Annotated in this window: 55 protein-coding genes and 1 riboswitch (2 of these 56 only partly in view); of the genes, 30 read left to right on the top strand and 25 right to left on the bottom strand. The window is 39.5% G+C overall.

Annotation, left to right across the window (positions count from 1 at the left end; translation table 11 throughout):
- A protein-coding gene (locus MWU56_RS16355) for a type I phosphomannose isomerase catalytic subunit (RefSeq protein WP_247046429.1) crosses the window boundary here: on the top strand, positions 1-443 show its final stretch. The gene continues 526 nt to the left of window position 1, outside the view; only the last 443 of its 969 coding nucleotides appear in the window; its start codon lies beyond the left edge, outside the window; the stop codon is at positions 441-443.
- Positions 444-471: 28 nt separating this feature from the next.
- Positions 472-744 carry a hypothetical protein gene (locus tag MWU56_RS16350; RefSeq protein WP_247046427.1) on the top strand — a complete coding sequence of 91 codons (273 nt, stop codon included), beginning with the start codon at positions 472-474 and terminating at the stop codon, positions 742-744.
- On the opposite strand, the gene MWU56_RS16345 is transcribed toward MWU56_RS16350, so the two are convergent.
- The 5 genes from MWU56_RS16345 to gndA all read right to left on the bottom strand — a co-directional run bounded on the left by MWU56_RS16345 (position 741) and on the right by gndA (position 7,272).
- Positions 741-1,442: a DUF4369 domain-containing protein gene (locus MWU56_RS16345; RefSeq protein WP_247046424.1), complete on the bottom strand. Its 702-nt coding sequence runs from the start codon at positions 1,440-1,442 to the stop codon at positions 741-743. The genes MWU56_RS16350 and MWU56_RS16345 overlap by 4 nt on opposite strands.
- Positions 1,443-1,484: 42 nt before the next feature.
- Positions 1,485-2,747: a DUF819 domain-containing protein gene (locus MWU56_RS16340; RefSeq protein ID WP_247046411.1), complete on the bottom strand. Its 1,263-nt coding sequence runs from the start codon at positions 2,745-2,747 to the stop codon at positions 1,485-1,487.
- Between the two features lie 134 nt (positions 2,748-2,881).
- Positions 2,882-4,903 (bottom strand): S9 family peptidase, encoded by a 2,022-nt coding sequence (locus MWU56_RS16335; RefSeq protein WP_247046409.1) that lies wholly within the window; start codon positions 4,901-4,903, stop codon positions 2,882-2,884.
- A gap of 88 nt (positions 4,904-4,991) precedes the next feature.
- On the bottom strand, positions 4,992-5,843 hold the full coding sequence (locus MWU56_RS16330) for a ChaN family lipoprotein (RefSeq protein WP_247046407.1): 852 nt from the start codon (positions 5,841-5,843) through the stop codon (positions 4,992-4,994).
- 19 nt (positions 5,844-5,862) lie between these two features.
- Positions 5,863-7,272, bottom strand: coding sequence for an NADP-dependent phosphogluconate dehydrogenase (gndA, locus tag MWU56_RS16325; protein ID WP_247046405.1), 1,410 nt, complete (start codon positions 7,270-7,272; stop codon positions 5,863-5,865).
- A 166-nt stretch (positions 7,273-7,438) separates the two neighbouring features.
- On the opposite strand from gndA, the gene zwf reads away from it, so the two are divergent.
- Positions 7,439-8,971, top strand: a complete 1,533-nt coding sequence (gene zwf / locus MWU56_RS16320) for a glucose-6-phosphate dehydrogenase (RefSeq protein ID WP_247046403.1) — start codon at positions 7,439-7,441, stop codon at positions 8,969-8,971.
- Positions 8,972-9,071: 100 nt separating this feature from the next.
- Positions 9,072-9,797 (top strand): 6-phosphogluconolactonase, encoded by a 726-nt coding sequence (gene pgl / locus MWU56_RS16315; protein ID WP_247046477.1) that lies wholly within the window; start codon positions 9,072-9,074, stop codon positions 9,795-9,797.
- Here pgl and MWU56_RS16310 read toward each other — a convergent pair.
- Positions 9,778-10,323, bottom strand: a complete 546-nt coding sequence (locus MWU56_RS16310; RefSeq protein WP_247046401.1) for an acyl-CoA thioesterase — start codon at positions 10,321-10,323, stop codon at positions 9,778-9,780. The genes pgl and MWU56_RS16310 overlap by 20 nt on opposite strands.
- A 55-nt stretch (positions 10,324-10,378) precedes the next feature.
- Between MWU56_RS16310 and MWU56_RS16305 the strand changes: the two genes are divergently transcribed.
- Complete coding sequence (locus tag MWU56_RS16305) at positions 10,379-10,777, top strand: endonuclease domain-containing protein (RefSeq protein ID WP_247046399.1); 399 nt, start codon at positions 10,379-10,381, stop codon at positions 10,775-10,777.
- A 47-nt stretch (positions 10,778-10,824) separates the two neighbouring features.
- Here MWU56_RS16305 and MWU56_RS16300 read toward each other — a convergent pair whose 3' ends face one another.
- The 5 genes from MWU56_RS16300 to MWU56_RS16280 all read right to left on the bottom strand — a co-directional run bounded on the left by MWU56_RS16300 (position 10,825) and on the right by MWU56_RS16280 (position 15,559).
- Positions 10,825-11,190 (bottom strand): 6-phosphogluconate dehydrogenase, encoded by a 366-nt coding sequence (locus MWU56_RS16300; RefSeq protein WP_247046396.1) that lies wholly within the window; start codon positions 11,188-11,190, stop codon positions 10,825-10,827.
- 10 nt (positions 11,191-11,200) lie between these two features.
- The gene (locus MWU56_RS16295) at positions 11,201-12,535 is read right to left on the bottom strand and encodes a DNA recombination protein RmuC (RefSeq protein WP_247046394.1); all 1,335 of its coding nucleotides are present in this window, start codon (positions 12,533-12,535) and stop codon (positions 11,201-11,203) included.
- 61 nt (positions 12,536-12,596) lie between these two features.
- On the bottom strand, positions 12,597-13,376 hold the full coding sequence (locus tag MWU56_RS16290) for an ABC transporter ATP-binding protein (RefSeq protein ID WP_247046392.1): 780 nt from the start codon (positions 13,374-13,376) through the stop codon (positions 12,597-12,599).
- Positions 13,376-14,407, bottom strand: coding sequence for a FecCD family ABC transporter permease (locus tag MWU56_RS16285; RefSeq protein ID WP_247046390.1), 1,032 nt, complete (start codon positions 14,405-14,407; stop codon positions 13,376-13,378). The genes MWU56_RS16290 and MWU56_RS16285 overlap by 1 nt, the downstream gene beginning before the upstream one ends.
- On the bottom strand, positions 14,408-15,559 hold the full coding sequence (locus tag MWU56_RS16280; protein WP_247046387.1) for an ABC transporter substrate-binding protein: 1,152 nt from the start codon (positions 15,557-15,559) through the stop codon (positions 14,408-14,410).
- 55 nt (positions 15,560-15,614) lie between these two features.
- Positions 15,615-15,837, top strand: a riboswitch (cobalamin riboswitch).
- Positions 15,838-15,905: 68 nt separating this feature from the next.
- Between MWU56_RS16280 and MWU56_RS16275 the strand changes: the two genes are divergently transcribed.
- The gene (locus MWU56_RS16275) at positions 15,906-17,768 is read left to right on the top strand and encodes a TonB-dependent receptor plug domain-containing protein (protein WP_247046384.1); all 1,863 of its coding nucleotides are present in this window, start codon (positions 15,906-15,908) and stop codon (positions 17,766-17,768) included.
- A gap of 139 nt (positions 17,769-17,907) precedes the next feature.
- Here the strand turns inward: MWU56_RS16275 and MWU56_RS16270 are convergent, their stop codons facing one another.
- Entirely contained in the window at positions 17,908-19,389 is a 1,482-nt protein-coding gene (locus MWU56_RS16270) for a S41 family peptidase (RefSeq protein ID WP_247046376.1), read from the bottom strand.
- 213 nt (positions 19,390-19,602) lie between these two features.
- Between MWU56_RS16270 and MWU56_RS16265 the strand changes: the two genes are divergently transcribed.
- From MWU56_RS16265 to MWU56_RS16245, 5 genes are all read left to right on the top strand, one after another.
- A complete protein-coding gene (locus tag MWU56_RS16265) occupies positions 19,603-20,112 on the top strand; it encodes an RNA polymerase sigma factor (protein WP_247046374.1) in 510 nt (169 codons plus the stop codon).
- A complete protein-coding gene (locus MWU56_RS16260; protein ID WP_247046371.1) occupies positions 20,099-20,533 on the top strand; it encodes a hypothetical protein in 435 nt (144 codons plus the stop codon). Before MWU56_RS16265 ends, MWU56_RS16260 begins: the two co-directional genes overlap by 14 nt.
- An 11-nt stretch (positions 20,534-20,544) precedes the next feature.
- A complete protein-coding gene (locus MWU56_RS16255; RefSeq protein WP_247046363.1) occupies positions 20,545-21,084 on the top strand; it encodes a DUF4252 domain-containing protein in 540 nt (179 codons plus the stop codon).
- Positions 21,085-21,198: 114 nt separating this feature from the next.
- On the top strand, positions 21,199-21,738 hold the full coding sequence (locus MWU56_RS16250; protein WP_247046361.1) for a DUF4252 domain-containing protein: 540 nt from the start codon (positions 21,199-21,201) through the stop codon (positions 21,736-21,738).
- A gap of 127 nt (positions 21,739-21,865) precedes the next feature.
- Entirely contained in the window at positions 21,866-22,681 is an 816-nt protein-coding gene (locus MWU56_RS16245) for a mechanosensitive ion channel family protein (RefSeq protein WP_247046360.1), read from the top strand.
- 78 nt (positions 22,682-22,759) lie between these two features.
- On the opposite strand, the gene purB is transcribed toward MWU56_RS16245, so the two are convergent.
- Both purB and MWU56_RS16235 read right to left on the bottom strand, forming a co-directional pair.
- The gene (gene purB, locus MWU56_RS16240) at positions 22,760-24,103 is read right to left on the bottom strand and encodes an adenylosuccinate lyase (protein ID WP_247046357.1); all 1,344 of its coding nucleotides are present in this window, start codon (positions 24,101-24,103) and stop codon (positions 22,760-22,762) included.
- A 46-nt stretch (positions 24,104-24,149) separates the two neighbouring features.
- The gene (locus MWU56_RS16235) at positions 24,150-24,722 is read right to left on the bottom strand and encodes an adenylosuccinate lyase (RefSeq protein ID WP_247046348.1); all 573 of its coding nucleotides are present in this window, start codon (positions 24,720-24,722) and stop codon (positions 24,150-24,152) included.
- Between the two features lie 35 nt (positions 24,723-24,757).
- Between MWU56_RS16235 and MWU56_RS16230 the strand changes: the two genes are divergently transcribed.
- Positions 24,758-25,210 (top strand): heme-binding domain-containing protein, encoded by a 453-nt coding sequence (locus tag MWU56_RS16230; protein ID WP_247046346.1) that lies wholly within the window; start codon positions 24,758-24,760, stop codon positions 25,208-25,210.
- Here MWU56_RS16230 and MWU56_RS16225 read toward each other — a convergent pair.
- Positions 25,200-25,892: an SIR2 family NAD-dependent protein deacylase gene (locus MWU56_RS16225; protein ID WP_247046344.1), complete on the bottom strand. Its 693-nt coding sequence runs from the start codon at positions 25,890-25,892 to the stop codon at positions 25,200-25,202. The two genes, MWU56_RS16230 and MWU56_RS16225, sit on opposite strands and share 11 nt — an antisense overlap.
- 85 nt (positions 25,893-25,977) lie before the next feature.
- On the bottom strand, positions 25,978-28,176 hold the full coding sequence (locus MWU56_RS16220) for a DUF5916 domain-containing protein (protein ID WP_247046332.1): 2,199 nt from the start codon (positions 28,174-28,176) through the stop codon (positions 25,978-25,980).
- Between the two features lie 139 nt (positions 28,177-28,315).
- Here MWU56_RS16220 and MWU56_RS16215 point away from each other — a divergent pair, with 139 nt between their 5' ends.
- Entirely contained in the window at positions 28,316-29,086 is a 771-nt protein-coding gene (locus tag MWU56_RS16215) for a S1/P1 nuclease (protein WP_247046330.1), read from the top strand.
- A gap of 5 nt (positions 29,087-29,091) precedes the next feature.
- Here MWU56_RS16215 and MWU56_RS16210 read toward each other — a convergent pair whose 3' ends face one another.
- Positions 29,092-29,964, bottom strand: coding sequence for an AraC family transcriptional regulator (locus tag MWU56_RS16210; RefSeq protein WP_247046328.1), 873 nt, complete (start codon positions 29,962-29,964; stop codon positions 29,092-29,094).
- A gap of 214 nt (positions 29,965-30,178) precedes the next feature.
- On the opposite strand from MWU56_RS16210, the gene MWU56_RS16205 reads away from it, so the two are divergent.
- Positions 30,179-30,556, top strand: coding sequence for a hypothetical protein (locus MWU56_RS16205; RefSeq protein ID WP_247046315.1), 378 nt, complete (start codon positions 30,179-30,181; stop codon positions 30,554-30,556).
- Positions 30,557-30,606: 50 nt separating this feature from the next.
- Here the strand turns inward: MWU56_RS16205 and MWU56_RS16200 are convergent, their stop codons facing one another.
- The 3 genes from MWU56_RS16200 to htpG form a co-directional block, all read right to left on the bottom strand.
- Positions 30,607-31,239: an MOSC domain-containing protein gene (locus MWU56_RS16200; protein ID WP_247046306.1), complete on the bottom strand. Its 633-nt coding sequence runs from the start codon at positions 31,237-31,239 to the stop codon at positions 30,607-30,609.
- Between the two features lie 277 nt (positions 31,240-31,516).
- Positions 31,517-31,873 carry a hypothetical protein gene (locus tag MWU56_RS16195; protein ID WP_247046304.1) on the bottom strand — a complete coding sequence of 119 codons (357 nt, stop codon included), beginning with the start codon at positions 31,871-31,873 and terminating at the stop codon, positions 31,517-31,519.
- A gap of 245 nt (positions 31,874-32,118) precedes the next feature.
- Positions 32,119-34,005: a molecular chaperone HtpG gene (gene htpG / locus MWU56_RS16190; protein ID WP_247046302.1), complete on the bottom strand. Its 1,887-nt coding sequence runs from the start codon at positions 34,003-34,005 to the stop codon at positions 32,119-32,121.
- A 316-nt stretch (positions 34,006-34,321) separates the two neighbouring features.
- On the opposite strand from htpG, the gene MWU56_RS16185 reads away from it, so the two are divergent.
- From MWU56_RS16185 to MWU56_RS16175, 3 genes are all read left to right on the top strand, one after another.
- Positions 34,322-34,978: a TetR family transcriptional regulator C-terminal domain-containing protein gene (locus MWU56_RS16185; RefSeq protein WP_247046294.1), complete on the top strand. Its 657-nt coding sequence runs from the start codon at positions 34,322-34,324 to the stop codon at positions 34,976-34,978.
- Between the two features lie 5 nt (positions 34,979-34,983).
- Positions 34,984-36,294, top strand: coding sequence for an ABC1 kinase family protein (locus MWU56_RS16180; RefSeq protein WP_247046292.1), 1,311 nt, complete (start codon positions 34,984-34,986; stop codon positions 36,292-36,294).
- 97 nt (positions 36,295-36,391) lie between these two features.
- Positions 36,392-37,399 carry a 3-oxoacyl-ACP synthase III family protein gene (locus MWU56_RS16175; RefSeq protein ID WP_247046290.1) on the top strand — a complete coding sequence of 336 codons (1,008 nt, stop codon included), beginning with the start codon at positions 36,392-36,394 and terminating at the stop codon, positions 37,397-37,399.
- 112 nt (positions 37,400-37,511) lie between these two features.
- Here the strand turns inward: MWU56_RS16175 and MWU56_RS16170 are convergent, their stop codons facing one another.
- Positions 37,512-39,962 (bottom strand): TonB-dependent receptor domain-containing protein, encoded by a 2,451-nt coding sequence (locus MWU56_RS16170; RefSeq protein WP_247046280.1) that lies wholly within the window; start codon positions 39,960-39,962, stop codon positions 37,512-37,514.
- Positions 39,963-40,309: 347 nt separating this feature from the next.
- Here MWU56_RS16170 and MWU56_RS16165 point away from each other — a divergent pair, with 347 nt between their 5' ends.
- The gene (locus MWU56_RS16165; protein ID WP_247046278.1) at positions 40,310-40,669 is read left to right on the top strand and encodes a CoA-binding protein; all 360 of its coding nucleotides are present in this window, start codon (positions 40,310-40,312) and stop codon (positions 40,667-40,669) included.
- Here the strand turns inward: MWU56_RS16165 and MWU56_RS16160 are convergent.
- Positions 40,653-42,140 (bottom strand): sodium:solute symporter, encoded by a 1,488-nt coding sequence (locus MWU56_RS16160; RefSeq protein WP_247046276.1) that lies wholly within the window; start codon positions 42,138-42,140, stop codon positions 40,653-40,655. The genes MWU56_RS16165 and MWU56_RS16160 overlap by 17 nt on opposite strands.
- Before the next feature lie 76 nt (positions 42,141-42,216).
- Here MWU56_RS16160 and recR point away from each other — a divergent pair, with 76 nt between their 5' ends.
- From recR to MWU56_RS16115, 9 genes are all read left to right on the top strand, one after another.
- Complete coding sequence (gene recR / locus MWU56_RS16155; protein ID WP_247046267.1) at positions 42,217-42,837, top strand: recombination mediator RecR; 621 nt, start codon at positions 42,217-42,219, stop codon at positions 42,835-42,837.
- A gap of 79 nt (positions 42,838-42,916) precedes the next feature.
- On the top strand, positions 42,917-44,275 hold the full coding sequence (locus tag MWU56_RS16150; protein ID WP_247046261.1) for a dihydrolipoamide acetyltransferase family protein: 1,359 nt from the start codon (positions 42,917-42,919) through the stop codon (positions 44,273-44,275).
- A 72-nt stretch (positions 44,276-44,347) separates the two neighbouring features.
- Positions 44,348-45,121, top strand: coding sequence for a 3'-5' exonuclease (locus MWU56_RS16145; RefSeq protein ID WP_247046259.1), 774 nt, complete (start codon positions 44,348-44,350; stop codon positions 45,119-45,121).
- 31 nt (positions 45,122-45,152) lie between these two features.
- A complete protein-coding gene (locus tag MWU56_RS16140) occupies positions 45,153-45,764 on the top strand; it encodes a fumarylacetoacetate hydrolase family protein (RefSeq protein WP_247046257.1) in 612 nt (203 codons plus the stop codon).
- Positions 45,765-46,103: an Hpt domain-containing protein gene (locus tag MWU56_RS16135; RefSeq protein ID WP_247046255.1), complete on the top strand. Its 339-nt coding sequence runs from the start codon at positions 45,765-45,767 to the stop codon at positions 46,101-46,103.
- The gene (locus MWU56_RS16130) at positions 46,104-47,354 is read left to right on the top strand and encodes a competence/damage-inducible protein A (protein WP_247046253.1); all 1,251 of its coding nucleotides are present in this window, start codon (positions 46,104-46,106) and stop codon (positions 47,352-47,354) included.
- A gap of 74 nt (positions 47,355-47,428) precedes the next feature.
- On the top strand, positions 47,429-47,656 hold the full coding sequence (gene rpmB, locus MWU56_RS16125) for a 50S ribosomal protein L28 (protein WP_247046241.1): 228 nt from the start codon (positions 47,429-47,431) through the stop codon (positions 47,654-47,656).
- A 28-nt stretch (positions 47,657-47,684) separates the two neighbouring features.
- Entirely contained in the window at positions 47,685-47,867 is a 183-nt protein-coding gene (rpmG, locus tag MWU56_RS16120; RefSeq protein ID WP_119607818.1) for a 50S ribosomal protein L33, read from the top strand.
- Positions 47,868-47,899: 32 nt separating this feature from the next.
- Complete coding sequence (locus MWU56_RS16115) at positions 47,900-48,052, top strand: DUF4295 domain-containing protein (RefSeq protein WP_247046238.1); 153 nt, start codon at positions 47,900-47,902, stop codon at positions 48,050-48,052.
- 63 nt (positions 48,053-48,115) lie between these two features.
- On the opposite strand, the gene MWU56_RS16110 is transcribed toward MWU56_RS16115, so the two are convergent.
- A complete protein-coding gene (locus MWU56_RS16110) occupies positions 48,116-49,993 on the bottom strand; it encodes a hypothetical protein (protein ID WP_247046236.1) in 1,878 nt (625 codons plus the stop codon).
- A 227-nt stretch (positions 49,994-50,220) separates the two neighbouring features.
- On the opposite strand from MWU56_RS16110, the gene ftsY reads away from it, so the two are divergent.
- The gene (gene ftsY, locus MWU56_RS16105) at positions 50,221-51,177 is read left to right on the top strand and encodes a signal recognition particle-docking protein FtsY (protein ID WP_247046235.1); all 957 of its coding nucleotides are present in this window, start codon (positions 50,221-50,223) and stop codon (positions 51,175-51,177) included.
- Positions 51,178-51,180: 3 nt separating this feature from the next.
- A complete protein-coding gene (locus tag MWU56_RS16100) occupies positions 51,181-52,842 on the top strand; it encodes an amidase family protein (RefSeq protein WP_247046212.1) in 1,662 nt (553 codons plus the stop codon).
- On the opposite strand, the gene MWU56_RS16095 is transcribed toward MWU56_RS16100, so the two are convergent.
- Positions 52,839-53,927 carry a serine hydrolase domain-containing protein gene (locus MWU56_RS16095; RefSeq protein ID WP_247046210.1) on the bottom strand — a complete coding sequence of 363 codons (1,089 nt, stop codon included), beginning with the start codon at positions 53,925-53,927 and terminating at the stop codon, positions 52,839-52,841. The two genes, MWU56_RS16100 and MWU56_RS16095, sit on opposite strands and share 4 nt — an antisense overlap.
- Positions 53,928-54,054: 127 nt before the next feature.
- On the opposite strand from MWU56_RS16095, the gene rimO reads away from it, so the two are divergent.
- Positions 54,055-55,356: a 30S ribosomal protein S12 methylthiotransferase RimO gene (gene rimO / locus MWU56_RS16090; RefSeq protein WP_247046209.1), complete on the top strand. Its 1,302-nt coding sequence runs from the start codon at positions 54,055-54,057 to the stop codon at positions 55,354-55,356.
- On the opposite strand, the gene MWU56_RS16085 is transcribed toward rimO, so the two are convergent.
- Positions 55,353-57,671, bottom strand: the 3' portion of a protein-coding gene (locus tag MWU56_RS16085; protein ID WP_247046201.1) for a cyclic nucleotide-binding domain-containing protein. It continues 267 nt past the right edge of the window; the window shows 2,319 of its 2,586 coding nt (coding positions 268-2,586); the start codon falls outside the window, past its right edge; its stop codon occupies positions 55,353-55,355. The two genes, rimO and MWU56_RS16085, sit on opposite strands and share 4 nt — an antisense overlap.

Genomic DNA, 57,671 nt, shown 5'->3' with positions numbered 1-57,671 from the left:
AAATTCATGCCATTGGTGCAGGAATACTTTTGGCAGAAATTCAACAGACGTCGGATATTACATATCGGGTATTCGACTTTGATCGTAGGGATAAAGATGGTAATCTGCGAGAGCTGCATACCAGTTTAGCAGTAGATGCCATTGATTACGAAAAGAAGGACGATTTTAAAATAGATTACCCAAAACAAAAAGATATGGTCAACCCAATGGTGGACTGTCCATACTTTAAAACAAATATTATGGAACTGTCCGAGTCCATGAAACAAGATTTATCGGATAGAGATTCTTTTAGCATTTATATGTGCGTAGCTGGATCGGCCACAATTAATAATGATTGGGGGAGTGCGCCCATAAACAAAGGGGAAACAGTTCTTATTTCTGCATCAAGTACTTTTGTTACTGTTGACACCCAACAAGTTAAACTTTTAGAAGTTACCATTTAATGGTATCTTTAAACAAAACAACCGTGTTATGCCGAGTATTCGTGATTTAAAAAAAGACGTCAATTTTATCTTGGGTGATATTATTGAAGCTGTTTACATTTGGGAAGCCGGTTCTGGAAACAAAGAATCTGAAGAAGGGACGGTAATTATTGATGAAGCAATTGAGGTCTACGACAGTCTCATGGACAAAATCAACCAAAAAAAGGTAGACAATGCTAAATCCCATTTCAGGACCATCCGTACCGAATTAGAGGAGAAAGCCACCAAATTGGTTGAGCAGCTCAATAATCTTGAAGCTTAATTGGATTTTTCCAAAAATGCTTTAAATTCTTTTCCGTATTTAGATGCAGCTACTTCGGGAGCCAATCCTTTATAAATGGAATCCAAATATTTTGGATTTGCTTCACTGGCCTCTGTTAACATAATATAAGGGGTTGCGTAGGAACTACCATTATTGAGTCCGAAGTTAAGAGCATATCTATAACGACTTATAGTGTTTTGGTTAAGTAAACGCTGCAAAGAGTCCAGTGCAATAGAATCTTCTTGTAATTGGGGCAAGGAAGCTTGTTGTGCCAACGACAGTTCCCTTATGTTGAACTTGGAAACCATATCATAAAACTCCAAAAGTTTTTTGTGGGATTTTGATCCTGAAATTTCAACATTCGAATCAAAAGTGTTCCAAGCAGTATTGATAACTATATTGCCCGATTCCCCAAAAAAGGTGATTCTGTCGTTTATATCATTGTTGTCCTCTTTTTTTAAGTAGAGATAAAATATTTCTGGCTCATTCACCTCGGTAGAAAAACTAAATGCACCATCTCCTTTTATCTCCAATGAATCCAACACGGAAAGTGTAGAATCTTTAAATTGTTGCAAATAGAGGGTTCCTTTTTTCAATCCTTTAATGTTTCCATTAACGATCATGGTGTTTTCGGTACTCTTTTCACAGGAGAATACAGTAAATCCAACTAGCAATACAAATAAAATCCGCTTCATCATAAAATTTTTGCTGGGCAAATATGCATAATCTTCTGAAAATAATTAAACATTTGATGCGACTTCCATCAACAAAGCACATAAATATGCCCCGGCGGTACCTACAACATACCCGAAAACCGCTAACAAAATACCCACAGAGGTCAATGAAGGATGGAATTCAGCTGCGACAATCGGTGCAGAGGCCGCACCACCTACATTGGCCTGACTTCCTACCGCCAAGAAAAAGAAAGGTGCTTTTATAATTTTGGCCATCAGAATTAGCAAACCGGCATGTATACTGATCCATACCAATCCAATTGCGATAAGGCCTGGATTTTCCATCACTTTGCCCAGATCCATTTTCATGCCAATGGTAGCCACTAAAATATAGATGAAAAGACCGCCTATTTTACTTGCACCCGCACCTTCATAATTTTTAGCCTTGGTAAAAGAAAGCCCAATTCCAATCATTGTGGCAAAAACCACCATCCAAAGAAATTCTGAACTTAAGGAGGATAATATTTTTTCAGGGTTACGGACTATTTCAAAATTGTTCTGTAAAAAAATCGAAAAATGATGACCAATAAAGTGTGCAATGCCTACTCCTGCAAAGGCAAAAAATGATAGCATGATATAATCGTTCAAGGTGGTCACCCTTGTGATTTTTTCCGTGTAGGTAGATACTTTTTCCTTGAGCTCCTCTATGGACGAAGTGTCTGCTTTGAGCCAACGATCTATTTTTTTGGTTTTACCCACGCCCAATAGAATTATGGCCATCCATAAATTGGCAACCACAATATCGATAAGTACCATACCTCCATAGCTTTCTTGGTTGTACTGAAAAACCTCGAGCATGGCAGCTTGGTTCGCACCACCACCTATCCAACTTCCAGCGATTGTGGCAAGACCTCTCCAAACCGCATCTGGGCCAACACCGCCTACGGTTTCTGGGGAGAAAATTGAAACAATCAATATAGCGATAGGACCACCAATAACGATGCCCACTGTTCCTGTCAGAAACATGATTAAAGCTTTGGAACCCAAGTTTAAGATTGCTTTAAGATCTATACTTAGAGTCATTAAAATTAGAGCTGCAGGCAAAAGATATCTACTAGCTACAAAATAAGTGTTGGACGATGATTCGTCAATAATACCTACACTGGCCAAAATGGCCGGTAATAAATAGCACATTAATAGTGTGGGGACCAAGCGATAGAATTTCGCCCAAAATCCAGTTTTTATGGATGAGGTATAAAAAACAAAACCTAAGCAAAGGCATAGCAACCCAAAAATTACGGTATCGTTGGTTAAAGGTAGTTGGTCCATATTTTGTTATAAACTAAAAGTCCAAATATAGGTAAAACGTTTAGGAGGATGGAGGCATGTAGTTCACTTCTTTAGCAATCGTTACATGCATATCATGGACCGTTCATGATATGCATGTCGATTATTAATTATTATCATTTATACTTATCAAACCAAGCCAAAACACTTGCGATTTTGGCAATTAAATTGCTGGGTTTGTTGGCGATGCCATGTCCTGCCCCGGGAATACGAACCATGGCAGTTTCCACATTTTCCAATTTTAGGGCAGCGTAGAACTGTTCCGATTCTGCAATGGGGGTTCGGTAATCTTCTTCTCCTGTCAAAAGCATAGTAGGGGTGGTTATATTGCCCACATAACTAAGGGGGGAGCGTCTAAAATAGTTTTCTGGATCTTCCCATGGCTTTTTGCCGAACCAATATTTGGAGAAAAATTGTGCATTATCGGCGTAAAGTACAAAACTGGTCCAGTTGATTACGGGTTTGGCCACTACGGCAGCTTTGAATCTGTCCGTTTTACCAACGATCCAAGCGGTAAGCACTCCACCGCCGGAGCCACCGGTAACAAATAGATTATCTTCGTCCACGTAGCCTTTTTCTAAAAGAGCATCCACACCGGACATTAAATCCTCGTAATCATGGTTGGGATAATCATGGTGTATCAAGTTTCCGAATTCCTCACCATAACTGGTGCTTCCTCTCGGGTTGGTGTAGAGCACTACATAACCTTCTGCTGCGTATGCCTGAATCTCGGCAGAATAAACAGCTCCGTAACTGGTAAACGGCCCACCGTGAATCTCGAGAATCATCGGATACTTTTTGGACGGGTCAAAATCTGGAGGTGTTACTATCCATCCTTGTATTTTTCGTTGGTCATAGGAGGACTCCCACCACATTTCCTCTACATTTCCTAATTTTTTAAAGGAGAAAAGGTCATCATTTAAAGCTGTTAAGCGTTTGGTGTTTTTAGTATCTGCCGCTCCTAAATCCGAAGGATGGCTTGTGTCTCCCAACGTGTATGCAAATTTGTTATTGGAAGAGACCGAAAAACTAGCAGCATTGTAGGGTCTACCTAAAGAAAGACCACCCAATCCGTCCGTAATGTCGTTCACTTTGCCGGACATACTCATCGAAGCCAATTTTCCCATGCCTTGGTCCGTATAAATAAAATAAAATCCATTTCCTTTACTGTTCCAGGCCATGTCTTCAACATCTCTGTCAAAACCCCCTGTTATTAATTGTGAACCAGAACCGTCGGTATTCATTACATACAAATTAGTGATTTGATAACCTTTAAGATTGTCATCATAACCTAAATATGCAATTTTGGAACCATCAGGAGACAAAAGGGGACTACCATCAGGGCCATAACGATCAGTTAATGGGGTAATTTCACCATCATTGACATTAATGGTATAAACCTCACTATCGGCAGGCTCCATTTTTTCGTCTTTGTGGAAGTTGGCACTGAAAAAGAGTTTTCTGCCATCTTTGGACCAAATAGGACTACCGTGGTCAAACTCAGAAAATGTAAGTTGCTTGGGCGTTCCTCCACTTACCGGTAGAGTAAACAGTTGCGTATTACCTCCTTTATAGTATCCAGCTCCGTCACCACGATATTTTATTTTATCAATATATTTTGGAGGATTGTTCCATTTGGCGCCTTCAGGTTTCCCTGGCATTTTTATAATGGACTTATTAGTTTCTGGTACAAACATATTAAAGGCCAAAAAATTATCATCATAGGACCAGGAAACGGATCTAGGTGATTGAGGTGTATTGGTCAATGCCATGGTTTCCTTGGTATCCAACCACATCAAATAGAGCTTCGTTTTGTTATCGGCCATATTGGATTTGAAAACTATTTTTTTTCCATCATGAGACCATTTGGGTGAAAAATCATTTTGGTTGCCGGTTGTTAATGGCCGGTTGTTGGAGCCGTCAAAATTCACGATCCAAAGGTTGGATAGATTGCGGTCCGTCATCACATCTTTAAAATTTCGAACATAGATGATTTTGGACCCGTCTGGGGAAATTTGCGGATCGGAAACAAATTCCATGTTAAAGATATCCAATAGTTCCAGATTGGATTGCACTTGGCCAAAACCCAAAGGGCTAATGGCAATAAAAAGTAAAAGTGTACTGAGTATTTTTTTCATAGGGTTACGAATTTGTGTCCTAAAAATAAGTAATTTATTTCCTACTTAGGAGTCGCAACCTTTTTAAATAAATGAAAAGCTGTATGTGTTAATACGTGGTCGTCATATTTTCGTCCACACTGATGATAAAATCTGCAAGTCCAATATTTTCATCCTCCAATGTATGAACGTTCTCTTGCATTACGGTAGTTATAGTACCATATTCCAAATCGGGTCGTTCGAATTGCAAATACCACAAAATTCCTTCGTAGTTATTAGAATGATAGGCTCCGTTGAAATGTATGAACAATGAGTTTTCCTTATAATTTTGAAGTATAAAATGTGCCATGGTCGCATCTTTTATGGCCTGAGCCATCACCAAAGTGGGACTGCCGTGGTCTCCCATCATTTTTAGTATGTTTTGATAACCCGGCAATTCGGAATCGTAAGTAATGGGCAATGGTGCTATCCATTCTTTTTCTTTAGCTGGGAGTGAGTCTAGAGTTTTAAATCCTCCTTTGTATACCATACTCGCATAGCGTCTAGGAACGTTGGTGGCTACAAAATCAAGCTTGTTGTCTTTTGCAAAATCCACCAATGGAGCATAATCGGTCTTGTGATTGTTCCATAACCGAGCAGTGGAATCCAGAGCTTTATAATCGATTTTTCCCGATAAGTAGTCATTGAGTTCGTTTTGGTTGTCTGCCTCGATCATTTCTGCCCCTAGAATTAATGAACGTTTGGTATGGAGGTCGGCTGTAAGCTCGTACTGCAACCAATGCGCAATGGGGTTGTTGTGCAGCTCTCCGAACAATACCATATCCTTTTTCTCTAAAGTCTTCAGCATTTTTTTGTACGAAACCTTTTTGCCTTTGGCGTTGTAAATGACGTAGGGGGCTTTTTGGGCTGAAATGGTCAAAAGGCCAAGGGATAGGGTTATAAGGAGTATATATTGTTTCACTACATTCTAATTTGAAATTTTACTTCTCCCACTCCGTATGGAAAATACCATCACGGTCCAATCGCTCGTAGGTGTGCGAACCAAAGTAATCACGTTGCGCTTGAATCAGGTTCAACGGCAAACGGCTACTTGTATAGGCATCAAAATACGTAAGTGCATTGGAAAGTCCGGGCAATGGAATGCCGTTAGCTGCTCCGTAACTTACCAATTCCCGTGCAGCATCCACTGTGTCCTGTACTTTTTCCACAAAAGAAGGGGATAGCAACAAGTTCTGTAAATTTTCATCAGCTTGGTAGGCCTCGGTAATATCGGCCAACATCGCGGCACGGATAATACAGCCTGCACGCCATATTTTGGCGATTTCACCCAGTTCCAGTTCGTAGCCATATTCTTTGGAGGCATCGGCCAACTGGTGCATGCCTTGAGCATATGTGATGATAAAGGCAAAATATAGTGCTTGTTCCGCTTTTACGGTAAAATCGTCCTTGTCCACTGTTTTTGGGGTAGGACGATCATACAATTCGTCGGCTTTGATACGTTCGGATTTTAAAGCGGATATTTCCCGCATGCTCACCGCAATATCAATAGTAGGTACTGGAATTCCTAAATCCATGGCATTTTGGGAGGTCCATTTTCCAGTCCCTTTTTGCTTTGCCTTATCCAGAATCATATCCACAAGGTCGTTGTCCGTGAGATCATCTTTTTGGGCAAAGATTTCCGAGGTGATTTCTACCAAAAAGGATTGTAAACGACCAGCATTCCATTGCGTATAGGTTTTATGAAGCTCTTCATTGGTAAGTCCGCCCGCTTTTTTGAGTAGGTCGTAAATCTCAGAGGTTAACTGCATCAAACCGTATTCAATGCCGTTGTGTACCATTTTCACATAGTTTCCAGCAGATTTTGGACCCAAATAAGCAACACATGGCTCTCCTTTATATTTTGCGGAAACCGCCTCAAAAATTGGTTTTACGTGCTGATATGCTGCTTTGGAACCTCCGGGCATGATACTCGGGCCTTTGCGTGCTCCTTCGGCACCTCCGGACACTCCTGCTCCAAAAAAATTGATTCCTTTTTCTTTTAAATAGGCTTCACGGCGGTCGGTATCCGTGTAAAAGGAGTTTCCTCCATCGATTATGATATCGCCTTGGTCCAAATGGGGCAGTAATCCTTCGATTACACTGTCCACAATTTTCCCTGCAGGTACCAATAACATAATTTTTCTTGGGGAGGTCAATGATTGTACAAAAGTTTTCACGTCGGTAGTGGCGTTCACTTTTGCGGGATTCCCTCCTTCATTGATCAATGCATGTACTTTCTCTTCATCCAAATCATTTCCAAATGCGGTAAAACCATTATCGGCTACATTTAGGATAAAATTACGCCCCATTACTCCAAGGCCCACAAGGCCAAAATCATACGTATCTGCCATTACAAAGTTTTATTCTTCCTTTTGATATCAATTCAACTTTAAGGTTTTGTTGCTTGAAATATGAACCTAAAATAAACCTTATCTTCGTGATGCTCAAAGATAATGATACCATATCGAACAAAGGCTTGATCATTTAGGGTACAACTTGCCAGAAACTTATATTACTATGAAAAAGACGGATAATCAGATGCTTGTAATTTTCGGGGCATCCGGTGATTTGACATCTAGAAAGCTAATACCTTCATTATTCAACCTATTTTTGGCCGATCAGTTGCCAGAAAATTTTGTTGTTCTTGGAGTTAGTAGAAGCGACCTTTCCGATGATGCGTTTCGGGATCGTGTGGTTTATGAAAGTGAATATTTAAAGGAAAAAACCAACAATCTCGAAGGAAATAAATTAAAAAACTTTGCGGACAAACTTCACTATGAAGATATAGGGGACAGTTATGATACGGATTATAAGCACTTGCGCAAGCGGGTGGAAGCCTTAAAAGAGAAAAATAATACGTCGGGAAATATTATTTACTATTTGTCCACCCCACCAACATTATATGAAACAATTGCGCATAATCTGTCCGATGCAGGAATGAACACCCAAAACAATGGATGGAAGCGTTTGGTGGTGGAAAAACCATTTGGATACAGTTTGGAAACTGCCAAAGAATTGAACACGGGACTTCATCAATATTTTAAGGAGCACCAGATTTACAGGATTGATCATTATTTGGGCAAGGAAACCGTTCAGAACCTGTTGGTGACCCGGTTTTCGAACAGCATTTTTGAACCGCTTTGGAACCGTAATTATATTCAACATGTGGAGATTACCAATGCAGAAAGTGTGGGTGTAGAAAAACGTGGGGGATATTATGATACATCCGGAGCGCTACGTGATATGTTCCAGAACCATCTCTTGCAAATTGTTTCTTTGGTTGTGATGGAACCACCGATTGGTGCGGAGGCAGAGGAGATTCGAAACGAAAAAGTAAAGGCCTTAAAATCATTACGGATAATGCGTGATGAAAAGGAACTTTTTGAAAATACCATTCGTGCGCAATACGTTTCGTCCAAAATTGAGGGCGAAAAAATAAAGGGATATAGGGAAGAGGATGGGGTGGACCCAAATTCAACAACTGAAACCTACGCTGCGATAAAATTCTATGTGGATAATTGGCGCTGGCATGGCGTGCCTTTTTATGTGAGGACGGCAAAGCGGATGCCCACCAAGGTAACGGAGATCGTTATTCATTTTAAAAAACCCCATCATCAAATTTTTAAAGGTTCCGAAATGCAGGAAATGGACAATAAATTAATTATCCGTATCCAGCCCGATGAGGGAATATTAATCAAATTTGGGGTCAAAGTACCGGGTCAAGGGTTCAAGGTGGAACGTGCCAATTTGGATTTTTACTACTCCAGTTTGGCCGAAACCTATGTTATGGAAGCATATGAACGTTTGTTGTTGGATGCCATGCAGGGAGATGCAACCTTGTATGCCCGTGCTGATGAGGTGGAAGCAGCTTGGGAATTTGTTGATCCCATTCTTAACTACTGGAAAAATGGAGAGGATGTTCGCATGTATGGTTATGGAGCGGGAGCTTGGGGACCCGAAAATGCAGATAACCTAATTGAAGATGACGGCTATTGGCGCAATCCAAGTGAAAATTTAGCAGACGATCCTGGTTATTGCGTGATTTGCTAAAAACTATTATCAATAAGCAATTGGCATTGAACAATTCTCTGTTCGAGATGTCATCCTGAACCCGGTCGAAGGAAAAGTCGAGAACCAAAACTAATTTATGATGGAATTAAAAATATATAAGGACAAACAAGAAGTTGCCGAAAAATTTTCCAGCTATTTTGTGGATAAACTGAAAGGTAGGAATAGCTTTTACGTGGCGTTGTCCGGAGGGAGCACGCCAAAAATAGTTTTTGATGTATTGGCTGAAAAATTTTCAGATAAAGTAGATTGGAACAAAGTACATTTTTATTGGGGGGACGAACGATGTGTTCCTCCCAACGATGATGAAAGCAATTATAAAATGACGGTTGAACACCTTTTTTCCAAAATAGAGGTTCCAAAAAATAACATCAATAGGATAATGGGGGAAAAAGACCCTAATGGTGAAGCTATGCGCTACGCCAATCTATTGGAAATCGATACAGATAGCGTAGAGGGTGTTCCGCAATTTGACCTTGTGATTTTAGGTATGGGGAATGATGGGCATACGGCATCCATTTTCCCCCATGAGATTGAACTATGGAATTCCGAGGACCATTGTGTAGTAGCTACGCACCCTGAATCGGGACAGAAAAGAGTTTCCATAAACGGAAAAGTCATTAATACAGCCAAGGAAGTAGCTTTTTTGGTCACGGGAGCATCCAAGGCGGAAAAAGTGGAAGCTGTTATTGAGCAAACAAATGGGTACAAGAAATATCCGGCGTCTTTGGTAAATCCATCATCGGGAAATTTAGTATGGTTTTTGGATGAGGAAGCAGCTTCAAGGCTTAATCAAAATCCATCTTAACATTTTCACCTTTCAAAAACTCCAAGTATTCGTTTACCTTAAAGTTGTTGGATTCATATTTGCTATCACGCTTGAACGCAGATTGTTTTCGTTCTTTGCTACGCGCAAAACGGCGGATATCCTGCTTGGTCTTTAAAATAAGGCCAGGTATTGTTTTGTTTTTACCACCTTCTCCTTTGGCAACCATGGTAAAATAGGAAGAGTTGCAATGTTTTACTACTCCGGTAGTCACATTTTCAGATTCGACCCTTACTCCGACCACCATGGAGGTTTTTCCAGTATAGTTAATGGATGCTTTTAAGGTGGCGAGCTCTCCCACTTCAATCGGATTTAAAAAGTCCACCCGGTTCACCGAAGCAGTCACACAATAACTCTGTGAATGTTTGGAGGAGCAGGCAAAGGCTATTTGATCCATAAGGTTGAGAATATGTCCGCCGTGTACCTTGCCTCCAAAATTGGAATGGGAGGGTAGCATGAGCTGGGTAATGGAAACTCTACTTTCTCGGGATGATTTGAATTTCTTCATATTTTGTTGGAGTTTTATAGAACCATTTTTTAAAAGGAAATAACAAACTTGCAAAATGATTATCAAATATAATCCAAAGCTAAAGGAACTTGCAAGGGAACTTAGGAGGAATGCAACAAAGTCAGAGGTTTGTTTGTGGCAAAAGTTAAAACTTGACCAGATACACGGATACGATTTTCACAGACAAAAACCTATTGATGAATATATTGTGGAGTTTTTCTGTAACAAACTAAGATTGGCTATCGAAGTGGATGGATATTCGCATCAACTTGAAGAAATTTGGGAAAAGGATGCCGTCAAGACAAATAGGTTAAACGAACTTGGTATCCATGTACTTCGATTTTCGGACACACAAGTTTTAAGGGATATGGATAACGTTTTGCGTGCGATTGAAGAGTATATCTTTATGTTTGAGGCAAGCGAAAATACACCTCCCTCAATCCCTCCTTCCTAGGAGGGAGGCTATTTCCCCTCTATATAGAGGGGCTAGGGGTATGTTATTTAATTTCTAAAAATCGGTGATTTTTCGGATTTGACCTCAGTGATAAAATGTTTGGTGTCGCCCAACCAGAAAAAAGTGCCATAGCGCTCTTTGTACGATATTTTGATGTACTGTCCTTGGTATTCCTTCATCTTTTCGATAATCTCTTTATCCTTGTCCTCTACAGAAAAAGAAAATACGTTGGTCCCCGATAGGCCTTGACTTATCTGTCCTTCCCAAGTTTTTACTACTACACCCTTTCTACTGAATTTGATGAGTTCTCCTGAGCGATACCCTTGGCTGTAAGGTACGTAATAGATGAATGTATAATAACCGACAATTCCGAAAATGACCGCAGTTATAAATATGGCAAGGAATTTTTTCATGGATAGTTTTTTAGTTTAGTTCCTCAAATTCGTCCTCTTGGGCACGTTTTAGGATAGGTTCTGGCAATGATTTTTTTGCTTTGGCTCCCATTTTTTTCAATTTTTCAATGGAAGTGACAATGTTTCCGCGTCCTTCTACTAATTTGTTCATTGCGCCACGATACTCGTTTTTGGCTTCATCCATTTTTTTTCCCACTTTGGTAAGATCGGTCACAAAGCCTTCAAACTTATCGTATAGGGCACCGGCCTGGCGGGCAATCTCAATAGCATTACGTTGTTGTTTCTCGTTACTCCACATAGAATCTATTGTCCTTAGTGTGGCCAGTAGGGTAGATGGGGTCACGATAACGATATTTTGTTCGAACGCTTTGTTGTACAGCGACACATCTTCGTTTATGGCAACGGCAAACGCAGGTTCAATGGGCACGAACATCAGCACAAAATCAGGACTCTCCATTTCATAAAGGTCCTCGTATTTTTTGGAAGAGAGTTGTTCCACATGTCTTCGTAATGAATTGATGTGGTCTTTCAAAAACTTGGGCTTGTCGTCCTCCTCAGCATTGGTGAATCGTTCGTAATCCGTTAGGGAAACCTTGGAATCCACCACCATTTTTTTTCCATCGGGAAGATGAATGATCACATCGGGCAATACTCTTGTGCCATCTTCACGTTTAAAACTTTGTTGTACACTGTATTCCCTGTCTTTTTCCAATCCAGATTTTTCCAGCACCCGTTCCAATACCAATTCCCCCCAATTCCCCTGCATTTTGCTGTCTCCTTTTAACGCCTTGGTCAGGTTTTCTGCTTCTTGGGTGATTTTTAGGTTTTGGGTCTGCAAAGTGAGTAATTGTTCTTTTAGCGCAGAGTGGATACTGATATTCTCCTTTTGGGATTTTTCAACTTTTTCCTCAAACTCTTTGATTTTTTTATTGAGTGGGGTCAAAATATTTTCAATATTCTCTTTGTTGCTTTTGGTGAATTTTTCACTTTTTTCGTCCAAAATCTTGTTGGCCAAGTTTTCAAATTCTTTAGTGAATTTCTCTTGTAACTTTTCCACCTCTTCTTTTTGCTCTTTGTTTTTGAGCTGTAGATGCTCTAAATCCGACTGGTACCTAACCAATTGGTTGCTTTGCTGTTCTTTTTCCTGCTGAAGCTGTTTCTGCTCCTCATCGCTGAGCAACAATTTATCGTTCAGTGATTTGATAGTAGTGTTTAATTGCTGTTCCCGCTCGCCCCAAACACTTTCTGTGGATTTGGTTTTTAGTTTTTGGATGTACATTCCGGCAAAAAGGCCAATGACCAAAGTGATGATACCGATAATTACATAGATAAGTTCAGTGCTCATGTAAAAGTTTATGAAGGATAAAGATAACGGATTCCGATTGATGCCGAAATGGAAATTAAACTTACTTATTCACTTTGTACGTGCCAGTTTTTGCATCAAACTGTACCATTTCCGAAGGAAAAAGATGGTCAAAATGTTTTTGTTCTATAAGCTCACAAGGGTTGCCAAAAGGATTGTTTTTTCCATCCAAAATCAATATGCGGTCACATAACTGAATGGCCAAATCAATTTCGTGCGTAGTGAAGAGAATGGTTTTTTGTTTGTTGTGCGCCAACTCCTGAAGCATTTTTAGGATTTGCACTTTGTGATACAGATCCAAATGGGTTGTGGGTTCATCCAAAAGGATCAACGGGGTGTCCTGTGCCATGGCGCGTGCCACAAGTACACGTTGTAACTGTCCATCGCTAAGTTCGTGACATTTTCTATGCCGCAGTTCTTCCAACAAAAAGGCATCCAGACTTTCTTGGATTTTTTCTTTATCGTTTGAAGATAAAGAGCCCAACCAATTGGTGTAGGGTTGTCTTCCCAAGGCAATCAATTCTTGAACGGTCAGATTCTTGGACGCTGGTTGCTCTGTTAAAACGACACTGAGCTTTTTGGATAAACTGGATGATGTATGATTTTCCAGAATTTGTTGATGGAGTACAACTTTCCCAGATAATTTGGGTTGAAATCCACCCAAAGTCCGCAACAATGTTGATTTTCCAATACCATTGATACCAACAACACCGCATAAGCTTCCTGCTTCCAATTCAAAACTGATATGCTTTGCTACCGCTTTCGAATCGTATCCAATATTCAAATCTTGTACGGACAATATGTTTCTGTTGCCATCTGCCATTAGAACATCATTTTTCGTTTACGTACCAAAAGCCATATCACCACGGGTGCCCCGACCAAGGATGTGATGGCGTTGATCGGTAATACACTGGCAGAGTTGGGTAATTGTGCCAAGGTATCGCAAAGGAGCATTAAAATGCCGCCGTACAACATTACGGCAGGAATCAATATTTTGTGTTCCATTGTATCAAATATTTGCCGGGTAAGGTGTGGAACGGCCAATCCAACAAAAGCAATGGGTCCTGCAAATGCGGTAATTCCCCCGGCCAATAATCCGGTCGCAATAATAATGGTCAGCCTCGACTTTTTTAAGGATACCCCTAGGCTTCGCGCATAGTTTTCTCCCAACAAAAAGGCATTCAATGATTTAATGGAAACAATACTGAGCAAAATTCCGATGACCACTATTGCCGCTAACAGTAACAACTGATCAGTGGAGAGGTTGCCCACACTTCCAAAAGACCAAAAAATAAAACGTTGGAGGCTCTCGGCACTGGAAAAATAGGCCAAAATACTTACAATGGCGGAGGTTATGCTCCCAAACATCAATCCAATGATCAACAATGCCATGGTGTCCTTTACACGCTGGGCTACGATCATTACCACAGCTAGCACCAAGAAACTACCGATACTGGCAGCAATCGCAAGGGAAACGTCACCTATAAAGGAAAAGGATGTGAACCCGGCCAGCATGGAAGTTCCCATCAACAATAATGCGGCGCCCAAACTGGCACCCGAACTGATTCCCAGTACAAATGGCCCGGCCAATGGGTTTCGGAACAATGTCTGCATTAAAAGTCCGCTCAAAGAAAGTCCTCCACCCACCAAAATAGAGGTAAATGCCTTGGGCATTCGATAATCCCAGATAATATAATCCCATGTGGCCAATTGGGCATTTTTCCCTAGTAGAGAGGAAATAACATCTGCAAAGGGAATGGAAACTGAACCTGAGCTAATATTTAATAGACACGACAAAAGCAAGGCTAATGCCAAAAGCACAAAAGAAAACCGATATGATCTTGGGTTTTCCATTTAGTTCAATGGTTTTATGAATTGCAGTTGATGGTCCGGTAACAGTTCCGGATGTAATATTTTAACGAGATCTTTCAAAACCACATCTGGTCTGTATGGGGCCGTTTCATAAAAGATAAGCCCCCCTGTTTCACCTTTTTCAATGGCGTTGGAGTATATTTTTTTATTCTTGAAAGCCGAAAATTGTTGATGGTGGGTGTTTACACTGCCCAATTCATCATAGGACGTTTGCGAGGAAGGGTTGAACCAAAATTCCGCATCTTGCGCTTTTTCCAAAACAGATTCCAAACTCAGTCCTATGCTTCCCGTTTGCGTAGTGTTGGCCCATAGGTAATCGGCATTGGCATCCTTTAAAAATTGTGACATCCAACTATAGCCACCTGCTGCGTACCAAACATCTTTGTAAAGCCCTCCAGTAATGACTGTTGGTATTGAGTTTGCTCTTTTTGCCAGCTCTTTAGCTTGTGTATAAGAAGATTCAATAGCTTTAAAAATACTATCGCTCCGTTTTTCTTTTTTAAAAAACGGCGCAAAGAATTTAATCCATTCGGCTTTGCCCAATGGGCTACTTTCTACCCAATCACCATTATAGATCACTGGTATTCCTGCTCGTTTAATAATGTCGTACGCCTTGTTTTCCTCATTTATGCTAAATCCGATGATGAGTTCTGGGTTGAGTTCGAGCACCATTTCCGTATTGAGCTGTTCGTTCATCCCCAAATCTTTAATTTGTCCGTTTTCCACAAGCCTTCTTGCTTCTGGGGTCGAGATATAATCTGTATTTGGAAAACCAACAATCGAATTGAGCTCCCCAAGTTGTTTGAGTGGCTCGATATGGGTAGTGGAGGTGAGTACTACTTTTTCTATTGGCGTTCCAATGATGGCGTCATATTCCCCTTGAAGAAATGTAATGGAAGGCAGTTTTTCCTTTGGAATCAGGGCATATTTAAAGTTATCTGCCCCCGGCCAAGCGGCAGTTACCTCTATCACAGTGAAATTAGTCTCTTTTTTTACTGTAAATCCTGTGGCATGTTTTATTGTGGATGTTGGTTGTTGGGTTCGTTCAGAGCGCGCTTTTTTATCTTGTTTGCACCCTATCATAAAAATACAAAGGACAGCGAGTACTAAAATTGATTGTTGTGTTTTTGCCATGGATCAAAAGTAAGATTATTTAATTTTTACAAAAAAAGATTAAACAGATTGATTAGCTTTGGCCTCGAATTTTGGTTCGCACGGAGTTTCCGTGGGATTAAAAGGGAATCCGGTGCAATACCGGAGCTGTTCCCGCAACTGTATGTTTATACCAAACTTGTTTTGGCACCTCAATATTGAGGATGTTACTTTCTACAAAACCACTGTTCATTTTTTGGATGGGAAGGGTCAGTAACATTGAACGAGCCAGGAGACCTGCCAAATTCAAACAAACAATGTTAAACTTTCGGGATAAAAGTTTACGTATGCAACACATACTATTCTCCCGTTTATTCGATTAAACGAAATGAAAAAAAAACATTTATGGTTGATTACCGCTATTTTGGCTGGAAAGGGAATTTTTGCACAAAATGTACCGCAAGATTCACATAGTGTGCAGCAACTGGACGAAGTTGTTGTCAGCGATTCAAAATTTGAACTGAAAAGAGAAAACTCAGGAAAAACGGTGATCAAGATTACTGCTGAGGAGATGCAACGCAATCAGGGCAGGACGGTTGCTGAAATTATTAACACCAAAAGCGGTATCGAAATCGCCGGGAGTCGAGGTAGAGATGGTTCTGTTCTCGGGGTCTATTCCCGTGGTGGTCGTGGTCGCCAAGTATTGGTAATCATTGATGGGGTACGTGTTTCGGACCCATCGACATTTTCTGCGGATTATGACCTTCGGTTGCTTTCTCCCGCAACCATTGAGTCCATCGAGATCATTAAGGGAGCTGCCAGTACACTTTATGGTACAAACGCTGCGACGGCCGTGATCAACATCACTACCAAAAAGAGTTCAGCAAAGAAGATAGCAGGAAATTTTGAGACTAGTGTTGGTACGAATCAAACTGCAGATGACCAAAGTTACGACCTTGGTAGTATTCAAAATTCGGCCTCTGTAAATGGTACGCTTGGAAAGTTCAATTATGGCGTGGATTTTTCAAATCGCCGTAAAAGTGGATTGTCCGCAGCGGTAACTCCTAAGAACGAAGAGGATGTTTTTTCGCACTACAGCACCAATTTGAAGTTAGGGTATCAGTTTTCAGATGCTTTTGGCATCAAAATATATGGTAACCAGACAAAGTTTAAAAATGAATACGATGCTTCTTTGACCGATGCTTCGAATTTGGGACAAAACGAACAGCAAAGAGTGGGTATATCATCTACATTTGAGTATGGCGTGGGTTCTATTTATATAAATGCTGCGTATACTGACTATGAGTCGATTGCTAATGATACCTATGGTGAAAGCACCTTTGAAGGTGATAATGTGGTTTTGGACATTTATAATAAATATGTGATTGCTGAAAAGTGGCATACCGTTTTGGGAGTAAATTATATTAAGGATGAAGCGGTTTTTACTGAGGATGTTGATTTTACCATTGTTGATCCTTATGCCAACATAGTGTATGTGTCAGACTTTGGGTTGAACCTGAATGCTGGTGCTAGATTAAACAACCATTCTGAATATGGTAACCATTTTGTGTACAATGTGAACCCGTCCTATGTTTTTAACACAGGAGATGGATATTTAAAATTGATGGGATCTTATGCTACGTCTTATATCACGCCTAATTTAACCCAATTGTTCGGTGCTTATGGCGGAAATCCTGATTTAGAGCCAGAGGAAAATACGACCATAGAAGGCGGGGTGGAGTTTAAACTGAATGATAAGTTGAGGTTCAGTACTGTTTATTTTGATAGAAATGAAACAAATGCCATTGGGTATGACATGAGTTTTACAAGTATAAACATTGCAGATGAAATTGATGCCAATGGGGTAGAGGTGGAAGCGACTTGGGTGCCTTGGAATAACTTTAGTGTGAACGCCAATTACACCTTTACTGAAAGAAAAGGTGATAATGCAATCCGTATTCCTAAGCACAAGGCCAATGTTTCACTTTGGTATCAGTTTTGTGAAAGTACCAATGCTTCGTTAAGTTATGCTTATACCGGAGATCGTTTGGATACTGATTTTGTTACGTATTCAGATATTGCTCTAGAGCCCTTTTCGTTGCTGAATTTTTCGGTCAACCATGAATTGATTCCGAACAAACTGAACGTGTTTTTGAATGCGGACAATTTATTGAATGAGGATTTTATAGAAATTATCGGATACACTACCCGAGGAAGAAACTTTAGCGTTGGACTTAGTCTAAACCTTTAAAAGGAAAAAGCTGTCTAAAAAAGGTCGTAGTCATTCCGAACTCGTTTCGGAATCTCATTAAATTGATTTATAATCGATATGAGAACCTGAAACGAGTTCAGGTTGACGAAACACTGATTTTTTAGACAGCTTTCCTTTTTTATTTCAACTCCAAATCGGTTGGAAGTGGTTTGTCCAAATACATATGGTCCTTCAAAGGCGTTTGCAACCTTGAAGAAGAGAATGATTTTGCAGGCATTTCCACGGTAAAGTCAATTTTGGCAGAACCTCCCGAAATTTCTTGAAGTGCACGTGCCAACAGTGGTTCGTTTACATCTCCCAAAACCCCAAGATTGGACAAATCTTCCTCAAGTTCAATATCCGGCGTTAAACCACTGGTGTAATCATAAAACCCATTTGCGTTTTCATTTCTACCTACCAAGGGTTGCAACCCCCAACTATTTTGGGAGTTTATATTGTCTTCTCGATCACTATTATATATATAATTATTGATTGAATCATCCACTAAGGTGATAGAGAATTCGTTTTTGCCCCTGGTGGTCAGACCAATATGGATGACATCAATGTATGGGTCAAGTCCGTTCATTACTAATTCACTGGCGGATGCTGAATCGTCGGTAGCCAATACAAAAACCCGATTTAAATTTAAAGTGTTGATAGGGCTGGTCCCTGTGGAACTTGCAAAATAATCGGTGAGGTATTCCTCGGTCAATTGTGCCTGTATCTTGGCGTTCCAGCGCTGTTTAATATAAATATCGCTAGTGTTTGTGCCATAGATCATACTGGCTAAAAGGCGAGAAGTGTTTACGGAGCCTCCTGGGTTGTATCGCATATCCAAAACCAATTCGGTAGCTCCATCTGCTACAAATTGGGCAAAGGCAGCGTTCAGGTCCTCATTAAAACTGCTTAAAAAACGGTTGTACATTAAATAGGCGACCTTGGTACCGTTTACATCCAATGTTTCAGCTACCAAAATCGGGTTCTCAACCTGATTCTCTATTTTAGTAAGCTCAACCTCTTTGTCAATATCGGAAATAGCGTTGTCCTCAACGGTCGCCATTCCCAATGTGTAGTTACTATTGTCACCATATAGTAAACTTACGTAATTGCTAACAGTAAGTTGAACACCATCAACCCTGGTAAAAAAATCACCTCTTTGAATATCCTTGGTTGATGCATCCGAGTCTGGCCATATGTATTGTACAAAACCAAAAACATTTTCTGTATCGCCGATCAGTCCCAACCCAAATTCCAGACCATTGCTTTGCGATATTCCGGAAAGACTGTTTACAAGGACGTCATAATCTTCGTTGGAAAAACTAAAACGGTCTTCGCTAAACAAAAGTGTATCTTCAAAGAAGCTTTCAGGATTGTCGAATGATTCAAGATATTCCGTGTATTCGGCATCAGAAGAAAACCTGTCATCTGCCAAATCGTCTACATCACCTTGCCAAAAATACCATAGGTTCATGGCCTGCCACATAAAGTTTTGCGCGGCTACATTTTCTTCCGAACCTGGATCAGGCTCAAGGGTATTGTTATTTTGAATATTGTTGTCGTCATCACTACACGAAAAAAGCGCCAGAGATAATCCTAAAAAGAGAACGAAATACTTTTTCATAAGTTAATTTTTATGAATTCACTCAAATTTTATTCCAATTTTATCAAAGGAGTATATTAGTTTGAGTAAAAGTTCATGGGGCAATTAAGTAAGTTTATCATGCAAAGTAAGTTTATATAGGGAATTTGCAAATTCTTTGTAACAATATTCGATATGTGTCGTCGTGATAGTATAGACAGATTAAAAAGTAGATGATCAACTGAGTCAACCAAAATGAAACAAACGGAATTCTTAAATGTAGTCTTACCTTTTCAGGACAAACTTTACAGGTTGGCAAAGCGCCTGTTGGTTTCTAGGGAAGAGGCTGAAGATGCCACTCAAGAAATTTTGTTGAGGTTGTGGTCGAAAAATGAGTCCATGGAGAAGTATAAAAATGTAGAGGCTTTTGCTATGACCATGACAAAAAACTTTTGTTTGGACCGTTTAAAATCCAAACAAGCTGGAAATCTTAAATTGGTTCACAGCAACTATAGGGATGAAAACACTTCTTTGCAGAAACAGGTGGAAGCCGAGGATAGTGTAAACTGGATGGAGCGAATCATGGAAGATTTGCCAGAACAACAAAAAATGATCTTGCAACTACGTGATGTAGAGCAATATGAGTTTGACGAGATATGTGAACTCATGGAAATGAAACCAACGGCAGTGCGCGTGGCATTGTCAAGGGCTAGAAAAACAGTAAGGGAAGAATTGATAAAAAAACATAACTATGGAATTGGATAACATAGAAAAAATATTGGAAAAGTACTTCGAGGCCACTACGACAGTGGACGAAGAAAAAGCACTTAGGGCATATTTTTCACAAGATGAGGTAGCACCCCACTTGGAACAGTACAAGCCCATGTTCAACTACTTTTCCATCGCCAAGGAAGAAAAGTACACCAAGCAGGTACCATTAAAACCTAGAGTAAATTATTACAAGTGGTTATCCGTTGCAGCGGCAGTAGTTTTGGCCTTTGGCATTTATTTTGGTAATCAATACCAAGAAACAAAGCGTTTGGAACAAGAAAAGGTGGAGTATGCCTACGAGGAAACCAAAAAGGCATTTGAGCTCTTAGCGGAAAATTTTGGAAGAGGAACAGAAAAGGTAGCTTATCTGAATGAGTTCGAAACAGCAAAACAAAAAATTTACAACAACAATTAAAAACGTAAAAGATGAAAAAGTATATTTTAATCGTATTGACCGCATTATTGCCATTGGCAGGATTTTCACAGTCCCTTTTTGATAAGTTCGAGGATTTGGACGATGTAACATCCGTAGTGGTGAACAAAAGCATGTTCAACTTATTGGCAAAGATAGATGTAGAGGTAGATGATCCCGAAGCACAAGATTTTATGGATATTGCCAGTAGCTTGAAGAGTTTGAAAGTCTTTACCACTGAAAACACAAAAATCGGAGATGATATGAAGACTTCTGTGGACAGCTATCTAAAATCTTCCAAAATGGAAGAATTGATGAGAGTGAAGGATAAGGATGCCAACGTTAAATTCTATATTAAAGAAGGCAAGGATTCCGACCATGTGAGCGAACTGTTAATGTTCGTTACAGGAATGAAGAATGTAGAGGCTGATGGTAGAAGGTTCGAGACGGTAATCTTATCTCTAACCGGTGATATTGATTTGAACAAAATCAGTTCTTTGACCAAGAAAATGAACTTGCCCGAAGAACTAAACGAAGCAAGTAAGAAAAACTAAATACGATATCGGTTGACAATAATCGGGTTGGGAATTGTAACAAAAAGCATAAAACTCCAACTTATTATTGTCAACTGATAATCAGTTGATACAATCAATCAAAAAACGAAAAAGATGAAACATTTTATTAAAACTATTTTGCTTTCTGGAGCAATTATTCTGGCTTCCTGTGCTTCGCAGCAGAGCTTGCAAGAGTATTATGTGGACAATTCTGAAAATCCAAACTTTTTGTCCATAGACGTTCCAGCCAGTATTCTTAAAATGGATGGGGTAGATCTAAGCCCAACACAAAAAGAGGCTGTAGAATCACTGCGAAAATTCAATCTTCTGGCTTTTAAAAAGAATACCGATAATGTGGCTGAATACGAGATTGAAAAGAAAAAGATACGAGAGATTTTAAAAGGCGACCATTTTGTGGAACTTATGAAAATAAATTCACAATATGGAAAGGGTGTAATAAAGTACTTGGGAGATGAGGATGCCATTGAAGAGGTAATCATTTATGGAGATAGCAAAGAAAAGGGCTTTGCCGTGGTACGTGTACTGGGAAAGGATATGAATCCAGCACATATTATGCAATTAATGCAAGCTCTTCAGAAATCTGATTATAAAGGGGAGGGGCTTGGAGAAATTGGAGATTTTTTGAAGGGCTAAGATTAACGTTATAAATTTTTAGTAAAGAGCGACATTTGTCGCTCTTTTTTATTTTTAGCGGATATCAGGTGACCTAGTTTAGTATCTTAGTATCTCAAAACAAGAACACTAACTAAACTATAATAATATGGAAAAAGCAGAAGAATGGTTTGATTACGGTATTGAACTCGCCAAAGAATTTGGTCCAAAATTGATTACGGCACTTATAATCTACATTGTGGGTATTTGGGTCATCAATAAAATTATTGGGGGAAGCAGAAAGGTAATGTCAAATGGTAAATATGATGAATCACTCCAAAAATTTCTATTGAATTTACTGTCTTGGACATTAAAGGTGTTCTTGATTATTATAGTTATTTCACGACTGGGTGTGGATGTTACCACCTTTGCTGCGGTGATTGCAGCAGCAGGTCTAGCGGTGGGATTAGCATTACAAGGTTCGCTGTCCAATTTTGCTGGGGGTGTATTGATCATGATCTTTAAGCCTTATCGTATCGGAGACCTTATCGAGGCTCAAGGTATTCTAGGCGTCGTGAAAGAAATTGAAATTTTCACAACAAAAATGGTTACCCCGCAAAATAAGCTTGCGATTGTTCCCAACGGAGCCATGGCTAACGGAAACATAGTTAATTATACCGCTGAGGGAAAAATACGGGTAGATACCGTTATAGGTGTGGGATACGATGAAGACATTAAAAAAACCAAAGATGTGTTGTTGAATGTACTGACTTCCAATTCAAAAGTCTTAAAAGACCCTGCTCCATCCGTTAATGTGATGGAACTGGCGGATAGTTCGGTAAATTTTGCAGTTAGGCCTTTTTGCAAACCTGAGGACTATTGGGATGTGTATTTTGCAATCCATGAAAACTGTAAAATTGCCTTGGATGAAGCTGGAATTGAAATTCCTTATCCACACCAAGTGGAAATCCATAAAGAAGCATAAGAAGTCATACAATAATATCGAGTGCAGTCATTAGGGTTTTAAAGGTTATTGGTTACCTCCCCGATTGACTACAGATAATCAAACCCCGGTGTAATTCGCTGGGGTTATTTGTTTTAGCTCAGCTTTAATGGCATCTGACACCTCCAAGGTTTCAATAAAATCAGCAATGGATTTTTGGTTGATTTTCTCATTGGTACGTGTCAAACCTTTCAGTGCTTCATAAGGATTTGGATATCCTTCGCGTCGCAAAATTGTTTGAATGGCCTCTGCCACCACGGCCCAGTTATCCTCTAAATCTTTTTCGAACTTAGCTTGGTTGAGCACCAATTTGTTCAATCCCTTTAATGTAGACTGGAAACCAACTATGGTGTGGGCAAAAGGCACCCCAACATTACGCAATACTGTACTATCGGTTAAGTCTCGTTGTAATCGGGAAATAGGCAATTTGGCGGATAAATGCTCAAAAATAGCATTGGCAAGACCAAGGTTTCCTTCCGAGTTTTCAAAATCGATGGGATTTACCTTATGTGGCATTGCCGATGAACCAACTTCTCCTTTTTTGATTTTCTGTTTAAAGTAATCCATGGAAATATAGGTCCAGAAATCCCTGTCCAAATCAATTAAAATGGTGTTGATTCGCTTTAAGCAATCAAATAAAGCGGCCATATGGTCGTAATGCTCGATTTGTGTAGTAGGGAAAGAATGGTGAAGCCCTAATTTTTCCTGTACAAATTGTTTTCCGAACGCCCTCCAATCATTATTTGGGTATGCTACTTTATGGGCATTGTAATTTCCTGTGGCACCCCCAAATTTTGACGCACTAGGAATATCGTTCAATAAATTGAACTGTTCTTTGAAACGTTCCACAAAAACATCTATTTCCTTGCCCAAACGGGTGGGGGAGGCAGGCTGTCCGTGTGTTCTTGCCAACATGGGTATATTTTCCCATTCTTTGGCCAACTCCTTCAATTTTTCAAAAACTTCCAGATAAGAAGGCACGTACACGTCGTTCATTGCTTCTTTGATGGAAAGTGGAATCGCGGTGTTGTTGATATCCTGCGAGGTTAGTCCAAAGTGGATAAACTCCTTGTATTTTTGAAGGTTTAAAGCATCAAACTTTTGTTTGATGAAGTATTCCACGGCCTTAACATCGTGGTTGGTGGTCTTTTCAATGTCTTTTATCACTTGTGCATCATCTGCAGAGAATTCTTTATAAATTTTCTGTAGTTGGGGAAACAAAGTGGTGTTGAAATCCGCCAATTGTGGCAAAGGAATTTCGCAAAGTGCGATAAAGTATTCAATTTCTACCTGAACCCGATATTTAATCAAGGCTTCTTCCGAAAAATAGCCTTTTAGGGCCTCGGTTTTGTTTCTATATCTGCCGTCTATTGGCGAAATGGCATTTAGTGGTGTCAAGGACATGGTCGAGAAAATTTTGAAAGCCTCAAAGATACTTAAACTCTACAGTTTAGATGCCTATTTTGGCCAACTTATCAAGAGTTTTTTTTGCCCTGTTTTTGTAACCTGTGCTTCCAGATGCGTAGCTATCTTCTAGAACTAATTTGAGTTCGGGGTGTACCCAGCCAAACTTTAATCCTAAATAATATAAGCTTGTCATGGCAAACACTTTTGGAGCCATGTTCATTGGGCCAATAAGCCAATCAAAACAGGAGGTCAATATTTTTTCAAGCTGGTCATCCGTAATATTTTGGATAAAAACCGGGTCCTTTTTTTTGAAATAAGCTTCGCAGACCATTTCACAAACATGGGCAATGGGGCGGATACAAGATTCGGATTCCAATTTGGACAACCCATTTACGAAGGTTTCAAAAAAGGGTAGCAAATAGACGAGTTTCTTTCGCATTAAATGGTCAAAGGTCCAGCTGGCATTAAACGTTCCGGTTTTATTCTCCAACAAAACTTCATCAAAAAGTATTCGAGCCAACTGGGGTTCTTTCTCCAACTGCGAAACCAAAACATCGATTTGTGATTTGGATATCCTCCCGGAATTTAGGGAAATATGTAGTTCTTCTTTGGTCACAAAAAATCAATATATTTACTAAAATCCTGTATGTGATGAAAATAGTAAAAAAAATCGCAATTGCCCTGTTGATTGTGCTTGTGGGGATGCAATTTTTACGTCCTGAAAAAAATATATCGGAAGGGGATTATGTGACAGCCTTTGAAAACGAGGCCAAACCATCCCAAGAAGTAAAGAAAATATTGAAAACTGCTTGTTACGACTGCCATAGTGCAAATACCGAATATCCTTGGTACAATAATATTGCACCGGTCTCTTATTGGTTGGCAGATCATATTGAAGACGGAAAAAAACATTTGGATTTTTCGAGTTGGACTAGTTATGACACTAAAAAGAAAGACCATAAACTTGAAGAGCTCATCGAAGAAGTGAAAGAAGGTAACATGCCCTTGAACGAATATACTTGGACACACTCGGATGCAAAACTAACAGAGGATGAAGTTAGTGTATTGGTGGCTTGGGCCGAACAAACCAGAGCTAATTATTAGATAGTTGTGCCACTAACGAGGGAATTCCTTCGGCTGCCGTTTTAGGAATAATGGTCAGATTCTCAAAATCCGACGCACGGATGTTGGGTCTTGGGTCTATAAAATAAATGGGGGTTTGTTTGGGTGCGTAATGTATTAAACTTGCAGCGGGATACACCTGCATTGAGGTTCCCACAATAATCAATTTGTCAGCTTTTTGAGTAATTTGTGTAGCGGTTTCCAGCATAGGAACCATTTCGCCGAACCAAACAATGTGTGGGCGTAGTTGATTTCCGTTTTCGTCGGTATCTCCCAATACCAAATCTTTCTTCCAGTCCAATATGTGATTTTCGTTCACGGTGCTCCGTACTTTGAGGAGCTCGCCATGCAGGTGCACAACGTGCGAACTACCCGCCTGTTCATGAAGGTTGTCTACATTTTGTGTGATAATGCTCACATCAAAAGTTCGTTCCAATTGTGCAAGGGCCAAATGTCCTTGATTCGGGGAGACCTCCAGTAATTGACGTCTTCTTTGGTTATAAAATTCCAAAACCAATTCTGGATTTTTGGAAAACCCTTGTGGTGAGGCAACTTGCATTACATCATGGCCTTCCCACAACCCATTTTCGTCCCGAAAAGTTTTTAGTCCACTTTCGGCACTCATACCTGCTCCTGTTAGTACTACAATTTTTTGTTTGGACATTTTTTGGCGGGTTCTTACAATTTAAAATTGGCACGAAACCACTACTTGATCAATGCTTCCAAATATACTCGATTTTTAACTTTTGTTAGATATTGAGCCAGTACGTGAGTTTTAAATTAATGGAACGGTTCCGGGGCATAAATGAGTTTACAAAGTAATTATCGTTGTATACCAAAAAGAGGTCGGAGAGCGGTGCAAAACGCCATTGTAGCCTTGAGTTAAACCCTAGATTATCCAATTGATTACTGTATTGAATCAACGTTGACCAAAATACGGATTTACTAAAAGTCAGGTCAATCTTAGGGGTTACCAACCAAATATCCTCACTTTCGTATGGTTCAGGTAATTTAATGGAGTTGTAATTAAACCCTAGTGCAATGTTCATTTTAGGTTGAATACGCAAGTTCATTTCACCTTCAAAGACAAATCGTGTCCCATTGAAAAATTCACCATAACCGGGTTCTAAGGAATATGAAAAAACTTTTCTTCGGTCACTTGCAAACTCCAATTCCCCACTAGTATAATAATAGCCGGTTTCTCCGGGTAATTCAAAACCGCCTTCCGTTCTTGTTGGGTCAAAAGAATCGGATAGGTAAGTATATCGGTTAAACAACCTAATGGAAATCTCTTCTTGGGATTTAAATTGCCCTTGCCACCCTGTATAAATGAAGTAATCAGTATTCTTATAGTCCAAAGTAGGTCTCCATACAAATTCTGGATAAGCGACAAACCCATGAGAGTTCAGCTTTCCTTTTGAAGGATAAAAAATAAGTTCGGCCGTAGGGTTTACGAACAACATGTCCGTTCTTGGAACAAATCCGAGATCGGAACGGAAGTTGTTGCTCACAAAGTTTCCGTTAAGACCTAGGTTGAAGAATCTTGAATTATATTTAATACTCATTCCTCCAGCATCATCCCGGTCTTCCACGCCATGTGTAAAGGATTTGTGGTAAAAGAATTTACCAGTCCACGTATTGTCTGCACTAGCTAAGTTGTAATCCAGACCCATAACACGATTATAACGGTCTTCCTCCTCCAAGAAATCGTAATCATCAAAAGTTTGTCTGTTTACAAAAATGAAACTAAGATTCGAACGGGAAAACATCTTTTTCTGAATGGCGAACACTGTATTGTTGTTGCTCGCTATTTCGTTGGCCTCGTCTTTTTCTGTTTGAAGGTTCAAAAATCCCAATCTCCAATCCTCGTTTAATTTTCCACTGAGCCTTATACCTCCAATGATTCCATTTTCTATCGTTTGTCCTTCAGCATTTTGTGCAAGACCGATTCTTCTGGAAAAGAAGGGGTTATAATCTTCTTCGGTGCCAAATGTTCCAAATAGATCACTATTATCTATAAAAAATTGGCGCTTTTCGGGGAGCGATACTTCAAAACGGGTAACGTTGGTTATTACATCATCAACTTCTACATTGGAAAAGTCCGGGTTTACGGTGATATCAAGGTTCATTCCATTTCCGATAGAAACTTTGGCGTCGCCTCCAATGTTTAGATTTTCGAAGCTGTCATTGTTTTCGTAATCTTTGGCTGCAATTCCATTAACATAAGGTATGAGGGCCACAGGAGTTCTTGATTTGCCAAGTGGTTTTTCAAAAACCATATCTCCCATAAATGCCAAATTGTATATCGTTTGGTTCTGTGGTATCCTAACCCATGTACTTTGCTCATTTGACTGCATATCAAATCTATACGCATTGAACCTCCACTTTGTCTCTCCTTGTTTAAATTTAAAAGATGTGAGTGGAATGGCAATTTCACAGACATAGTAGCCATCGTACAATTTTGTTTCACCTTGCCATTTTACATCCCATGATGTTGTAAAACCATTAGTGTTTTGCCCTCCACCAGAAATTAAGGCTTCTCTACGTACTCCGAACGGATTCATCCCAAACAAAAATGCATTTGTACCATCGTTGAAGGTATCAAAAAGAATACTTATATTGTCGTTGCCACCTGCACCATAATCCCTTTGTAAGGATGGAATTACATAATCATCGCCCGCAGCATGTAGTTTTATCCCAACATATAATGTTGTGCTGTTATACAACATTTTAAATTCAGTTTGTTTGATTGCGGGAATTGTGTCGGCAGGAAAAAATTGATAGAAACTATCGCTGATATCAGAGGTTCCCCAAACAGGTTCATCCAAAATACCGTCGATTTTAAATTGAGCATCTGTGTATTTTACTTTGATTTCCTTTTTGCCGGTCTGTGAATAGAAGGTAAAAGGAAGCATTATTGCAAGAAGTGCAACATAAAGCTTGGCCATTAGTTTTTTAGTTTAGTTGGTAGTTCAAATGTAAGGTATAGTTAAAAATAACCCAAAACTGTTAAACAGATTGTTCATTTATAAAACATTCCGAAAATTAGCTTTGTGAATACCTATACTTAATAAGAGACGTTAAAAAATGAAAAAATCCTTATTGTTGTTTCTATTATTTCCTGTAGTTGTTTTTAGCAATGCCTTTTGGGGGAAAACAGGGCACCGTGTTACAGGTGAAATTGCACAAGAATATTTAACAGGTAAAGCCAAAAGAGCAATACATGATTTATTGGATGGCCATAGCCTAGCCTTTGTTTCCACATTTGCAGATGACATAAAGGCTGATCGGGCCTATTCAAAGTATTCCGCTTGGCACTATGTGAACTATCCGCTCGGAATGAGGTATAAGGATTCCAATAAAAGTGAGCATGGTGATATTATGACAGCTATTGAGGAATGTATCGCTCAAATAGAGGATGAGAACAATGCAAGGACTGATCGAATTTTTTACTTAAAAATGCTGGTTCATTTCGTTGGAGACCTGCACCAACCCATGCATACGAGTAGGGCAGACGATAAAGGGGGGAATGATATACAAGTTCAATGGTTTGGTGAAGGCAGTAATTTACATAGGGTGTGGGACAAAAATTTGATAGAATCCTACGGAATGACTTATACAGAACTTGCTTCGGAATTGAAAAATGTAAGCAGGGAAAAGCGAAAAGAGATACAAGCCGGAACCATTTATGATTGGGTTGATGAATCTCACGATATATGTGAAGATTTGTACGAATCTGTAGAAGTCGGTGAAAAACTTGGGTACCGTTATTCTTATGACCATAACGAGCTTTTATTCCAACAACTCCAAAAAGGAGGACTGCGGCTGGCCAAGATATTGAACGATGTATTCGGGTAATAAGTTTATGACTGCAATACAGTTTTTAATTGGTTTCGATATTCTGATGGGTTTTGCCCCGTGAACGCTTTAAAGGATTTATTAAAGTGCGAAAAATTATTAAAACCACTATCGTAACATACTTGGGTTATGCTCATGGGTTGCTCCGCCAATAGTTTGGAAGCATGTACCAAACGGTACTCATTCACAAATTGTGTAAATGTTTTATTGGTGATTTTTTTAAAGTATCTACAAAAGGAAGGTACCGTCATACTTACTAAATCGGCAATCTGCTCTAAGCTAATATCTTCTTTAAAATGTGCTTTTACATGGTTAAAGACAATATTGATTCGATCGTTGTCCTTTACCTCCGTTTCTATGGCGAAGCCTTCCGCATTCAAAACATTTATTTCTTTAGAGGTAGCCAAAATGTTCAATATATTAAGAATGGACAATAATCGTTGAAAATCTGTTTGGTATTCCAAAATTTCCATTTTTTCTCCAACCTTTAATTTGGTTTTACCGGAAAAGGCAATTCCACCTTTGGCAACCTCGAACAATTTCTGGATATTCTTCATTTCTGGAATGTTGAAAAAATCGCTACCCAAAAAGTCTACTTTCATTTGCACCAAGGTCTCACTTTTATTACCGGTAAGTTTATCAGTAAAACCGCAATGCGGCAAATTGGACCCTATCAAAATAAGGTCACCGTTCCTATAATAGGATACGTGGCTCCCGATTTGTCTTTTTCCTGATCCCCCGTTTACATAAACCAACTCCAATTCCGGGTGGTAATGCCAACCATTGTTTTTGTTCTCATTACTCTCATTGAACTTCTGAAAGGTAAAAGAATGGCCAAAACTTGGGGCAATTGCTTCAAATGCCGGTTTTTGAATCATTTATAGTGATTTTATCTTATCTGCGACAAGGTGTAAAAATGTAATTATATATCAAATATCTATAATGTTACCCCAAAGTTATGCTATTTTATCATTAACCCTATGTTAAAACATTTACTATGTTAATATAGCATATAAACTGGAAAAAAGAGTGGTGTTCCAATGTACTATTACAATCTACATTTGTACTGTAATCTTAAAAAAACGAAGTGTTATGAAAGTAATGAAAAACCTAGCAGTAGTAGCAGCTCTTTTGATCAGTGCGATCGGGATGGCAAATACAGAAACAATCGACTTGGGTAAAAAAGTAATGGCCAAGTATGAAGTTGAAAAGAATTTGGTAAAAGTTAACCTTGATCCAGTATTCGTAACAAAAGGTAAAAAAATTATGATGAACCTTTTGAACGTTTCTAAAGGAAAGGTGCTTTTAAAAGTATATGATAGCGAAAACAGACTTGTTTTTGACGAAGCTATCGATGGTGATATCGTAGTTGAGAAGGCGTTCAACTTCGAAAGAGCATTTACAGATAAATATACCATAGTTGTAGTGGACAAATTTGGTACCTACACAAAAACTATGGAGGTAAGATAGTTTGTTTAGTTAATTTTTATGTGCATTGGGAGCCGAGAGGCTCCCTTTTTTTATGCCCATTTTTTAAATTTTTCCCTTTTGCTCAATGGAATCGCAGGATTGTGGATTACCTGTTGTGCCAATTCTTGGTCCTTTTTTGGTGAGAAAATAAAATTATAGAATTGTTGTACGGTCAAAGGGCTTTTGGATTCCTCCACAAGTTCCATGGAATCTCCAACGGTAACTGTTCCCCGCTCCACAACACGTACGTAGGTGCCGGGAAAACCATGGTCGATATACTGTTTTAATATCCCTTGGTCGCCAAACCTAATGCCTAATTTGTAACAAGGTTCCCGTGGTTGCGTTATTTGGACCATTGCAGTACCCAGTTTATAAATGCTGCCAATTTTAATTTGTGATTCATCCAATCCCTCCATGGTCAAATTTTCACCAAACATGCCCCAATCCCATTTCAGGTGGGGGTATTTTTCTTTCCAATAGGGATAGTGGTCAGCAGCAAACAAATAACAAGCTTTATAAATGCCTCCATGATGTTTTCTATCTACGACTGTATCACCTTGAACGTCCTCTATATCCAATAAAAGCGGTGATTCCACAGGAAATTTATAAATGCCTGTCGATGTTTTCTTGCCGTTCCAAATAATTTTAGTGGGTGCCCCGAGGTTGGTAGAGATAACTTTCATGATAGCAAGTTATAAAAAACCATCGCTTGTGGAAGTGGTTCATTGTCTAAATATTAAAAAGGACAACTTAATCGTCCTTTTCCAGTTTCTTGGTCATGTTATAACCTACCAATAGCCCAATTTCAGAAAGATAAAAAGAATACATCTCCATCGATAACTGAACAATATACCATTGTGGATGCGAAAAAGTTAGCACTGCCAATATCTGTAAGAGGTGAAAAAAAGTTATGTATTATATTTTTCCAAATGGGTTTTGACTTTTGGGTAAAACGCTCTTTTAAAGGTAAACATAGTAATAAGCCCAATACATCAAAAAGAATTGAAGGGGTATTCGAAGAATCAATATCCATTTGGGAATGCCGGCAGATGCTTTTTTACTTGAAAGCATGTAAAAATGTACGGGCAAAAATGCTACCAACATCAAGATAATTCCGAAAGTACTTAGTTTTTGGGTTTGCTCAAAACAAAGGCCTATTCCCAATAAGATTTCCGTAAAACCGCTTAAATGCACCAAAAATTTATGGGAAGGAAGGTACCGAGGCATAATGCGCATGTACATTTTTGGTTTTATAAAATGCATTGCTCCTGCCAGCACATACATTCCAGTCATTAAGTACAGATGCCATGGGGCCATATCTTTAATTTTTAAAATACCAAAACAGTTTCCAAGCCGCTAGAAGTCCAAAAATGGTAAAACCAGAGATCCTCAATTTTAACTCCCAATCTTGCTGTTCATGGGAATCTTAAATTTTTTTAAAGGCAGGGCTGTTGTGGTCATTGTTGCTTACAGCATTATAGATTTATCCAACCAAGATAGTTATAAAAAGAAAAACCGCTCATGATGAGCGGTTTGCCTTGTTGATTATGATAAAACTAAAGTTATTTGATCATATCATAGCTTCGGGCAATAAAGTTTGTAAGCTCTTCGCCTTTCAACAATCCTTTTGATAAGCGTGCCAAATCCAAGGATTGGTTAATCAACCGTTGACGTTTTTTAGCAGTCTTGGTGTTCAAGATTTCGCTTACCAACTCGTGGTTGGTGTTAACAATAAGATTGTACATATCTGGCATATTGCCCATACCAAACATACCACCACCTCCGGTTTGTTGCATCTCTTTCATTCTTCTCATAAATTCCGGCTCGGTAATAATAAATGGTGAAGCACTACTTTCCATGGCCTCCATTTGAATGGTGTACCCTTTATCCTTGGTCACTTCTTCAATTTCGGTCTTTACTTTCTCTTTTTCCTCTTCGGACAGTTTAGAAATTGTTGTATCCTCTTTTTTGATGAGGTTGTCCACATGATCGGCATCTACGCGTACAAAAGACAGATTTTCTTTGGATGTCTCCAGTTTCTGCATCAAATGTGGTACGATAGGAGAATCCAATAAAAGCACTTCATATCCTTTGCTCTTTACTGCTTCGATATAACTGTGTTGTGCTTCTTTGTCGGAAGCATACAACACTACCAATTTGTCATCTTTGTCAGTCTGGTTGTCCTTGATTTTGGCTTCTAACTCTTCAAAAGTGTAAAAATCACCATCAATTGTTGGATAAAGAGCGAATTTATCTGCTTTTTCAAAGAACTTGTCCTCGGATAGCATTCCGTATTCGATCACTACTTTAATGTCGTTCCATTTCTGCTCAAAATCCTCACGATTATTTTTGAAGAGAGAGCTTAATTTGTCTGCCACTTTTCTGGTGATGTAGGAAGAGATTTTCTTCACGGCGCCATCAGCCTGCAGATAAGACCTGGATACGTTCAAAGGAATGTCCGGTGAATCAATGACCCCTTTGAGCATGGTCAAAAACTCAGGAACAATACCTTCCACATTATCCGTTACGAATACTTGGTTTTGATATAATTGAATTTTATCTTTTTGAATGCTCAGGTCATTGGTAAGCTTAGGGAAATACAGAATACCCGTTAGATTGAACGGATAATCCACGTTCAAATGGATGTGGAACAATGGTTCCTCAAATTGCATTGGATATAGTTCCCGGTAAAAGCTCTTATAATCCTCTTCCTTTAAATCGGCAGGTTGTTTGGTCCAAGCAGGGTTTGGATTGTTGATAATGTCATCCACCTCCTTGGTTGGTGCGGGATCATCTTCTTTAGCATCCTCTGGTTTTGGAAGCGTTTCTGTTTTTGTTCCAAATTTGATTGGAATGGGCATGAACTTATTGTATTTGACCAATAGTTCACGAATCCTGGCATCTTCCAAAAACTCCGTGGAATCTTCTGCAATGTGTAGTACGATTTCCGTACCTCTTTCGGTTTTGTCGCTTGGTTCAATGGTGAATTCGGGAGAACCGTCACAGCTCCAATGCACTGCAGGCTCATCTTTATGACTTTTTGTGATGATCTCTACTTTTTCCGCCACCATAAACGCAGAATAGAAACCAAGGCCAAAATGTCCGATGATACCAGAATCTTTACCTGCATCCTTGTATTTGTCCAAAAATTCCTCCGCTCCGGAAAAAGCTACTTCGTTAATGTACTTTTTCACTTCTTCCTCTGTCATACCAATTCCTTGGTCCACAATATGGATGCGTTTGTTCTCCTTATCCACTTTTACCTCGATCATTGGGTTGCCGTACTCTACCTTGGCCTCTCCGATTGAAGTGAGGTGTTTTAACTTTAAGGTTGCATCCGTAGCGTTGGAAATAAGTTCCCTTAGGAAAATTTCGTGGTCACTGTACAGAAATTTTTTGATCAAGGGAAAAATGTTCTCTACTGAAACATTGATTTTACCTGTTGCCATCGTTTAATTTTTTTCTTTTAGTCTATTCAGTCAAAAAAAATACCACATTGTTAAATATGACAAACTGACATTTAGTTGGCATTATGAGTTGAAAAAAGATTTAACAAAACTTTGTTTATTAAAATATAAAAAACATTAAACAAAATATTATATTTACAGTGTTATGGGAAATTTGCTATGAAACAGTTTTACTATAACAAATTTGTTTATTTATTGGTTAGGTTGTGAAAATGCACTTTCGCTTGAAAGTGCATTTTCTTTAAAAGTTCAAGTCCGATACCATACTCATGTTTTAACAAAACTTAAAAGAAATACAATGGCAAAAACTGCAAAACCCAAAATCACCGAGGATAAAATTATAAGCCTGTACATGAGGTCTGTATTGGAAAAAGAAAAAGGGCCGAGCTCGGTATTCAAGTTCTGTAAAGAACAGAAGATAAAGGAAGAAGAATTTTATGGTTTCTTTGGTTCGTTGGAAGCATTGCAGCAAACCATTTGGAACAAATTCTTTGACAATAGTTATGCGCTGATGGAAAAGAACAAGCAATATGCCTCAATGACCAATGAGGAAAAGATGCTTACCTTTTTCTTCACGTTTTTTGAGAACCTTACATTGAACCGGAGTTATGTATTGTTTATAATGAAAGAACATAAATACTCCTTGGAAGGACTTATGCAGCTTAAAGGTCTCCGAAAAAGAATTAAGGATTTTGCTTCCACGCTCATTGAAGAGCGTAATGATCAGAAGAACTTAAAAATCTTTAAATATAATGCTCCTTTGTTCTCCGAAGGCGCATGGTTACAGTTTATGTTCATTTTAAAATTTTGGATGGAAGATGGCTCTCCCGGTTTTGAAAAAACAGACATTGCCATAGAGAAATCCGTAACTACTATTTTTCAAATATTTGAAAGTGCACCATTGGAGAAAATCGTGGACTTTGGAAAATTCCTCTACAAGGAAAAATTTGTATAAGGCCGATGAAAAGTTTGGATACCATTCCCACAGGGAAAATTGAAAGAGCAGGAAAGCTTGTGAAGACAGGGGTCAAAATTGGCGGCAACTACGTGAAGTACTATGGAAAAAAACTGGTTGATTCCGAGACCTCAAAAGACACTCTGGACCAAAATAATGCCGAAGATATTTACGATGGACTCAAAAGTTTGAAGGGAAGTGCCCTCAAAGTGGCACAAATGCTCAGTATGGAAAAAAACCTTTTGCCCCGGGCCTATGTGGAAAAATTTTCCCTGTCCCAATTCTCAGTTCCCCCTCTATCGGCACCATTGGTACGTAAAACCTTCAATAAATATTTAGGGGAGTATCCAGAGGATGTTTTTGATGAATTTGAAAAAGAGGCAGTGAACGCTGCCAGTATTGGACAAGTACACAGAGCCGAAAAGAATGGTAAAAAACTGGCAGTCAAGATTCAATATCCAGGGGTAGCAGAAAGTATTAGTAGTGATTTGGCCTTGGTAAAGCCTGTTGCAGTCAAAATGTTCAATTTAAAAGGGAAGGATTCCGATAAATATTTCAAGGAAATAGAACATAAGTTGGTTGAGGAGACCAACTATATTTTGGAGTTGGAGCAAAGTCATGAAATTACAACGGAATGCTCCATAATACCGAACATAAAATTCCCAAGATATTACCGGGAACTCTCCAGTCAGCGTATTTTAACGATGGACTGGATGGAAGGAACCCATTTAGGGGAGTTCACCCAAACCGATTTTGATGAAAAATTGGCGCATAATTTGGGACAGGCACTTTGGGATTTTTACATGTTTCAAATCCATAAATTACGAAAAGTACATGCCGACCCGCATCCAGGCAACTTTTTGGTTAGTCCCAGAGGAGAGTTGATTGCCATAGATTTTGGATGCATCAAAGAAATACCAGAAGAGTTTTATGTACCTTATTTTGAATTGGCGAAAGAAGAGAACATCAATAACGATAAGGTGTTTATGGAAAAGCTGTATGAATTGGAAATCCTAACGCATACGGATTCGGAAGAGGAGCTACAATTTTTTAAAGCTCTATTCAAAGAAATGCTCACCATTTTTACTTCTCCGTTCCATAAAGAAACATTCGATTTTGGGGATAAAGATTTTTGGTCCAACATCGCCAACCTTAGTGAAAGGTATTCCAAGGATGAGCAAATCCGGAAAATGAACGGAAACCGTGGGTCAAAACATTTTTTGTACATAAACCGTACGTTTTTTGGACTTTATAATCTCTTGCACGACCTTAAAGCTAAAGTGGAAGTGAACCAATTTAAAAGATACATGGACTAATTTTATTGATAAATATTCAGTTCCTGGGATATATTTTTTTACTTTTCCGTTTTTTAGTTAAGGATTTTTTAATGATTCATTATTTAAGAACTTTGTAATGTATAACTCAAGAATATCAGGATTGGGATTTTATGTCCCTGAGAATGTGGTCACTAACGACGATTTGTCTAAAGTGATGGACACGAATGACGAATGGATACAAGAGCGCACAGGGATAAAAGAAAGGCGCCATGTTGTACAAGGTACCGATACGACTACAACGATGGGCGTAAAGGCAGCTGAAAAGGCAATTGAACGTGCGGGTATTGATAAAGATGATATAGATTTTATTGTTTTTGCAACGCTGAGCCCAGATTATTATTTCCCAGGACCGGGAGTGCTGGTTCAGCGCGATTTGGGTCTAAAAACCGTCGGCGCACTTGATGTAAGAAATCAATGTTCCGGATTTGTTTACGGTATCTCCGTTGCCGACCAGTACATTAAAAGCGGCATGTACAAAAATGTGCTCGTTATTGGCTCTGAACTACATTCACATGGTTTGGATATGACCACAAGAGGTAGAGGCGTTTCCGTAATTTTTGGGGATGGAGCAGGTGCTGCTGTTCTTACCCGTGAAGAGGATACATCAAAAGGAATCTTATCAACACATTTACATTCAGAAGGGCAACATGCCGAAGAACTCTCTTTGGTTGCCCCGGGTATGGGTAAACGTTGGGTAACCGATATTATTGAAGATGCCGATCCCGAAGATACATCATACTACCCCCACATGAATGGGCAGTTTGTGTTTAAAAATGCAGTAGTCCGCTTTAGTGAGGTAATCATGGAAGGGTTGGGTAAAAATAATTTAGCTCCTACAGATATTGATATGCTGATACCCCATCAGGCCAACTTGAGGATTTCCCAATTTATCCAAAAGAAATTTGGATTAAAGGACGACCAAGTTTTTAATAATATCATGAAGTATGGGAACACTACGGCCGCATCTATTCCAATTGCTTTGACGGAAGCATGGGAATCTGGAAAAATCAAAGAAGGTGATGTGGTGGTGCTTGCTGCCTTTGGAAGTGGCTTTACTTGGGGCAGTGTGGTTATAAGATGGTAAGTTTCAATTAGTACAAATAAAATAAAACCCCGAGCCTTTGTGCCCGGGGTTTTTTGATTGATGCCCTCACAAGATAACCAACCAACACTCGAATACAGAGCATCAATATTTCTTATAGGATGCCGCCACCGCCCTGTTTGGTATTGCTATCCCTATTTTTACGTTGTTTTGCTCGGTTTTTACCACTTCCAAAACGATATGATAACCCTACGTAAACATTATTGCTTTCCCAATTGAACTCCCCTTCTTGAGCGTAAGGATAATCTCCCTCGAACGCAAAACGCATGGTATTGAAAATATCGTTATAGTTGACACTTAAAGTTCCTTTACCTTCAGCAAAGCTGTAACGTGCACCTAAGTTTACAAAGTACATAGGTTTCGCATCAAACTGTATGCTTTTGTTTTTGCCCCGATAAAATCCAAAAGCTTGTAAGGTGAGTTTTTTATTTATGGTAAAGCTGTTGTTCATTCTAAGGTTCCATGCCGTGTTATCAATTTTTACCATTTCTTCAACGATATCCTCTTCACTTGGGTCTGGGTCGGTACTGTTCAATGATTCGGTAAGTCCTGTTTGGGTTTGGGAGAACAGGTCGAAACTACCGTTGATGCTCCACCATTTTATGGGTTTGTAGTTGGTGGACAGTTCAATGCCGTATGCAGAGGTATTGTCAAAATTATCAAAGGTGAGTATGGTTTTGTTCAAGTCTAATCGATCTATATACACCGCTCTGTTTATCTCGTCTGAAATACTTCTGTAAAACACACCTCCGGTAATACTCCCATTTTCAATTCGCTTTGTGTAATTGATTTCGTAAGAATTGGTGAACTGGGGGACTAAATTTGGATTTCCAAAGGCAGACAACAATGGGGTGGCAAATTCCCTGATTGGGTTTACCTGTTGCAGGCCTGGTCTGTCTACACGTCTACTATAGCTAATTTGTAGTTGGTCTTTTTCATTTGGTTTATATGTTACAAATGCAGATGGGTATATTTCGGTATACTTATCGGTAAAGGCGCGCACAGCATTAGTGTCCGCTTTTACTTGTACATCCTCGATACGCACGCCCATTTGATAGGACCATTTTTCATATGATTGTCCAAAAGTTGCGTAGGCAGAATAAATATCCATGTCGTACACAAATTTGGTGGATGGAGTAGGAGTCAATTCGCCATTGGAATTAAATGATTGTCCAGTGGAGGAATAATCCACCTGAGTCTCAAAATTTCTGGATTGTAGTCCAACCTCCAATTTGGAGATGCTGTCCAATGGGTTCACATAATCCAAATTAGCAGTGGTCTGTGTTCGTTCGGTATCCACAAAGTCCATATAATTAGGATAAGTAGATGCACCGGTAGAACTAAAATCGGCGTCTTGCTCACTTTCAAATTGATTATGGTCTATCTCCAGTTCTATGTTATGTCCCTCCTTGTTAAAATCCAGTTTATAATCAAAGTTGTACTGCTCACTTTGGTTATTGGAGTCATCAAAGAAGCGTTGGGTCACATTTCTGGACATATCGTTCAAGTAAATGACTTGGGTTTGACCAGTTCCTTTTCCGTCATAAATATTCTGATTGGTAAAAAAGGATATGGTGTTTTTATCATTTAGATAAAAATCTACACCCAATTTATATAGATGGGATTTATTGTTGTTCACGAAATCAAAATTTTGACGTGAATTTTCATCTATCCTTAGAATGTTCCCATCATTGACCCATTTCCCAATGTTGTTTCCGTAGTTTCCATAAAAGTTGAATTTTCCATTTCGGTAGTTCAAATCTATGGAGCTATTGAATTTGGCCTCGATACCCTTAGTGAGCCCCATGTTCACATTTCCATTGAAGCCAATATTGGCGTTTTTGTGCAATACAATGTTGATAATGCCACTCATTCCCTCTGGATTGTATTTGGCAGATGGGTTGGTGATCAGCTCTATGGATTTTATGGCTGTGGATGGAATTTGTTTTAACAACTGCGCTACTGGTACGTTGGAAAGCTTACCGTCCACCATTACCCTAACATTGGAATTTCCACGCAGTGTAATGTCACCAGTTTGGGAATCTACATTAACCGAGGGGATGTTGTTCATAATTTCCGACGCCGAAGCACCAGCGGTGGTAAGGTCTTTCCCTACATTAATCACCTTTCTGTCCACACGCTGTTCTATGGTCGTGCGTTCGGCTACCAGTTCTACACCTTCCAGTTCTTTGGTTTCTTCTATAAGAGAAATGGTTCCAATGTTTAAATTTCGTTTGCCTTTGGCAATCACCAGTTTTTGGGAATGCGTTTTGTATCCGATGAACTGTACTTCAAAAGTAAAAGCACCGTCGGGAAGCTCTTTAATTTCAAACTGTCCGTTATCGGTTGTGATACTTCCGGTAATGGTATTTGTGCCGTTCTCGGACTTTATAACCACGGCGGCATAAGGAATGGGTTGACTTGTTAGATTGTCGACCACGATTCCATTAATGGAGCCTAATGCATTTTCGGGTTCGTTGGCAGAAGATATAAATGGGGATACGGTGCACAGGAATAGTGCAAATAAAAAGCTCATCTTTTTCATGAGTAGTTCGTTTTTTGATTGATGATTAGATTGATTGAATGATGATACTTCTAAGACGCCCGGTTGCCTTGAATGTTACACTAGAAATTTAATTTAACATTCTTTAACAGAAAAGAACAGGGTATTTTCGATTTTTGTAGGTATTCTGTTTTTAAAAGGGACGATAAAAAAGTATTTAAAAGAAGAAACCCCGGTAAAAACCGGGGTTAAACATTGATAAGCTATACTAAACACTAACCATTAACTATAAAAATACAGTCTTATCAATGATAATAAGTTATAAAAAATAGACGAGTTTTTATATGATAAATTACAGTCTATACAAAGTTTAACACAAAGTTTAACAAATGAAAAAAACACTTGTCGTCGGAGCTTCTACAAACCCAGGAAGATACAGTAACAAAGCAATTCGTAAGTTGGTTGCCAATAATATTGAAACAACCGCATTTGGGATACGTGGGGGAACTGTATCAGATGTACAAATTAAGGATAACTTAAGTAATTTTCAAAATATTGATACTGTAACTTTATACCTAAACCCAAATCATCAAAAGGAATATTATCAACAAATCGTTGATTTAAAGCCTAGACGAGTCATTTTTAATCCCGGGACAGAGAATCCTGAGTTCTATAAAATCCTTGATCTTGCCGGTATTGAAGTAGATGTGGCTTGTACCTTGGTTTTGCTTTCTACGGGACAGTATTAATTTCTGGATCAGATTCTTTTTTTCGTATTAACCATAAACCGATGAAGGTCAGCAACCCGTTCAAGGGCAACAATTCATAACCAACTTGGTAACCACCTAAATAAGAAGTTGGGATGTTGGCTATGAGGATGATAGTGATAACAGATGCCAGGGTAACAATCCAAACATAACCATCTTTAATTTTATGCTTGGTAAAAATGCCGAATGCAAAAAGTCCCAATAAAGGACCGTAAGTGTAACCTGCAACGGTTAGTAAACTATCAATTACATTGCTGCTAAGTATATATTTAAAAGCAATTATCACCAAAATCAGCATCACACTCATTGCAATATGGGTGCGTTTGCGAACCTTCTTCTGTTCAAGGTCCCCCTTTTCCTCAACATTTAAGAAATCTACACAGAACGATGTAGTCAAAGAAGTCAATGCGCTGTCTGCGCTACTATATGCAGCAGCTATTAATCCCAACATAAAGGTAATGGACAATGCCAGTCCCAAACCGCCGTTCAAAGCAATTTCAGGAAATAGGAGGTCGGTCTTTGGAGTGCCGTCCATCAATGGAATTTCAATACCTTCCCTTTTAGAATATATGAAGAGTAGTGCGCCCAATAGCATGAACAAAAATGTGACACCGACAAGTACAAAACTAAAGGAGACCATATTCTTTTGTGCATCTTTCAACGATTTGCAGGTAAGGTTTTTCTGCATCATGTCTTGATCCAAACCGGTCATACAAATGGTAACAAACATACCACCTACAAAGGATTTAATAAAATAACCTCTGTCCAAAAAACTATCTGTCACCAGGAATTTATTATAGTTCTTTAATTCGTCCGAAGCCATGAACTCCCCGAAACTCCATCCCAATTCCTGATTGATCATTACAATGGAAAGGATTACGGCCAAAATCATAAAAAGTGTCTGCAGCGTATCGGTCCAAACAATGGTTTTTATACCTCCTTTGTTGGTGTAAATCCAGATGAGTAGAATAGAGATGATAACTGTAAACTCAAATCGCACACCAAGGTCATCAAATACAAATTGCTGTAACACAATGGCCACTAAGTACAATCTAAAAGCGGCACCCAAAACTCGAGAGATGAAAAAGAAGAAAGCTCCGGTACGGTGGCTTACTTTTCCAAAACGATCGTGCAGATATTCATAAATAGAGGTAAGATTAAGTTTGTAATATAAAGGGAGTAATACAAAAGCCACCACAAAATATCCAAATAGGTACCCTAAAACCACTTGCATATAGGTTAATTGGCTATCACCTACCCATCCTGGAACCGAAATAAAAGTTACCCCCGAGAGCGAAGCCCCAACCATGCCAAACGCAACAACATACCATGGCGATTGTTTGCCCGCCTTAAAGAAATCGGCATTAGAATCATTTTTGCCAGTGAAGTAAGAAATTAGGATAAGCACCAAAAAATAGGCGCCAATTAGCAACAGTATTTGTGTGGCGGACATAAATGTAATTTGATTTGCAAAGTACGAAAGTAAATTGGTAACAGTAAAATTGTAATTTTGCAAGAGAATTGGAGCTATGGAGTTTTCATCGAAACTATTGGAAGATGCAGTTTACCAAATGTCGCAATTGCCAGGAATTGGGAAAAGAACGGCATTACGATTAGTTCTGCACCTGCTAAAGCAACCAGAAGAAAGAACAGAGTTGTTGGCACATTCTTTACTTAAATTGAAGGGTGAGATCAATTTTTGTAAGAACTGTCATAACATTTCCGATACCAAAGTTTGTGAAATTTGTGCCAATCCTAAAAGGGACAATACCATGGTTTGTGTGGTAGAGGATATTAGGGATGTAATGGCTATTGAAAACACATCGCAGTACAATGGATTGTACCATGTGCTAGGGGGTAAGATATCGCCTATGGAAGGCGTGGGGCCACAAGACCTTAATATCGTCACATTGGTAAATAAAGTGAAGGATGGAGCGGTGACGGAGTTGATTTTGGCCTTAAGCTCCACAATGGAGGGAGATACCACCAATTTTTATATTTATAAACAATTGGAAGGGTTGGATGTTACAACGTCCACAATTGCCAGAGGTATTTCGGTAGGTGATGAATTGGAATATGCCGATGAGGTAACTTTGGGGAGAAGTATAATTAATAGAGTCCCTTTTGAAAACTCTATTAAAGCGAATTAATATATATAAATCAAAAATAAGTTGATTTCTTTAGTATTTTTGTAAAATATAAATCAAAATCACTTTGATAAATACGAATATGTCAAAATTTGAATTGAAATTACCGCAAATGGGAGAAAGTGTCGCTGAAGCTACTTTGACCAATTGGTTAAAGGAAGTAGGTGATACCATTGAGATGGACGAAGCTGTATTTGAAATTGCAACAGATAAAGTGGATTCCGAAGTCCCCAGTGAAGTAGATGGCGTTTTGTTGGAAAAGCGGTTCGAAATGGATGATGTCATAAAAGTCGGTGAAGTGGTTGCGGTTATCCAAGTAGAAGGCGAGGTTGATAATGCATCGGATGGTGATTCGGCGGAAAAAACGACCGAGGAACCTGCGGAAGTATCGGCTCAGGAATTGGAAACCCAAATGGTAGAAGTTAAAGAATCCGTTTCCGCTTCAACACAAGATTTTTCAAGTACAGAAAAATTCTATTCACCTTTGGTTAAAAATATAGCCAAGGAAGAAAATGTGTCCATGGACGAGTTGGAGGCGATTGTGGGAACCGGAAAAGAAGGAAGGGTTACCAAAAATGATATTATGGGTTATTTGGAAAGCCGTTCCAATGGAAACCAAGCCAAAGTAGAATCTAAGCCACAGCCAGAAACCGTAATAGAAAAAACGGAAACACCGGAACCACCCAAACAAGCGTTGGAGGAACCAAAAGAACCCAAAGCTCAAATTAAGGCTGGGGATGAAATGATTCCATTAACTCGAATGGGTAAACTAATCGCCCACCATATGGTTGAGAGCATTTCTACATCTGCCCATGTACAAAGCTTCGTGGAAGTGGATGTGACCAATGTGGTAAACTGGAGAAATAAGGTAAAGAATGCCTTCCAAGAACGCGAAGGGGAAAAACTGACCTTTACACCAATATTTATGGAAGCCGTGGCCATGGCCCTGAAAAAATATCCCATGATGAATATATCGTTGGATGGGGACAAGGTCATCAAAAAGAAAAATATCAACTTGGGTATGGCAGCAGCACTACCCGATGGCAACCTAATTGTTCCCGTGATCAAAAACGCGGACCAATTGAACTTGGTGGGCATGGCAAAAACGGTTAATGATCTTGCTGGTAGGGCAAGGAACAATCAGTTAAAACCTGATGAGGTAAAAGATGGTACGTATACGGTTACCAATGTGGGTTCCTTTGGAAGTGTTTTCGGAACTCCAATAATCAATCAGCCACAAGTCGGGATTCTTGCCTTGGGAGCCATTAGAAAAATTCCTTCTGTAATAGAAACAGATCAAGGAGAGTATATAGGCATCCGAAGTAAAATGTATCTATCGCACAGTTATGATCACCGTGTTGTAAATGGTGCGTTGGGCGGAATGTTTGTAAAAGCTGTAGCCGATTATTTGGAGGCTTGGGACATAAATCGGGAAATATAACGGAAAACAGTTCTAGTTCATATCACTATTCTTAATTTAGAGCCCAAGTGAATTTTATTTAAAAAGTCCCACATGCAATTACAATTGACCAAACCTATTTGTTTTTTCGACCTTGAGACCACAGGAACCAATGTGGCCAAGGATAGGATTGTTGAAATCTCTATCCTAAAAGTTTTTCCAAACGGCAACAAAGAGAGCAGGACATGGTTGGTGAATCCAGAGATGCCAATTCCGGCAGAATCTGAGGCCATACATGGAATTTCTGATGAGAAAGTGGCCAACGAACCCACTTTTAAACAATTGTCCAAAGATATTTACGCCATGATTCGCGACAGTGATTTGGCGGGTTTTAATTCCGATAGATTCGATATTCCGCTCTTGGCAGAGGAAATGCTGCGTGCCGATGTAGATTTTGATATGAAAAGTATGGTCTCCGTAGATGTGCAGACTATTTTTCATAAAATGGAAAAGCGGACTTTGGAAGCTGCTTACAAATTCTATTGTGACAAGAATTTGGATGACGCTCACAGTGCTGAGGCCGATACCTTGGCCACGTATGAGGTTTTATTGGCTCAATTGGACAGGTACCCGGAACTGGAGAACGATGTAAAAAAATTATCAGCATTCACCACTAGAAGGCAGAACCTTGATTTTGCCGGTTTTATTGGTGTGGATGAAAATGAAAACCCTATTTTTTCCTTCGGAAAGCATAAAGGGAAGACCGTGGATGAAGTGATGGAAAAAGAACCGGGATATTTTGGATGGATTCTAAACGCCGATTTTCCACTGTACACTAAAAAAGTACTTACCCAGATAAAGTTGAGCAAACTCAACAATAAACTTTAGGCCAAAATAGCCTTAACCCCATAAACAAATTATGAAACTGATTTGTATAGGACGAAATTATGTAGATCATATCAATGAACTGAGCAACGAGCGTCCCGATGAACCTGTGGTTTTTATAAAACCCGATTCTGCCATTTTACCCAAAGAACAGGATTTTTACATACCCGAATTTTCGGAAGACGTACATTACGAAGTAGAGGTGCTAGTGAAAATCAAAAAAGTAGGAAAGCACATTTCTAAAGAATTTGCACATAAGTATTATGATGAAATAGGATTGGGAATCGATTTTACAGCCAGAGACCTACAATCCAAGTTAAAATCAAAAGGGCTGCCTTGGGAGAAGGCCAAAGGGTTCGATGGTGCAGCGGTAGTTGGGAAATGGTTGTCAAAGGCCGAATATACAGATGTGGACAAGTTAAACTTTTCGCTGTTAAAAAATGGAGAAAAGGTTCAAGAAGGAAATACCTCTTTGATGTTATGGAAGATAGATGAAATCATAGCCCACGTATCCACATATTTTATGCTTAAAAAAGGAGATGTAATATTTACAGGTACCCCGGCCGGTGTTGGTAAAGTAAGTCCAAATGACTACCTTGTCGGTACATTGGAAGGAGAACAAATGTTTGATATTAATGTAAGATAAATGATATACAACCTCGATAAGATAAATGAAATGGCGGAAGGCGATGAGGATTTCATTACCTCTGTTATTTCCGTGTTTTTAGAAGAAGTCCCAGAAGATTTGGAAAGTTTGGAAAACGCCATTGATTCAAAGGATTATGAAAACATATATAAATTGGCTCACAAAATTAAGCCCAATGTGGATATTTTGGGGATGGAGCAGGCCAGGGCCAAGGCATTTGAAATAGAGGCCTTGGGTAAGACTACAGGAAGTATGGATGAGATCGAGGAAAAATTTCCTCTGCTCAAAAAAGATGTGCTTCAAGTGGTGTCAGAATTGAAAAACGACTTTAATTTATAGATGCAAGCTGAAATAATTACCATTGGGGATGAGATTCTCATTGGTCAAATCGTGGATTCCAATTCAGCATTTATTTCCAAAGAACTGAACAAGATTGGGGTCTCTGTATATCAGATTACATCAATCCAAGATGATAGGGAGCATATTTTACAGGCTCTTAAGGAAGCTGGTGAACGTTCAACCATTGTAATTGTAACAGGCGGTCTGGGGCCTACTAAAGATGATGTGACGAAACAGGCTCTTTGCGAATTTATGGGAGATGAATTGGTTCGAGACGATGCCGTTTTAAATCATATTGAAGAAATTTTTAAAGAGTATATATCCACACCCATTTCAGATTTGAACAGAGAGCAGGCCATGGTGCCATCAAGGGCTGTGGTGTTGCACAATAACTTTGGGACTGCTCCAGGATTGTGGATAAAAAATGAAGGTACTGTATTTGTCTCCCTTCCGGGAGTGCCTTTCGAGATGAAAAACCTCATTACCAAGTCCGTGTTGCCCAAAATCGTTAAAGAATATAATCGACCCTATATTGTACATAAAACCATTATGACTTATGGGTTAGGTGAGAGCGCTATTGCAGAGAAGCTTGAAGATTGGGAAAATAATCTGCCTTCCTTCATAAAATTTGCTTATTTGCCCAACCTTGGCAGGGTAAGGTTAAGATTTTCCGCAAAAGGAGACGATAAGGAGGTGTTGGTTGCCGGTATTGAAGAACAGATCAGGAATATATATCTCTTAATCGGAGATATTATTTATGGGGAAGAAGAGGAGGATGGAGATGTAGAGAAGCAAGTCGGTACATGGTTGACCAACAAAAAAATGACCTTATCCACAGCAGAAAGTTTTACAGGAGGAAGTATTGCAGAAAAGATCACCGCGATACCCGGAGCCTCAGATTATTTTAAAGGAAGTGTGGTTTGTTACGCTACAGAGACAAAGGTGAGCTTGCTAGACGTTCCCCAAGAGCTGATAGATAAGTACTCCGTGGTAAGTGAGGAAGTCGCCATAGCGATGGCCGAAAATGTAAAAAATAAGCTAGGAACCGATTTTGCAATCGCCACTACGGGTAATGCAGGCCCAACAAAAGGTGATTCCGATGCCAAGGTTGGAACCGTATATATTGGCATTAGTACACCAAATAGAACCTTTGCCCAAAAGTTTATGATGGGAAGCCACCGTGAAAAGGTGGTGAAAAAGTCTGTTAATAAGGCTTTTGAGCTATTGTACAAAGAAATATTAAATTTCTGAAAAAGAATTTTGTACGTCCCATTAAAATGGTATAAATTTGCAGCCTCAATAAAATCACTCAAATAGTTAGGGAGATGTCTAAAGTTTGTGAAGTAACAGGAAAAAAGGTGATGTTTGGAAACAATGTTTCCTTTTCCATCAATAAGACTAAAAGGAGGTTCGATGCGAATATCTCCAAGAAGAGATTTTATATTCCCGAAGAAGATCGTTGGGTAACTTTGACCGTTTCTACCCGTGGGTTGAAAATCATCAATAAAAAAGGAATCTCTGCTGTCTTGAAGGAAATCAATTCCAAAAAGTAAATTGTAAAAGCATTTTAAGTACAATACAATGGCAAAGAAAGGAAATAGGGTTCAGGTAATTTTAGAATGTACTGAACATAAGGAATCCGGTAAGCCCGGTACTTCTAGGTATATTACCACCAAGAACAAGAAGAACACGCCAGATAGGATGGAAATCAAAAAGTATAATCCTATCCTTAAGCGTATGACAGTTCATAAAGAAATTAAATAATAGCTTTTTTACAAGGCAGAAAAATATAAGCCATGGCAAAGAAAACAGTAGCATCACTTCAGTCATCCTCAAAAAGATTGACAAAGGCCATCAAAATGGTTAAGTCACCTAAAACTGGAGCATATACTTTCGTAGAGTCGGTAATGCCCCCAGAAATGGTTAGTGACTGGTTGAACAAACAGTAAAGAAAACTCTTTATATATAAAAAAAAGCCGCTATATAGCGGCTTTTTTTTGTGGCATATTGTTTCAATTCTTATTTACTCTGTATGTGATTTTCCGGTTAGTTATTATCGTATTTACTCGAAAGGTCAATGTAGCTGTATTACTGGTCGTATCGCCACAAATAAACGAAGCATTACTAGTTAATAACCTGTATTGCGTGTTGTTTTCATTTTCAGTTGGATTGGTAATCGTCAAAATGTTTGTTGCGGTTCCCGAGTATACCCCAGTATCAGAGAGGTCTTGCCAATTCCCACCATCAAAATACTGCCATTGTAATTGATCAGCACTCACCGTAGTGGATATGGTTGTTGTGCATCCAGGACAAGTTGATGTATTAACAGGCTGTGAGCTAATGATAGGTGCTGAACCTGCTTCTCTGTAATCGTATGTTGTATCGGAATCGTTATCGGCTGGGGTTGTATAGCCATCCGAGCCGCTGGTCACCAGGCCCTCAGCATTGACGGTAACGGGGTTTGCCCCCAAATAACCATCATCGTTGTCATCGGTAAATCCTGCTTCATGGACATCATTGCACCCGTCACCGTCAGCGTCCAGAACATAGGCGTCATAGCTTCCGTTCGAGTCCGAATCCAAAATGGAATAAGAGAGAATCGCATACTGCGTATCAATATCCTCAATAGCATTAAAAAGCCCATTAGAGCCTGAGCCCGAAGTAGCCCCGTCAATTCTACCATCATTATTGCTGTCCGAAACACCACTTTCGTTCAAGACACCGGACTCAACAATGTCATAAATTCCATCATTGTCGGAATCTAAATCAAGATGGTTTGGGATTCCATCACCATCGGTATCACATATTGAACTGGCGAATAACTCACCTGTAAATCCTTCTGGACCTGGACCTGCTTGATTGGTAACGGTAAAAGTGTTGTTGTTACCGGGTGTCCAGCTAATAGTGTTGAATGCTGTGCCTCCTTGGGCTTCCATGAGCTCCAAAGTCGAGGAAGAAGAATTTCGTGTTCCATATAAGTTAATTTCCCCATTTTCGTTTACTATCAACCTTAATCTGGGTATGCCATTTGAATTGGCCACCCAGGGAGAATTTATAAAACTACCATCTGATTGAAAGACAAAATATTCGTCACCAGCATCCAATGCCCCATTTTCAAACTCCAAAACGGAAGGATGGACCGTAGTACCATTAATGTCCAATTGAAATGAATTGTCCATGGATGAAAAATCAATTCTCAAATATCCTGTATCTGTATGGTTGACCACAACCGATCTTTCCCCAACATTCGATGATGTCAGGAAGGTGGCATTGATCGAAGAGCAATACTCTTCTTCGTCTGTAATGCCATCATTGTCGTCATCGAGGTCCACAATATCGCTAATCCCGTCTCCGTCGGTATCTGTTAGCGCTGTGGCAGTTATCAGAATATTATCGATATAGGCACGGTCGTTGCCTTGGTTCCAATTATTTCCACTTTTTATAAATCGTATTGTCGTGTTGTTCGAAATGTGACTTGATATGTCTTGGTTAAAAACACCGCTTTGACTTCCTGTAAAAGTATCCAAAGTCGTAAAGGTAGACCCATCTGACGAAATCTGTATTGCCAAGGTTTCACCTGATTCAAGACTGGATGTTTGCCAATCAAACGAAAGTGTGGCTGAGGTATATCCACTTAAATCTGCCGACCTTCTAATATTTTCACTCCAGATATAATAGAAAAAAAGTTGGTCTCCCGATACTCGAATGTATCCGTTGGAAGCGCTATTGTTATCATTGTACTCCAACCAGTTCGTGGACCAATTTTCGGTACCATCGTTATTCGTATAGGAAATAGCGCTAAATGTATCGGAATAGGTGTCCTGTGCAGTAATTGCCATCGAAAACAACGTCAGGAGTAATATTGATATCTTTTTGATAGAATTCTTCATAAAATTTTAAGACAGCTAATCCAAGGTAAAAATAACCAAGTGGATCATAGAACTCTAATAATTGTTGTGTAGCGGTATATTGAATGGGTAAAATTCTGATTAATTGAGGTTTGCGTTTTTTTTTGCTAATTAAATCCAGATTTAGGGGATACTTGTTTGATAGGTGTAATTAGGATAAAATAACTGCCCTTACTTTCCTATCTTTGACCATTATCAAAGAACACAGGATGAGCTTATTTAAAAATATATTTTCAAAGGATAAAAAAGATACTTTGGATAAAGGACTGGAAAAATCCAAGACCAGTTTCTTTAGTAAGTTAGGTAAAGCCGTAGCAGGCAAGTCCAAAGTGGATGATGAGGTATTGGATAGTCTGGAAGAAATTTTGGTCACCTCCGATGTTGGCGTTAACACTACCCTTAAAATTATAGATCGTATTGAGGCGCGTGTTTCGCGCGATAAATATATGGGTACGGATGAACTTAACACCATTTTACGTGAAGAAATAGCCGGATTACTTTCCGAAACCCAAACAGGAGAAGATAGTGAGATTGCCATTCCAAAAGACAAAAAACCCTATGTAATCATGGTAGTTGGTGTAAATGGTGTTGGTAAAACCACCACCATTGGAAAATTGGCCCATAAATTTAAGAACAATGGGATGAAAGTGGTCTTGGGTGCCGCTGATACCTTCCGTGCCGCGGCAATAGATCAATTGGAAGTTTGGGCAAAGCGTGTGGATGTTCCCATTGTAAAGCAAAAAATGGGGAGCGATCCAGCTTCCGTTGCTTTTGATACCTTAAGTTCTGCCGTCTCCGAAGGAGCCGATGTGGTTTTGGTGGATACCGCGGGTCGTCTGCATAACAAGGTCAATTTAATGAACGAACTTTCCAAGGTAAAACGGGTGATGCAGAAAGTAGTTCCCGATGCCCCGCACGAAGTACTTTTAGTTTTGGATGGCTCTACTGGACAAAACGCATTTGAACAGGCCAAACAATTTACCAAGGCAACCGAAGTTACAAGCTTGGCAGTGACCAAATTGGACGGAACAGCCAAAGGAGGGGTCGTCATTGGTATTTCGGACCAATTTCAGATTCCTGTCAAATATATTGGAGTAGGTGAGGGTATCGAAGATCTTCAGGTGTTCAATAAGTTTGAGTTCGTAGATTCCTTTTTTAAATTATAGATTATGTATCGGTACCTCTCGATTGTTTTTTTGTTGATTGGATTCATTTCATGTAAACAGAAAAATACGGACACCAAGAAAGAGATCGTACTTTGGACACCATATAATGATTCTGCCGAAGTAGCTGCCAATGCAGAACACGAGAACCGAAGAATGCGTTACAAATTCATCCAAAGTAAAGTTTTGGATAAAAATGAGGTCTTTCTTCCATTGTACGGTGAGGTATCAAAATTTTCCAAAGAACGTTATGAAACGATGAAACCTTTGGTTTTGGAACAGGATATACCAAGCATTCAAAACCAGATTGATGCAGGAACGTTTACTTATGAAGAATTAGTGCTGTTCTATCTACATAGAATCTATAAATACGAATTGCCCAACAATACCACGCTCAACACTGTAATTGCATTAAATCCCAATGTGCTTGAAGAAGCGCGTCAACGAGATGAAAACAAGGAGGTACATCACCCTATTTATGGTATGCCCATTTTATTGAAGGACAATATCGGAACTGCTGATATGAGGACCACGGCCGGAGCCATTGCCCTCAAAGAAAACCAGACCAATGATGCTTTTATCGTGGAGCGTTTAAAGTCGAAAGGAGCGTTGATCTTGGGAAAGGTGAACCTTAGCGAATGGGCCAATTTTATCTGTGGGGTTTGTCCCAATGGTCAAAGTGCCGTAGGCGGTCAAACATTGAACCCTTATGGCAGAAAAGTATTTGATACCGGTGGTTCCAGTGCAGGTAGTGGTACATCTACAGCTGCGAATTATGCTGTAGGTGCCGTAGGAACCGAAACTTCGGGCTCCATACTTTCACCTTCTAGCCAAAGTTCCGTGGTAGGACTAAAACCGACCATCGGTTTGTTGAGTAGAACAGGAGTTGTCCCTATTTCCAGTACTTTGGACACGCCCGGCCCCATGACCAAAAGTGTTGCGGACAACGCTATTTTGTTGGATGCCATGTTGGGTAAAGATGGGATGGATCACAAATCGGTAAACCCCGAACCAGGCATTTTATCAGCATGGTTGAATCCTGAACCCTTCAAGGAAACCCGTTTGGGAGTGATGGCCAATTTGATGGAGAGAGATTCCATATATGCAGCCAATGTTGAAATGTTGCGAGAAGCAGGGATACAGATAGTTGTGTTTGAACCCGAGAACATTACTTTAGAAGGATTTACCACTTTGTTGAATTTGGATATGAAAAAGGATTTATCTGCATATTTGGAATCTCAGGTTAAAAATAGGGATGGTGTAAAAGTGGAATCTGTGGAAGATGTGGTTACATTCAACAAACAGGATTCTTTGATGAGAATACCATATGGGCAAGCCCGTTTTGATGGTATTTTGTCCGATTCTACCACAGCGGAACAATTTGAAAAAATAAAACAAGGGTTAAAAACATCGGGAAGGGCCTTCTTCAAAATAATGGAGGAAAAGCAGCTGGATGCCTTGTTGAGCATCAATAATTATCACGCTGGCTATGCGGCCGTAGCAGAGTTTCCTGCTTTGACGGTGCCAATGGGATATAAACCTGACGGTGAACCAGAAAATTTGACGTTTATAGGAAAACCATTTTCCGAAGCACACTTGCTGCGCATTGGAAAAGCCTTTGAAGATTTGACAAAGGCCCGAAAAATTCCGGAAGCATATAAGGATTAATCAATATAGGTACTTAATTTTTCCCAAAGCTGATTGTCAAAGGACGAGAGTCCAAGAGAACTTTCTCCGGCATCTACCCCCATTCGTAGCACTACTAGGTTTTGGCTGGGTATAATGTAGAGTTTCTGATCGTTTTTGCCCAAACCTGCATATAAATCGCTTGGGGCATTCGGAATCATCATACCATCAAACTCAATTTGAAGACTGGGCATACGATAACTGTCCTTACCGTTCAACCACCATAAATATCCATAGGATTTGTTCAGGTTTTGCGAAGTGTTCTTCATGTCGGATAAGTACTCCGTATCACTTAATATAGTTTCGCCGTCCCAAACGCCGTTGTTCAAGTTCAAAAGACCAAACCTCGCCATGCTTCGTGCTGTGCTGAAATATACATTATTGGTGCCGCTTGTGGAAAACCAAAAACCGTCCATTCCTATTTTATCCCTCAAATTTGAATTGAAGTAGTCTTTCCATTCCATTTCCGCGGCATTGGCCACAACACTTTGTAACAGCGTATACGGACCATTGTGGTATGCCCATCGTGTACCGGCATCTGCCACATAGGTAAGGCAATCTGGAGTAACACAATCTAAATCTTCATCATCTAATCCGCTGGTCATTGTCAATTGGTGCCAAAGGGTGATCAAGTTTTCCTTTTCAGTAGTTAAACCGGTCCATCCCTCTCCTAAATAATCGGATGATTTATCTTCGGTATCCAGCAACCCTTCTTCTTGGGCCAATCCAACCGTAAAAGCGGTTAATGTTTTGCCAGCAGAAGCCCAATACCAACTGGTGTTTTGGTCGTGTTCATCAAAATACCATTCCACAACTATTTTTCCATCTTTTAAAATGATGAACGCTTTTGTGGATTTCTCTTCCAATAAATCTTTAAGCTCTTGTTCCGCATCGGCATTCCAAGATAAATCGGAAGGCGACACTGTTTCCCATTCCGCCGAACCTGAAGGAGGAAAATACAATTGACTTTCTTCTGGTTCTGGAGTAGGGTCTGTAATCACTTCATCTGAACTACAACCAATTATAATTAATGAGGCTACTAGAAATGATATTGAAGTATGCTTCATAAAGCTAAAATTTAGACTTTTGACTTTCATAGGGACTATTGGTTTAACGAAGAAGCACTAAAAATATGCGGTCAATTCGATGTAATGCCTTGTGTTATTGTATTTTTGCACTCCATTAAACGGAACTATGCGCACAAAATCGCTTAAAAAGAATAAAATAAATGTGGTAACCTTGGGTTGTAGCAAAAATGTTTATGACTCGGAAGTATTGATGGGGCAACTGCGTGCCAACAATAAAGAGGTGGCGCATGAAGAGGAAGGCAATGTTGTTGTGATCAATACCTGTGGATTTATTGCCAATGCAAAGGAGGAAAGTGTTAATACCATTTTGGATTATGTGCAGCGCAAGGAAGCTGGTGATGTGGACAAGGTTTTTGTGACAGGATGTTTGAGTGAACGGTACAAACCGGATTTGGAGAAGGAAATTCCCAATGTGGATGCCTATTTTGGTACAAGCGACCTTCCCAATTTATTAAAAGCGCTTGGTGCGGATTATAAACATGAATTGATTGGGGAACGGTTGACGACCACGCCTAAGAACTATGCTTACCTAAAAATTGCAGAAGGTTGTGATAGACCATGTTCGTTTTGCGCCATCCCTTTGATGCGTGGTAAACATAAGAGCACGCCTATAGAAGAGCTAGTTGCCGAAGCTGAAAAACTGGCAGCCAACGGGGTAAAAGAGCTTATTTTAATAGCCCAAGACCTTACCTATTACGGGCTCGATCTTTATAAAAAACGAAACTTGGCGGAATTGCTAAAAGCATTGGCCAAGGTTGAAGGGATCGAGTGGATCCGTTTGCACTATGCATTCCCAACAGGTTTTCCAATGGATGTGTTGGAAGTAATGCGCAACGAACCCAAAATCTGTAATTATATTGATATCCCGTTACAGCATATTTCAGATTCCATTCTAAAAAGTATGCGTCGCGGTACTACCCAGGCCAAGACCACAAAGTTGTTGAAGGATTTTAGAGAGGCAGTCCCCGAAATGGCCATAAGAACTACATTGATCGTAGGATACCCTGGGGAAACGGAAGCGGATTTTGAAACTTTGAAGCAATGGGTCAAGGAAATGCGTTTTGAACGTCTGGGTTGCTTTACCTACAGTCATGAGGAGAATACGCATGCCTATAATTTGGAGGACGATGTCCCTGAAGAGGTGAAACAGGAAAGGGCGAACGCTATTATGGAAATCCAATCACAGATTTCTTGGGAGCTCAATCAAACTAAAATTGGACAAACTTTCCGTTGTATCATCGATAGAAAGGAAGGAAACCACTTTGTGGGCCGAACCGAATTTGATTCACCCGATGTAGACAACGAAGTCCTTATTGATGCGACAAAACACTATGTGAAAATTGGGGATTTTGTGACTATTAAAATCACAGATGCTTCGGATTACGATTTGTTTGGAGAACCTGCTTAAGATTCCTCTAATAAATTAATATTTTCCTTTTCCAAGGGGTTTTCCGCCGATAGTAAGGCTGTTTTTATGACGTCGCTCCATATTACATATCCTTTTTTGTTCAAGTGAAGCCCATCGGACATGTATAGTTCTGGTTTTGGGCGGTTGTCCGCAGTGATCATTTGGCCAAAAACGTTGATGAATTGTGCGTTGAGTTCGCCAATCACATATTTGGACATTAGAAGGTTGGTCTCAATGATTTGAGGTATCATTTCTTCACGCTCCAAACTGGGTTTTAAGCTTATGAAGGCCAATTCCACCTTAGGGTATTTCTTAAAGATCAGCTGTACCAATCTATTACAATCGTTCAAAACCTCTTGGGGAGATTTTCCTTGAGCCAAATCATTTTCTCCTGCATAGAGCACAATTTTAGCGGGTTTGGCCTCTTTAAAGATTTCGTCAAAATAATGGATGCACCATGCGTAGGTTGATCCCCCGAACCCTAAATTGAGCACGTTGAACGGGCTTAGGTCTTTTTTCATCCCTACCCACAATCGAACCGATGAACTACCGTAGAAAATAATGAGATCGTTCTGGTCTTCCAATTTTATGATTCTCCTCTTAAGGCGGTTGATCTCGTTGCGCCAAATTTCTGGAGGCTCTTCCAGTACTGTTGTGGCAGGCTTCATATAAAGCTCCTCGGCCCTTTGCCTAGCTTCTTCAACATATCTTGCATATGTTTTTTGATACTGTTTTACAAAATCGTACAAATCTTTGGTTCCATACTCGGACATTTTTTCACTCAATTTAAAAGGTGTATGGATTTTGCAATAAAAAAAACCTTCCGAAATACGTCGGTCAAAATTGACCAATACTATGGGGACTATATAGGGTTCAGGGGCTAAGGAATGGGCCAGTTTAAAAACGCCCATTTTAAATGGACCTGGGGATTCTTCTGTGGAATAAGAAGTGCCCTCTGGGCTGATTACCAAATTATGCCCCTTTTGCAAGTAGTCGGCAGCGGTTCTATAAAAAATACTGCGTGTTACTTTTTTACTTGTTTTATCCACCTCCTCAGATTCCTTGGTGTACACATTTATATGTCCCAGGCTATTATAATAGTTTTGATGGCCATATTCCTGCCCGCGACCAATTCTTACCGTTCGTATACCGGGGTCACTGTACTTATTGTCCAAAATGCCCGCACTGATATAATGTGAATCCAACGTTATCTGAAACTTGTTGTTTAGGGTATAAAAAGGGTGGTTGGAGAGGTGATTGTAAATAAAGATACAGCCACCTTTCTCTGGCAGTTTATCCATACCTTCAATATGATGTTGCACGTTTTCAAAAGCTTTCTTTGTGGCCGATGCACATGCCTTTCTGACATCGGATTCCGATTTGTTTTTTTGTTCTGCAACGGTCTCGTAGATGTCCTGAAGCCCTTTTATAAATTTCAGCTCTTGCATATCCTCTTGCAGAAGTTCCAAGCTTAAGGAAGCGATATGGCGCTCTAAATGCGAGCCACTTCCGATTAACCTGGATAGGGCATCATACCCTAATTGTTTTGTGTTGGTATTTGATAATAAATGTTGGACCTGATGAAAGGGAGAGGATAGTGCCAATCTTGATTTATTGTTCTCGATCAGTTGGTGAACCGCCTGTAAATTATGTTTTCCCAGTAGGCCCAAGTATCGAGCGAAGGCTGCATTGATTTGATTGCTCATCAGCCATAACAGGCGCATGAAAAAGTTTTGTTCAAATACCGAACATTTGTCCAAAAGTTGCAACAGGTCTTTTTGATGGATAAAATATATGGAGGTTTTTTGTGTAGTGACCGCAGAGCAAATGTCTTTTTCACCCATTGAACAGGACCAACCAAAAATAAACCCTGGATTGTTGATGGAGCGTTGACGAATTTCAATATTACCTTCCAATCGTTTAATGGCTACCTCACCGTTGATAAGGATAAAAAGGCCATTGGTAAGCCTGTCCTGTATGTAGAGCACTTCGTCGGGTTCGTATTCGCGCCGCTCTGCAATGGTAGCTATTTGGGATAGCTGTTGATCGTCAAAATAATCCAAGAAAGGAGAACGGCGCATCAATGAGACCACTTCGGCTTGTTCTGTATTGGGTCCTATAAAAAATTCACGGTCTTTTTGTAAAGGTCGATGGCGGGCAGCCTGTAATAAATCAGTCTGTCGTAAAAGTGCTTGTCTCAACTGATGGTAAAGCGATCGCCCCACTTTGCATATGGTCAAGTTGTCCTTTTCGTTTTCAAGATGGTCGATCATTTGGTCTATAGGAACTTCATAAAAAGTGGCCTGTTCCGATGC

The organism is Allomuricauda sp. F6463D, assembly GCF_023015965.1.
Classification (GTDB): domain Bacteria; phylum Bacteroidota; class Bacteroidia; order Flavobacteriales; family Flavobacteriaceae; genus Flagellimonas.
This window is presented reverse-complemented; position numbering and strand designations above follow the sequence as displayed.

Bases quoted from the DNA above. Each gene is read 5' to 3' on its own strand.
- zwf (WP_247046403.1), top strand. From the start codon at position 7,439: ATGAAAAAGACGGATAATCAGATGCTTGTAATTTTCGGGGCATCCGGT.
- purB (WP_247046357.1), bottom strand. From the start codon at position 24,103: ATGTCCTTGACACCACTAAATGCCATTTCGCCAATAGACGGCAGATAT.
- MWU56_RS16295 (WP_247046394.1), bottom strand. From the start codon at position 12,535: ATGAGCACTGAACTTATCTATGTAATTATCGGTATCATCACTTTGGTC.
- MWU56_RS16265 (WP_247046374.1), top strand. From the start codon at position 19,603: ATGAAACAAACGGAATTCTTAAATGTAGTCTTACCTTTTCAGGACAAA.
- MWU56_RS16185 (WP_247046294.1), top strand. From the start codon at position 34,322: ATGGCAAAAACTGCAAAACCCAAAATCACCGAGGATAAAATTATAAGC.
- pgl (WP_247046477.1), top strand. From the start codon at position 9,072: ATGGAATTAAAAATATATAAGGACAAACAAGAAGTTGCCGAAAAATTT.
- MWU56_RS16205 (WP_247046315.1), top strand. From the start codon at position 30,179: ATGAAAGTAATGAAAAACCTAGCAGTAGTAGCAGCTCTTTTGATCAGT.
- MWU56_RS16335 (WP_247046409.1), bottom strand. From the start codon at position 4,903: ATGAAAAAAATACTCAGTACACTTTTACTTTTTATTGCCATTAGCCCT.
- recR (WP_247046267.1), top strand. From the start codon at position 42,217: ATGGAGTTTTCATCGAAACTATTGGAAGATGCAGTTTACCAAATGTCG.
- MWU56_RS16220 (WP_247046332.1), bottom strand. From the start codon at position 28,176: ATGGCCAAGCTTTATGTTGCACTTCTTGCAATAATGCTTCCTTTTACC.
- MWU56_RS16210 (WP_247046328.1), bottom strand. From the start codon at position 29,964: ATGATTCAAAAACCGGCATTTGAAGCAATTGCCCCAAGTTTTGGCCAT.
- MWU56_RS16280 (WP_247046387.1), bottom strand. From the start codon at position 15,559: ATGGCAAAAACACAACAATCAATTTTAGTACTCGCTGTCCTTTGTATT.
- MWU56_RS16100 (WP_247046212.1), top strand. From the start codon at position 51,181: ATGTATCGGTACCTCTCGATTGTTTTTTTGTTGATTGGATTCATTTCA.
- MWU56_RS16260 (WP_247046371.1), top strand. From the start codon at position 20,099: ATGGAATTGGATAACATAGAAAAAATATTGGAAAAGTACTTCGAGGCC.
- MWU56_RS16215 (WP_247046330.1), top strand. From the start codon at position 28,316: ATGAAAAAATCCTTATTGTTGTTTCTATTATTTCCTGTAGTTGTTTTT.
- MWU56_RS16230 (WP_247046346.1), top strand. From the start codon at position 24,758: ATGAAAATAGTAAAAAAAATCGCAATTGCCCTGTTGATTGTGCTTGTG.
- MWU56_RS16340 (WP_247046411.1), bottom strand. From the start codon at position 2,747: ATGGACCAACTACCTTTAACCAACGATACCGTAATTTTTGGGTTGCTA.
- gndA (WP_247046405.1), bottom strand. From the start codon at position 7,272: ATGGCAGATACGTATGATTTTGGCCTTGTGGGCCTTGGAGTAATGGGG.
- MWU56_RS16305 (WP_247046399.1), top strand. From the start codon at position 10,379: ATGATTATCAAATATAATCCAAAGCTAAAGGAACTTGCAAGGGAACTT.
- MWU56_RS16310 (WP_247046401.1), bottom strand. From the start codon at position 10,323: ATGAAGAAATTCAAATCATCCCGAGAAAGTAGAGTTTCCATTACCCAG.
- MWU56_RS16170 (WP_247046280.1), bottom strand. From the start codon at position 39,962: ATGAAAAAGATGAGCTTTTTATTTGCACTATTCCTGTGCACCGTATCC.
- MWU56_RS16270 (WP_247046376.1), bottom strand. From the start codon at position 19,389: ATGAAAAAGTATTTCGTTCTCTTTTTAGGATTATCTCTGGCGCTTTTT.
- htpG (WP_247046302.1), bottom strand. From the start codon at position 34,005: ATGGCAACAGGTAAAATCAATGTTTCAGTAGAGAACATTTTTCCCTTG.
- MWU56_RS16290 (WP_247046392.1), bottom strand. From the start codon at position 13,376: ATGGCAGATGGCAACAGAAACATATTGTCCGTACAAGATTTGAATATT.
- MWU56_RS16115 (WP_247046238.1), top strand. From the start codon at position 47,900: ATGGCAAAGAAAACAGTAGCATCACTTCAGTCATCCTCAAAAAGATTG.
- MWU56_RS16160 (WP_247046276.1), bottom strand. From the start codon at position 42,140: ATGTCCGCCACACAAATACTGTTGCTAATTGGCGCCTATTTTTTGGTG.
- MWU56_RS16245 (WP_247046360.1), top strand. From the start codon at position 21,866: ATGGAAAAAGCAGAAGAATGGTTTGATTACGGTATTGAACTCGCCAAA.
- rimO (WP_247046209.1), top strand. From the start codon at position 54,055: ATGCGCACAAAATCGCTTAAAAAGAATAAAATAAATGTGGTAACCTTG.
- MWU56_RS16350 (WP_247046427.1), top strand. From the start codon at position 472: ATGCCGAGTATTCGTGATTTAAAAAAAGACGTCAATTTTATCTTGGGT.
- MWU56_RS16255 (WP_247046363.1), top strand. From the start codon at position 20,545: ATGAAAAAGTATATTTTAATCGTATTGACCGCATTATTGCCATTGGCA.
- MWU56_RS16285 (WP_247046390.1), bottom strand. From the start codon at position 14,407: ATGGAAAACCCAAGATCATATCGGTTTTCTTTTGTGCTTTTGGCATTA.
- MWU56_RS16095 (WP_247046210.1), bottom strand. From the start codon at position 53,927: ATGAAGCATACTTCAATATCATTTCTAGTAGCCTCATTAATTATAATT.
- MWU56_RS16165 (WP_247046278.1), top strand. From the start codon at position 40,310: ATGAAAAAAACACTTGTCGTCGGAGCTTCTACAAACCCAGGAAGATAC.
- MWU56_RS16300 (WP_247046396.1), bottom strand. From the start codon at position 11,190: ATGAAAAAATTCCTTGCCATATTTATAACTGCGGTCATTTTCGGAATT.
- MWU56_RS16180 (WP_247046292.1), top strand. From the start codon at position 34,984: ATGAAAAGTTTGGATACCATTCCCACAGGGAAAATTGAAAGAGCAGGA.
- MWU56_RS16150 (WP_247046261.1), top strand. From the start codon at position 42,917: ATGTCAAAATTTGAATTGAAATTACCGCAAATGGGAGAAAGTGTCGCT.
- MWU56_RS16145 (WP_247046259.1), top strand. From the start codon at position 44,348: ATGCAATTACAATTGACCAAACCTATTTGTTTTTTCGACCTTGAGACC.
- MWU56_RS16110 (WP_247046236.1), bottom strand. From the start codon at position 49,993: ATGAAGAATTCTATCAAAAAGATATCAATATTACTCCTGACGTTGTTT.
- MWU56_RS16135 (WP_247046255.1), top strand. From the start codon at position 45,765: ATGATATACAACCTCGATAAGATAAATGAAATGGCGGAAGGCGATGAG.
- MWU56_RS16195 (WP_247046304.1), bottom strand. From the start codon at position 31,873: ATGGCCCCATGGCATCTGTACTTAATGACTGGAATGTATGTGCTGGCA.
- rpmG (WP_119607818.1), top strand. From the start codon at position 47,685: ATGGCAAAGAAAGGAAATAGGGTTCAGGTAATTTTAGAATGTACTGAA.
- MWU56_RS16200 (WP_247046306.1), bottom strand. From the start codon at position 31,239: ATGAAAGTTATCTCTACCAACCTCGGGGCACCCACTAAAATTATTTGG.
- MWU56_RS16275 (WP_247046384.1), top strand. From the start codon at position 15,906: ATGAAAAAAAAACATTTATGGTTGATTACCGCTATTTTGGCTGGAAAG.
- ftsY (WP_247046235.1), top strand. From the start codon at position 50,221: ATGAGCTTATTTAAAAATATATTTTCAAAGGATAAAAAAGATACTTTG.
- rpmB (WP_247046241.1), top strand. From the start codon at position 47,429: ATGTCTAAAGTTTGTGAAGTAACAGGAAAAAAGGTGATGTTTGGAAAC.
- MWU56_RS16140 (WP_247046257.1), top strand. From the start codon at position 45,153: ATGAAACTGATTTGTATAGGACGAAATTATGTAGATCATATCAATGAA.
- MWU56_RS16225 (WP_247046344.1), bottom strand. From the start codon at position 25,892: ATGTCCAAACAAAAAATTGTAGTACTAACAGGAGCAGGTATGAGTGCC.
- MWU56_RS16250 (WP_247046361.1), top strand. From the start codon at position 21,199: ATGAAACATTTTATTAAAACTATTTTGCTTTCTGGAGCAATTATTCTG.
- MWU56_RS16130 (WP_247046253.1), top strand. From the start codon at position 46,104: ATGCAAGCTGAAATAATTACCATTGGGGATGAGATTCTCATTGGTCAA.
- MWU56_RS16175 (WP_247046290.1), top strand. From the start codon at position 36,392: ATGTATAACTCAAGAATATCAGGATTGGGATTTTATGTCCCTGAGAAT.
- MWU56_RS16345 (WP_247046424.1), bottom strand. From the start codon at position 1,442: ATGATGAAGCGGATTTTATTTGTATTGCTAGTTGGATTTACTGTATTC.